We start from the raw sequence: 57,671 nt of genomic DNA, 5'->3' as shown, positions 1-57,671 counted from the left end.
AATATGAAAAGAGAAAGGACAAAAGAGTGATTGAACCAAAATCAGAAAGCTGTGCTAGTGGACATATAAAATAAATCGACTTTAGATTGTAAAGAAAATTTAAAGTCGATTTTTTTGTGCTTAATTTTAAATATTTATTTTGTAATTTACAGTTTATGAAAATTTCTTTCTATAGATAAGTTGATTTATCAAAAATAAAAAGGAAATTACAAAAAGATTTGTAAAAGAATCAGTATTATTTGTAAAAGGTAAAATCATATCAAGTAAAAGATATATTATAAAGGCCATTAGGGTGTGAGAGCAGGTTTTATTAAAAATTTTCCTATCTCTATCATCGCCAAAACTGAATTTTGACAATAAAAGGAAATTTACTATTGCACTTATTATTAAAATTACTATAAAAATCACTGTTGTTTTCATAAAAAATCCTTTCCTTTTTTCTATTTATACAATATTATAGATAAAAAAATATGTCAAACTTATTGTTTTAAAAAGAAAGAGGATAAAATGAGAAATTTAACAAAAAAACAAATTCTTTACGACTTTGATTTAGAAAATGATGATTTAGTTAAAAATAAAAATATTTTTTTAAATATGAAATATAAAAAAGAATCCTTGACCTACAATCTCTATCCAACTTCTATAATTGGCTGTGGGAAAAATATTCTTGTAAAGTCGGATAATAAAGAAATTTTAGAAAAATTAAAAAATGAATTTGGAGATTTTCCCTCAGAATGGTTTTTTGAATATGAGAATATTTATAAAATAGATAAAATTATTAGAAAATATGGTCAAAAAATTGTAAATTATGGTCCAGTTTTTGAGCCTAATAAAAATTTCAAGAAAATTGAAAGTCCCTTTAAATTTGAAAAAATCGACCTTAAAAATGCCGAAAAATACAGAAAATACAAATTTGTATTTGATTTTGATGATCCTTATTTTAATTCAAAGTTTGCCTATGCCTATTATGATGGGAAAAAATTGATAGGTTTGGGATCTTTTAGCAAAAATTCTAAATATTTTTGGGAATTTTCATGTCAAAAATTTTCCAAAGATCCAAAATATAAAAAAATTATGGCTTATATGCTAAACAATATGACCTATGAAATTTTAAAAAATAATAAAGAAATATTGCCAATTACAGCAAGTCAATTTTCACACATAGATTCAATGAACCTATCCATAAATGCAGGTTATAGACTTGCTTTTACTTTTATGTCAATTGATAGAAAGTAAAATGTTATAGTGTTATATAAAGAAGGAATTAAATCTTTTAAAAATTTTCAATTAAGATAAAAATATTAAAGAGGCTTATGACCTCTATTTTTCTTGAAATTTTTTAAAAATTCCTATATAATTATAGGACATTAAGAGTCTAAAGAAGGAGGAGCTATGGACATTTTAGAAAAGTTGGAGATTTTGACGGATGCTGCTAAATATGATGTGTCTTGTTCTTCTTCGGGTTCTACTAGGAAAAATTCTTCGAAAGGATTGGGGAATGGTCATATTTCTGGGATTTGCCATTCTTGGAGCGAGGATGGAAGATGTATTTCTCTTTTGAAAATTTTATTTACAAACAAGTGTATTTATGATTGTGAATATTGTATAAATAGGTCATCAAATGTCACAAAAAGAGCAGAGTTTACTCCAAGAGAAGTTGCAGATCTTACTATAAATTTTTATAGGAGAAATTATATTGAAGGTTTATTTTTATCATCTGGTATCATAAAAAATCCGAATTATACCATGGAGCTTTTGATAAAGACTGCGGATATTTTGAGAAATGAATACCATTATAATGGTTACATTCACATGAAATCAATACCTGGTGCAGATTCTGATTTGGTCAAAAAAATGGGGCTTTTGGTTGATAGGATGAGTATAAATGTAGAACTTCCTACAGAAAAATCTCTAAAAATCCTAGCTCCCCAAAAATCTATAAGGCAAATTGAATCTTCCATGACTTTTGCAAAAGAAAAAATCGTCCAAAGAAAAAATGAAATAAAATTATACAGACACACGCCAAAATTTCTTCCAGCAGGTCAAACTACTCAGATGATAATTGGGGCAGGAGAGGAAAGTGATTTTGATATAGTTACTAGGGCAGAAAATTTGTACGAGGATTATTCTTTAAAAAGGGTTTTTTATTCAGCTTTTGTTCCGGTTGTAAAAAGTGAATTTACCAATGATGTGAAAAAAGCTCCTCTTTTAAGGGAGCATAGGCTTTATCAAGCAGACTGGCTTTTGAGATTTTATGGCTTTAAATCTTCTGATTTATTAAATGAAGAAAATCAAAATTTTGACCTAAGAATTGATCCAAAAACGGATTGGGCGATAAATAATATTGGGAAATTTCCTATGGAAATAAATAAGGCAAGCTTTTATGATTTGATGAAAATTCCAGGAATTGGTAGAGTTTCTGCAAGAAAAATTGTAAATGCAAGAAAATACAGAAAACTTGAATATTGGCACTTAAAAGCCTTAAACATTTCTGTAAAAAGAGCTAGAAATTTTATAACGGTCAATGGCAAGTACCAAGGTTTAAAATTTAAAGACCAAAAAGATTTAAAGGATAGGATGAGCCTTTCTGATCCAAAATCTTTTGAGCAATTGTCATTTTTTGGATAAAATATGGAAATTATTGTATATGATGGATCTTTTGAGGGGTTTTTAACGGCGGTTTTTATTTCTTACAAGGATCTTTTTAAAATAAAAATAGAAAGTGAAAAAGATCAAATTTCTTTTCTTGACCAAAAAGTTATCAAAACGGATTTTGAAAAAGCGAAAAGGGTGGAAGCTTCTATAAAGAAAAATATTTCGGGAGAATTTTTTTACAATATAAAAATAGCCTTTAGGTCGGATTATAAAAATAAGGATACTATAATTGCAAGGCTAATTAAGCTTTCATTTTTAAAGGGTGAAAAAATTGTAAAGTCAACCAACAAATACGCCATAGCCTTTAATAAATTGCTAAAAAATTATGGGAGCGAGGCCCACGCCTTGAAGGGACTTTTGAGATTTAAGGAAATTCAAGAAGGTTTTTTATTTGCCCAATACGAATCACACAACTATATTTTGGAAGATCTTTCAAGACATTTTCTAAGAAGAATGCCCAAGGAAAAATTTATTATTTATGATAAAAATAGAAAAAAAGCCTTTATTTCGATTTTTGGAAATGTTGAAGTTGTAGAAATTTTAAATCTTTCTATAGAAGAAAGTGATGAAGAGAAATTTTTTAAAGATTTATGGATAGAATTTTACGATTCGATTTCTATAAAGGAGCGAAAAAATAAAAAACTTATGATTTCAAATATGCCAAAAAAATATTGGAAATATTTACCAGAAAAAAATAGGTTAAAGTAATAAGAGGAGCTAAAGCTCCTCAGAGCGTAGACAAAGTCAGTTTAATAATTCATTAACGATTTAAAAATAAAATTACGCTAAAACCCATCTCGACTAAGTGAGTGAAACGAACGCATGGAGAGATCTCATGAGATTTCTCGACTCACTACGTTCGCTCGANATTTTACGATTCGATTTCTATAAAGGAGCGAAAAAATAAAAAACTTATGATTTCAAATATGCCAAAAAAATATTGGAAATATTTACCAGAAAAAAATAGGTTAAAGTAATAAGAGGAGCTAAAGCTCCTCAGAGCGTAGACAAAGTCAGTTTAATAATTCATTAACGATTTAAAAATAAAATTACGCTAAAACCCATCTCGACTAAGTGAGTGAAACGAACGCATGGAGAGATCTCATGAGATTTCTCGACTCACTACGTTCGCTCGAAATGGGTGAAAATAGAGTTTGTCAACAGTCTGAGGAGCTAAAGCTCCTTTTTTATTTGCAAATAAAATTAAGAGATTCATAAATTAGTTTTAATGTGTTTTATTCGGGTAATATTCTAATACATAGGAGGATGATATGAAAAAACAAATAGAAATACCTGTATTTATTTTGGGCCTTGCAATTTGGCTTATATCTTTGTTTTTACCAATCAACAGCTTAGAATTTATTCTTGGAAATGGATTAAGACCAATAGGGCTTGCTACAATTTTTATCTGTCCAATTTTGGGTATAATTGGAATGATTTTTTCTATAAAAAATAGAAATATAATCTTATCATTTTTGAATATTTTACTAATTTTAGCCTTCCCAATAACCATGGCAATTGGATATAATTTTTTATAATATTTTAATTTGATTTTCCATTTTGATTTGATAAAACCTAGAATTTTATTTTAATCAAGATGGATCTTTTTATTTTTTATGAAATAGCTCATTAGGGTAAAAATTTATAAGGAGGAGTTATGGATTATTTAGATTTAGTTAGGAATAGGCATTCTGTTAGAAAATTTAAAGATTTAAAAATACAAGAGGATAAAAAGAATAAAATTAAGGAAAAAGTCAGAAGCCTTAATGAGGAAAGCGGACTAAATTTTCAAGTATTTTTTGATGAGCCTAAGTGTTTTAAATCAAAAATTTTTACTTACGGATCTTTTAAAAATGCAAACAATTATATAAGTCTAGTTGGAGAAAAATCTACAGATTTGGGTAAAAAAATTGGATATTTTGGTCAAGATTTGCTTTTGTTTTTGCAAGATTTGGGACTTAATACTTGTTGGGTCGGCCTTACTCATGGAAAATCTATGGCAAAAATTAATAAAAATGAAAAAGAACTTTGCCTTATAGCCTTTGCCTATGGAGATGAAAGGGGAAAGATTCATAAATCCAAAGATGATGATGACCTTTCAAATATAAAAGAATTCTATAATGAAAAAAATAGTATTATTTTAGAATTTTGTAAGCTTGCCCCAACAGCTTTAAATCAACAAAAATTTTATCTTGAATTTAAGGAAGATGGGACCTATAAACTTATTAGAAAAAAAGGACCTTATACAAAAGTTGATTTTGGAATAATAAAATATCATTTAAAATTGGCGGAAAAATACTGGGAAGAAAAAAATGAAAGATAGGACAAAAAATTTTCAAATTATTGGATCAAGCCTTGCTTATATTCTTGTAATGATAATATCCTGGATTAAAAATCTAGACACTAGCGGCCCAAATGCAATATTTTCAACCATGATTTTTTCTGGAATGATTTATAAAATTTTTATTAAAAAAGAAAAGTATAGTGAAAGTGAGTATATTTTTAGGATTTTGATGATGATTGGTTTTGCTATTATTATGATTGCAAGTTTTCACGATTTATTATAGGAGGGAAATATGAAAAAAGCAGGTATTTTACTACCACTGCAAAGTATAAATGGCGATTATGGGATTGGAGATTTTGGAGAAAAATCTTATGAATTTATAGATATAATCAAAAAATCTGGCTTTGATATGTGGCAAATTTTGCCCTTAAACCCACTTGGATATGGAAATTCTCCCTACCAACCTTATTCTTCATTTGCAGGAGATGAAATTTATATAAGTCTAGAACTTTTGTATGAAGATGGACTTCTTAGTGAAAAGCCAAAAAAATTAGAAGGAAAATCAAGAATTGATTATGAATTTGTAAGAAAATATAAGGGAAAATATTTAAAAAAAGCCTATGAAAATTTCAAAAAAAATAAGGGATATGAAGATAAGTCTTATAAGGAATTTTTGAAATTTGATTTTGTCTATAATTATGGGGTTTTTATAACTTTAAAAAAAGAAAATGACCTAAAATCTTGGAAGGATTGGCCGGATGAGATGAAAAATTGGATTGTTGATAAAAAATTCGATTTGACACCTTACCAAGATAAAATTAATTATGAAATTTTTCTTCAATATATTTTCTACAAACAATGGATGAAATTAAAGGCCTATGCTAACAAAAATAAGATAAAAATTTTTGGAGATATTCCATTTTATGTTGGCCTTGATAGTTTGGATGTATGGGAAAATCAAAAATATTTCCAAATAACAAAAGAGGGAAATCCAAAATTAATAGCAGGAGTTCCACCAGATAATTTTTCAGCAACAGGACAAAGATGGGGAAATCCGATTTATAATTGGGAAAAAATAAAAGAAGATGATTTTTCATTTTGGATTAATAGACTTCTCTATAACGGAAAACTTTATGATATAGTAAGGCTTGATCATTTTAGGGCCTTTGATACTTATTGGGTTATTGATGCAAAAGAAAAAACGGCAATAAAAGGAAAGTGGCTTCTTGCACCAGGCTATGAATTATTTGAAAGAGTGAAAAAAGAATTAAAAGATGTGGAATTTATCGCGGAAGATTTGGGAGAAATAAGGCCAGAAGTTTATGAGCTAAGAGATTATTTTGACCTAAAAGGCATGGTTATAATTCAAGAATTTTTAAAACCAAAAGAAAAAAAATATATAGATGCCCCAAAAAATTCTGTGTCCTACACAGGAACCCACGACAACAAAACCCTAATGGCTTGGTATGAAGATTTAAGCAAGGAAAAAAGAGAAGATATAAAAAAACTATTCAAAAAACTTGGCATAAAAAATAAAAATATAGGAGAAGATTTTTTTGAATTTGCCATGAGAAGAGATAGTGAATACGTAATAATTCCCCTCCAAGATATTTTGGGCTTGGGAGATGAGGCGAGAATCAACGAACCTGCAACTTTAGATGAAAAAAACTGGACTTTTAAATTTACTTCAATGGAAAAATTAAAAGAAAAAGAAGGATTTTTGAAAAAAATTATAGAAGAAAATAGGAAATAATAAAAGTAAAAGCTGCAAAAATTGCAGCTTTTTTTGTGCCAAAATTCTATTTGATAAATATTGACAAAATAATTTAAATTTCGTAAAATTTAGGAGATTAGAAGAGGATATTTTTATTTAAAATTGTAAGATTTATAATATAAATTAAAATAAAGGAGGTTTTATGGAGAAAAGAAAAAATATTGATTTGACCAAAGAAGATATTAGAAGATCTTTGATAATTTTATCAATTCCTCTAACTCTTACTGCTTTTGTTCAAATTGCCTACACTTTGGTTGATATGGTTTGGATTGGTAGAATCGGTTCAAATGCTGTAGCTGCCGTTGGAGTTTCATATTTTTTGGCTTGGATTGCTGAAGCCTTGTCCTTGATTGCAAAAATTGGGGGAGGAGTTTATGCGGCTCAAGCTTATGGGAGAAAAGATAAAAAACTTACTTCTTTGATTTTACAAAATGGATATTTGCAAGGAAGCATTACGGCAATAATTTACATAATTTTAATCCTAACTTTTAAAACTTATATTATTGATTTTTATAAGCTAGGAAAGGAAGTTTCTGATTTTGCAAATGCTTATCTTTCAATTACAGCCTTGGGATATATTTTTGTTTTTTTAAATCCAATATTTTCCCAATCTTTTTATTCGATTGGAGAAAGTGTAACTCCTTTTAAAATCAATACAATAGGCCTTGTCCTTAATATAATTTTGGATCCTCTTTTTATTTTTGGCTTTGGGCCAATACCTCCTATGGGCATAAGAGGGGCTGCTTTTGCAACAGTTACGGGCCAAGCTACAGTATTTTTAATATTTTTATTTGTTATGAAAAGAAAAGAAGGGGTAATAAAAGATTCTTTGGAAAATTTTACCTTGTCTACAAAATGGCAAAAAAGAATTTTTGAGCTTGGACTTCCAGTTTCTTTTATTAGTGGCATTCATGCCTTTATTACCATAATTTTAAATAAACTTATGGCAGGATTTGGACCAAAACCTGTTGCAGTTTATTCTATAGGAAGCCAACTTGAATCAATTTCTTGGAAAACAACCGAGGGTTGCCAAGCAGTTGTCCAATCCCTCATCGCCCAAAATTTTGGGGCAGGTTTGGTTGATAGGGTCAAAAAAGGGGTAAAAGAAAGTTTAAAACTTGTAGGATGGATAGGAATAATTGCAACAATTATTCTTTTTGGATTTAGAAATCACTTGTTCAAAGTTTTCGTTCCAGGAGATTTGGATACAATAAATTTGGGGGCAAAATATTTGGCAATTCTTTCCGCAAGCCAACTTATGATGTCTTTAGAAATAGGATCTACAGGAATTTTCCAAGGCTTATCCGACACAAGAACACCATCAGCAATTTCTGTAATTTTTAACGCAGCAAGAATTCCAATTTCATTTTTATTAATTCCATATTTTGGAGTTTTGGGAATTTGGTTATCAATGACCATAACATCAATAATAAAAGGTACTCTTTCCCTTTATCTTTTGAGAAAAAAAATAAAAAAGAATTTAAAATTTACAGATTTTAGGTAGAATTTAATAAAAAATTTCAAAAAAATGACCACCATTTGGTGATTCAGAACGTAGACAAAGTATGAATGTAGATAATATTTTATTTTAAAATAAAAATTACGCTAAAACCCATCTCGACTAGATAAATGTGCATTGATTTTGCACATTTATCCCTAAAACTAGTGTGATAACACAGAAAAGTTTGCAAAGCAAACGTGTTTAAGTGTGAGTGAAACGAACGNTCAATGACCATAACATCAATAATAAAAGGTACTCTTTCCCTTTATCTTTTGAGAAAAAAAATAAAAAAGAATTTAAAATTTACAGATTTTAGGTAGAATTTAATAAAAAATTTCAAAAAAATGACCACCATTTGGTGATTCAGAACGTAGACAAAGTATGAATGTAGATAATATTTTATTTTAAAATAAAAATTACGCTAAAACCCATCTCGACTAGATAAATGTGCATTGATTTTGCACATTTATCCCTAAAACTAGTGTGATAACACAGAAAAGTTTGCAAAGCAAACGTGTTTAAGTGTGAGTGAAACGAACGCATGGAGAGATCTCATGAGATTTCTCGACTCACTACGTTCGCTCGAAATGGGAAAATTTTTAGTTTGTCAACAGACTGAACCACCATTTGGTGGTTTTATTTTATAGATTTTTAATTTTTTCCATATCTATATCTTTGATATTATCAATTACCATATCTGCTTCTTTTTTTATTTCTTCCCATTCATTTTTATTATAAGGGAAGTCTTTTATGCCTACGGTTTTTATGCCGACTTTTTTTGCGGCTTTTACGGCATAGAGGGCATCGTCAAATAAAACTGCGTCATTTGCTTCAATTTTGTAATTGTCTAGAGCCTTTTGCCAGTACTCATTATCGCTTTTTTTGTAGGGGAATTTATCTGGAGTTAAAATAAAATCAAATAAATCTATCAAGTCAAGTCTTTTAAGGGCATTTACCAAGTGAAATTTGTCGGTTGATGAACAAATGCACATGTCATAGCCTTGGTTTTTCAAATTTTTTAAAATTTCTACAGCTCCTTCTTTTGGAAGAAGATGATTTTTGTAAGCATCTTCTATCGTTTTTGAAAAATAATCGAAAACTTCTTTTTCGCTTTTGTCGGTGCAGACATTTTCATTTAACCATTTTATAGTATCAGTAAAAGGAAGAGCTTCCATTTGTCCTTTTTCCTTAGTTGTTAAGTTATAATTATATTCTTTTAAAAGCCTATTGATTGGTTCAAGCCAAATGTGCATAGAATCAAGAATTGTTCCGTCGCAATCAAATAATAATTTCATAAATCCTCCTTAAAATTTAAGCAAGTTTAATATTTTCTTCAATATATGATTTTGGAAAAATTGAAGTCAATAAAGTCATGTAATGATCAAAATTTATGGTTTTATTTAGGCTCATCAATTCAAGATCAACTCCAAACCAGGAAATATTTACATCGGTTTGCCTAAAACCGAGATTTTTGTAAAATTTCTTTCTCTTTTTTCTTTGAATAAAATTCTCGGCCTCTTTGTGACAAGGTTCGATTTCAATAATTATAGTTTTATTTTCCATTTTGTTTAATAAGTTTATTGCCTTTGAACCAAGACTTAGACCCCTATAATCATTTTTTATAGCAAAATAATCAATTAAAAGAGTGTCGTCATTATCAGAATCCAAAGTTATAAACATTCCAACAAATTCTTCATCAAGTAAAATTGGAATAATTCTTCCCAAACCATCTTGGCAAACTTTTAAAATTTGCTTCATTGGTTTTCTTTCAGCTTTTGGAAAAGCTTCTATATATAATTTTTTAATTTCGTCTAAATAATTTATGTAAGAATTTTCTAAAGTTAAATTCATAAATTTCCTTTCATTTTTAGTCATATTAAATAATCATACTACAAAAAAGCTTAAAATCAAGTGATTTAGCCAATCTCACCCCTTGTGCTATAATAAAAAAAAGGAGAAATTTAAATGAAAATTTTATTAGAACTTTATTTAACATTTTTTAAAATTGGAGCCTTTACCTTTGGCGGGGGCTATGCCATGCTTCCGCTTTTAGAAAGAGAGTTGGTCGATAAAAGAAAATGGATTAGCCAAGAAGAAATCCTAGATTATTACGCAATTGGCCAAACAACTCCAGGAATAATTGCCGTAAATACTTCTACATTTTGTGGGAGAAAAAGGAAGGGAAATTTGGGTGGCATAATTGCATCATTGGGCTTTATCACTCCATCAATAATAATCATTACTCTTATTGCAAATTTTTTAAAAGAATTTTCCCATTTGCTTTTGATCCAACACGCCTTTGCTGGAATTAGAATTGCAGTTTCGGCTTTAGTTTTAAATACAGTAATAAATATGGTCAAAAAAACCGCCAATACAAAAATAAAAATTTTAATATTTTTCCTAACCTTTCTTGCCATTGGAATATTTTCAATCTCGCCAATAATTATTGTTATAGCTTGTGGAATTTTTGGAATTGTTTTTGGAGGAAAATATGCTTAGGTTGATGTGGGAATTTTTCAAAACTGGACTTTTTGCAATTGGAGGAGGAATGGCAACTTTTCCTTTCCTACAAAAAATGGCAGAAAATTATGATTGGTTTACAAGCGAAGAATTATTGGATATGATAGCAGTTTCAGAATCAACTCCAGGAGCAATTGGCATAAATGTGGCAAGTTTTGCAGGCTACAAGGCTTACGGAATTACTGGCGCAATTCTTGCAACTTTTTCATTAATAATGCCAGCAATAATTATCATTTTAATAATAGCAAGATCTCTAGATAAATTTAAAACATCTCTTAGTGTAAAAAATGCATTTGAATACATAAGGCCATCAACAGCAGGACTTATTTTGGGTGCTATGTTAAATGTAATGGTAATTTCACTATTTAATGTAAAATTATATGAAAAAACAGGAAATTTTCTAGACTTATTTCAAATAATCCAGCTTGTTTTGTTTCTAGGATTTTTATTTTTATTAAGAAAATACAAAAAAATCCATCCACTATTAATAATAGGGATGGGTGCAGTTTTTGGAATTATTTTTAAATTGTAAAAGGCAGGAATTTATACTCCTGCTTTTTTGAAATTAAAATTTTGTAGGTAAAATCATTGCAAAATACGCCTTCCACCTATATTTTAAAATTATTTTCATAAAATCACCTAAAAGTTTTGAATCCTTGTTGTCATAAAGGGCATCTCTTAAATACGGATAGAGCTTATATGAGGCATAGTTTATATTCGTTTTATTGTATGATAGTTCTTTATATTGGTCTAATATTTTTTTTCTACAAGTTTCAGTTAAGTTTAAATTTTTATCATTGTAAATTTCATGAAGTTTTTCCATAAAATACTTTTGTTTTTCTTTTTTTCTCATAAATTTACCTCTAAATTTTAAATTTGATATAATCATTGTGTTATCATTTCCATTCTGATAACAGAAGGGAGGGATTCCATGAAATGTTTATATTCTTTTCTAATATCTATTTTGGCTGGCGTAACTACTCATTACATTAGCAAATGGTTAGATAGATATTACAAAAATGATAACTAGCCTAAAAAAAGCAGGAGTTGCCCCTCCTGCTTTTTTTTGATTCCATGAATCTATATTCTTTACTCAAAAATATTATACTCATTAGATATAAAAAATCAATAGAGTATTTTAATCAAATTAACCGAAAAACTGTAAAATTACTAAAGATTAATTTTTTTATCGTTAACCTATATGATAATAGTTAGGATAAATGATTTATTGATATCTTTAAACACTTTAATTATATCAAACAATATGATAAGAAAAAAGCAAGAATAAAACTCTTGCTTTTTAAAATTATTTTATTTTTTTCTCGCACTAATTTTGTGAACTTCTCCTAAAATTAATGGGATAAAGGCTAGTGCTAGAATTATTATCCATTGCCAGGTGATAAATTCTAATTCAAATAAATATCTAAGTGGTCCTACATACATTACAATTAAAAGTAGGGCAAATGATAAGAGATTTGCTTTTATTAATTGCTTGTTTGATCCAATTCCCAATTCTTTTAGGGTATATTTTGTACTTCTTACAGAAAATGCTCTTAAAAGCTCACTTGTAATTAAGGTTGCAAAAACCATTGTGTGGGCTCCTTCTATATTTCCTGGGAAAATCCATTTAAGTCCTATCAAATAAGATGCTAAAACTGAAAATGTAATTGCTAGTGATTGAACAATTAGTGAATTTTTCAAATCTCCAGAAATTATTGATTCTTTTGGATCTCTTGGATTTCTTTCCATTATATCTTTTTCTCCTGGTTCAACTCCAAGAGCAAGTGCTGGGAAAGCATCTGTCACAAGGTTTAACCAGAGGAGTTGGATTGGTGTTAGTGGAGAAGGTAGGCCAAATAAAATTGACAAAAATACAATCAAAACTTCTGCAATGTTACATGAAAGTAGGAATGAAACGAATTTTCTGATATTTGAGAAAATTATTCTTCCTTCTTCGACTGCATTTACAATTGTTGCAAAGTTATCGTCAACCAAAATCATATTTGCTGTATCTTTGGCAACGTCAGTTCCTGTAATTCCCATAGAAATTCCAATATCAGCGTTTTTAATTGCTGGAGCATCGTTTACTCCGTCTCCTGTCATGGCAACTATTTCTCCGTTTTCTTGGAGGGCGTTTACAAGTTGAACCTTATTTTGTGGAGATACTCTTGCAAAAACTCTTTTTTCTTTGGCAATTTTTCTAATTTCTTCATCACTCATATTATTTAATTCTTTTCCTTCGATTGCTTGGTCTTTGGAATCTGCAATTCCCAAATCTCTTGCAATTGCGAAGGCTGTTTCTAAATAATCTCCAGTAATCATGATAACATCAATTCCTGATGAGCGACATTCGGAAACTGCTTTTTTTGCTTCTGGTCTTGGTGGATCTATCATTCCAGTAAGACCTACAAATACCATTTCTCTTTCAATATTTTCACTTGTCAATTCTTCATTTTTTATTGAATCAAATTCCCTAAAGGCGTAAGCCATTACACGAAGAGCTTGTTTGGCAAGATTTTTATTTTCATCCATTGCCTTTTTCTTTAAATCTTCTGTAAAATCAACAATTTCTCCATTTAATAAAATTTTAGAAGAATTTGAAATAATTATATCAGGAGCTCCCTTTGTCATTGACTTATAATTTTCTTCTATGTTGTGGAAGGTTGTCATCATTTTTCTGTCAGAATCAAATGGAATTTCTTCAATTCTTGGGTGTTTTTCTTCCAAATCTTCTTGAACAATTCCCCATTTTTCAGAAAATGTAAGCATAGCTCCTTCTGTTGGGTCGCCAATGATTTTATATTGGTCACCTTCACGAGTTAGGTCGGCGTCGTTACACAAAGTTGAAATTGTCATTAGAAGTTTTATATTTTCTTCATCTTCTATTTTTTCATCGTCAAGTTTTATTTGACCCTTTGGCTCATATCCGCTTCCTTCAACTTCATATTCTTTTTCATTTGTCCAAATTTTTGTAATGGTCATCTCGTTTTGAGTCAAAGTTCCAGTTTTATCTGAACAAATTGCTGTTGTCGCTCCTAGTGTTTCTACAGAAACCAATGATTTTACAATTGCTTTTCTTTCTGCCATTCTGTTCATTCCGATTGATAAAACAATTGTTACAACTGCAGTAAGTCCTTCAGGAATTGCGGCAACTGCAAGAGAAACTGCAACCATTAAATTATCCAATAAGGAATCGCCAGTTCTAAAATATCCAACAATAAATACAATTATACAAACGACAACTACAAGAATTGCCAAAAGTTTTGACAATTTATTTAATTGTTTTTGTAGAGGCGTATCCTTATCTTCAACTTGATGCAGACTTGATGCGATTTTTCCCATTTCTGAATCAGATCCAGTTTGAGTTACAATTCCCTTTCCGTGACCGTAAGTTACTATTGTTGATGAGAAAGCAAAATTTTCCCTATCACCAATTCCAACCTCGCTGTCATAAATAACTTCAGAATTTTTTTCTGCAGCTACAGATTCACCAGTAAGAGAAGATTCGTCGATTTGTAAATTTGATGATTCTAATAAACGCATATCAGCTGGAACAATATCTCCAGTTTCAATTACAACAATATCACCAACAACCAATTCTTCTGCCTTAACTTTTATCTTTTTGCCGTCACGAATTACACTTGCCTCGGGTGATGACATTTTTTGCAAGGCCTCAACAGAATCTTCAGCCCTTCCTTCTTGAATAATTGACATAATTGCATTAATAATTACAATGGCAATAATTATTGCGCATTCAATTTTATCTCCCGTAAAAGCTGATACGATTGATGCAACTATCAATAAAATTACCATCGGATCAATGATTTGCTCGGCTATTTTTTTGCCAAGAGATTTTTTCTTCTTGGATTCAATTTTATTTGGGCCGTTTTCTTCAAGACGTTTAGCTGCAAGATCACTTGATAAGCCTCTTAAGCTATCAGAGTCAAGTTTTTTTACAATTTCATTTTTTTGACCTAAATAGTCCATTCCTACCTCCTTAAATTTTTTTATTTTTCTTTACAAAAAGAAAAGACTTCTGGCAAATCGCCAAAAGTCTTGCTACCAAATGGTTTATTCAACCGGGTTAAACCGTAATGACGATTGAATAATTAAGCTACTCCCTCTTGTTGATATAATTATATAGCAAATAGAGGAAAAATCAATTTTTATTAAGAGTGAGATGCAGCTGCATCGTCCCTGTTTTTCATTTCATTTATGCAAAGGCAAAGACCAATTAATACTAAAGTAAAATCTTCGTCATAAACCGTAAGCTCATATTGGTCGGTAAAGGCAAAAAATTTCTTGTTCATTTCAGCGATTAAATTATTTTTAAAATAAACTTCAAAATCATGATCAAGATAATTGCCCCTCAAATTTAGTTCTTTTCCCTCATAAAAGACATCAACTTTTCTTTTTAAAAAAGATAATTTTTGATTTATCTCCATGTGACTTCCATCATAAAAATCCACATAATAAGTTTGGAGAAAAGAAAGTACTTTTTTGGAAATATCAAACAAAACATTTCCATCCATATCTTTTAATTTTGCCTGATATCCTACAAATTTAAAATCTTGGTCAAAAAAATAAGCTTCATTTCCATTTTCATCCAAAATTGGATATTTATCTGTAAGTTTAAAAAATTTTTCTTTAAAATAATATTTTTTCATAAAAATTCCCTTTCTTTGCTAAAATTATACCCAAAAAAAAATTAAAAATTAAAAAAATCTAATATTTTAAAAGTCCTTATCTTTGAGTTGACATTTTAATTATAGGGTATAAAATTAGATGAGATAACCTTTAAAATAGACTTTAATTTTATTAATCATATTAAGGAAAGAAAATGAAAAATACTAGAAGAAATAAAAAAAATTTTTTGGGAAAATTGTCGGATAAGATTACTTCAAATCCACCTTTATATTTGACCTTGGGCTTTGCGATTTTAATTTCAATTGGGGGATGTATTTTATCCCTTCCAATTTTTACAAGAAGCGGAGAGCCTACAAATTTAATTGATTCAATTTTTGTAGCAGCATCAGCATCTTGTGTTACAGGACTTACAACTGTAAATACTGCAGAGCATTGGAATACTTTTGGTCACGTTTTGATTTTATTTTTAATTCAAATTGGAGGCCTTGGTGTAATGACCTTGGCGACACTTTTTCCCCTACTTTTGAGAAAAAAAATCGGCTTAAAATCAAGGCAAATTTTAAAAGAGCAATTAAATATCGAAACCCTTCAAGGAATTATGAAATTATTTAGGCATGTTTTGGTTTTTACATTTTTGGTAGAATTTTTTGGAGCATTTTTATTGTCTTTTCGTTTTGTGCCAATTTTTGGCATGGCAAAGGGATTGTGGTATTCAATTTTCCATTCAATTTCTGCTTTTTGTAATGCGGGATTTGATCTTTTGGGAGATTCAATTTATCCATACAGAAATGATAGTTTAATAAATGTAACTTTAATGAGCCTAATTGTAATTGGCGGACTTGGTTTTATGGTTACAGCAGAAATTTTTAGAAAAAAATCTTTCAAAAAATTATCAACTCACGCCAAATTAGTTTTAATAATAAGTGCTTTTTTAATTGTGGTAGGAACACTTGTTTTTTGTTTAATTGAAAGACAAATTGGAGGAGTTTTGTATCAAGAAGGAATTAAAAATTCTATCTTGCAATCAGCCTTCCAATCAATTTCTGCAAGAACAGCGGGTTTTTATTCTGTAAAATTAAATCAAATGCACGACACAAGCGTTTTGCTGTTAATAGTTTTGATGACTATAGGGGGTTCTCCAGGCTCAACTGCTGGTGGTTTAAAAACAACAACTTTTGGAGTTTTGGCTTTATCGACAATTTCAATTTTTAAAGAAGAAGATGAAGTTACAATTTTTAATAAACACATTGACTCAAAAACAATCAGAAAGGCCCTTGCAATTATAATGGTTTATTTTGTGCTAATATTTTTGGCTATATTTATTTTATCTTTAAGTGAAAATTTTAAAGTTTTAGATATTGCTTACGAAGTGGCATCAGCCTTTGGAACAGTTGGAGCAAGTAGGGGAATTACGGGAGATCTTTCAATTCTTGGAAAAATTTTGATAACTTGCTGCATGTATTTGGGAAGAATAGGACCTATGACCATGGCTTATTCAATTGGACTAAAGTCATCAACAAAATATATAAGATATCCAGAAGCAAATATTAGTATAGGTTAGGAGAAAAAAATGGACAAAAGTGTAATAGTTTTAGGAATCGGTAGATTTGGAGAAAGAGTTGCAACAAAACTTTACGAAGACGGTTTGGAAGTTATGGCGGTCGACAAAAATTATGATTTAGTTCAAAATATTTCTGACAAGGTAACAAGCGCCGTTCAATGCGATATTGCAAATGATAAGGCCCTTGAAGAATTGGGAATGGGAAATTTTGACGTGGTAGTAGTTGCTACAGGAGAAAGTCTTGAAGCTTCAATGGTGGCAACACTTTTTGCAAAAGACCATAATGTTGGAAAAATTATAGCCAAAGCTACTTCAAAAGATCATGCAAGAATTTTGACAAAAATTGGAGCAGATCAAATAATTTTTCCAGAAATAGATATGGGTGAAAAACTTGCAAGAAGCATAGCAGGATCAAATCTTCTCCAATTTTTCCATTTTTCTGATGATTATTCCATGTTAGAGTTAAAAGCATTTAATGATATTATTGGAAAAACTTTGGCTGAAATAGATTTTAGAAAAAAATATAAAATGATGGTAATAGCCTACAAAAGAGATGGAGAATTGGTAATAAATCCCGAGGCAAATTGGAAAATTGAAAAAGATGATACTTTGGTTTTGTTGGGAGATAGTGAACATGCAGAAAAGCTTCAAAAAGAAGTTGATAGGTATAAATAAAAAAACAGGAAAACGAAAATTTTTCATATAAAGATTGAAATTATAAGGATATAAAATTTGCAAAAAAAAGTTTGCATTTAAGAAAAATCGTGTTATAATAATATTAGCTAGTAAATAGCTAGGTTTTTCATTATTAATTCCTTATAGTTTTCCCTATAGAAAACTAGGACTAACTTATTCTTTTCTATATTATAAAAAGACCCGTCAAGGGTCTTTTTATTTTGGTAAATTTTTCAAGGATTTTATTTATTTTTTGCAGATTTAATTCATGAGATCTCTCTACGCAGTCGCTTTGCTCATACTAAAACACGTTTGCTTCGCAAACTTTTTCGTGCTTTCACACTTCATTTTAGGGATGATTGTGCTAAATCAAAGCACAATCATCTAGTCGAGATGCTTTTTATTTTTTATTGGCTTAAATTTTTGAATTTTCACGATAAAGACAAAGTCTATTTTTAAAAATTATAATTATTTAAATTAAATAGGGCACCACCCATCTCGAGCTTTGTCGAGAGATCTCTTTTATTAACTTTATCTATTAATTTACAAAATCCATAAATAAACCAAACCAATGAGATCCCTCCACTTCGGTCGGGATGGGAACTTCTTCGTTAGATTATATATAATAATAGTTTTAAAATTTCTCAAAATTTAATCTATACTTTAGCCAATACATAAATACAATAATTACCCATCTCAAGCTTTGTCGAGAAATCTCTTTTATTAACTTTATCCATTAATTTACAAAATCCATAAATAAACCAAACCAATGAGATCTCTCCACTATGGTCGGAATGGGAACTTCTTCGTTTGAGTTTATATATAATAATAGTTTTAAAATTTCTCAGATAATTATTTTAATTTATCCTTTAGCACAAATATAAATCCAATAATACCCCATCTCGAGCCTAGTCGAGAGATCTCTTTTATTATTTTTTATTTTATTTTTCTAATTTTCTAGTATTTTATTTTTCCAATTGAAATAAAAAATCCCTATAGTATATTGAAAAAAATAAAAGGAGAAAATTATGTTTTATTTTGACAGAACTTATGTCCTAGTTTTGATTGGACTTCTTATTAGTAGTCTGGCTCAAGCTAATATTCAAAAAAAATTTGATAAGTATAAAAAAATAAAAACTCAAAAATCTATAACAGGTTTTGATGCTGCTAGATATATTTTATCTACTAATTCTTACAATGATATTTCTATTAAAAAAATCGGGGGATCTTTGTCTGATTATTTTAATCCTATTAGTAAGGAAATTGCCTTGTCAGAAACTTCTATGACAGATACTTCAATTGCATCTCTTGCAGTTGCAGCTCACGAGTGCGGTCACGTTATTCAATACAAGGAAGGTTATATTCCTTTAAAAATTAAATCTTATATAGTTCCGGCTGTAAATATTGGATCAAAATTATCTTTTCCTTTGATTTTGTTGGGAATTTTTCTTTCAATGGGAAAATTAATAAGTATTGGAATATTTTTATTTTCTTTTGTATTAATTTTTCAAATAATTACTCTTCCTGTAGAATTTGATGCATCAAGAAGAGCCTTAAAAGTTTTGGACGAATCTGGCATGCTTGTTGGAGTTGAAAATGATTATGCAAAAGATATGCTAAAATCTGCAGCCCTAACTTATGTTGCAGCAACCTTATCAACTGCCCTTCAATTTTTAAGATTATGGATTTTATTTGGAAACAGACGAGATGATTAAAAATTTACAAGGCTAATTTTTTAGACTTAGACTTTTGACAAAGCAAATTTTTCCCATTTCGAGCGAACGTAGTGAGTCGAGAAATCTCATGAGATTTCTCCATGCGTTCGTTTCACTCACTTAGTCGAAATGATACTTAGCTTTATTTTTATTTTAAAACAAAATTTTATTTAAATTTGTACTTTGTATACGCTCTGAGGCTATTTTTAGCCTTGTTTTTTTATTTGTATTTTTGATTAATTTTTAGGATTCTTGAATCTCTACTATTTTAGTGTACAATAAAAATAAGATTCATAGGAATCTTTATTTATTATTTGAAAGGTCAGAGAAAGTCAAAGAAATCGAGGTAAATCTATGGCAGGACTAACGTCTGATATAGAAAAATTCTTAAAGGCTCTTTTGGAAAATACTCAAGATGGTTTTGTTGAAATCGGAAGAAATGATTTGGCAACAAGATTTGAGTGCTCTCCAAGCCAAATTAATTATGTGCTTTCAACAAGATTTACCCCTTACAACGGATATCTTATCGAAAGCAAAAGAGGCGGCAACGGTTTTATAAGAATTATTACTATAGTTGAAGATGAAGACGATTATATAAAATATATTATTAAAAATTTAGATAAAGAATTAACTGAAGAAAGGGCGAAAAGTTTTTTTACAGAACTTTTCAACAAGGGCTATATGGACGAAAATGAATTGGGAATTGCAGTCTATGCTATCCTTGATAAGTCCCTTATGAATGTAGAAAAAGATAAGAGAAATTTAGTAAGGCATGATATAGTAAAAAATATTTTACTGAGCTTTCTAATAAGGAGTTAAATATGAAGTGCGATAGATGCGACAACGAGGCAAATGTAACCGTAAAAGCAATAATAAATGGCACAGAACATGACTTCCACTTGTGTAATGATTGTATGGAAAAATTATCAAAAGGAGATCCAAATCTTCTTTTGGATGGAGATTTTAAAAATCTTGATATGAATAATTTTGATTGGAAGAGTTTGGTTGATAAATTTATTCCAAGCCTTGATCAAATTATTGATTCTTATTATGATTATAAAATTTCAAAAAATAATTTTTCTTATGATTATTTTTCATCATTAAAAGAAGAGACTTGTCCAAAGTGTGGAAATTCTTTTACAAATATAAAAAGTGGAGTTTTTGGATGTCCACATTGCTATGAAATTGATAAAAAACTTACGGGTGAAATTTTAAGGGCCGTAAATAATTTGAAAAAATATGATGGAAAATTCCCAAGAAAACAAAGGGATTTCAGGGAAGTGGCTATAAAAATTAAAAACTTGCAAGAAGAATTGCAAAAATCAGTTGAAGTTGAAGATTTTGAGAAGGCTCAAGATCTTAAAGAAAAAATAGATGAATTGAATATGAAGGTGAGAAATTGATAGATTATTACAAGGACATAGTACTTGAAAATAACTTATCTTTGAAAAGAAATATTGAAGGTTATAATTTTCCTATAAGTCTTTCGGAAAAAGATTCTCTTGAAATTATTGAAAAATTTAGGGAAATTTATGGGGATGAGCTTATACTTCTTGATGAGATGGATGAAAATACCCTAAATAAACTTATAAATGCAGGAAAAATTTCTCCTGATTCTAAAAACAAGGAAGCCGTGATTGGCCTTGTTTTTAAAGATGATTATATTTTGGTTATTAATGACAGCGACCATATTTCTATAAATATTTCGACTTTTGATGGGGATTTAAAATTTGCCTATGATAGGGCAATGGATATTGAAAAAGAATTAGATGAAAAATTTGATTTTTCTTTTTCTCCTCAATATGGATATTTGACAAGTTTTGGAAGAAATTCTGGAAATGGAATTGAAATAAGGCTAAAATTGTTTTTATTTGGGCTTTTGGATAACACCCAAGCCTTTCTAACTTTAAAATCAAGCCTTGCCCACGATGGAATTTTTCTTACAAGATTTGTCCCAGATTATTTTAAATCCTATGATGATGATATTTATATTTTGAAAAATTTCGGAAATTATAGGGAAAAAATGGACGAATATTTGAAAAATTTTGAAGAAAATATCGATATAATTATTAGAAATGAGAGAAGATTTAGGAGAGATTTCCAATCTTTAAATGGATTAAATGATGAAGATATAAAAGATTCTATAAAAATTTTGGAAGATAATTTGGAAAGTAAAAATTTAAAGACCCTAACCAGCATGGTAAATTGTCTTTATGATTTAAAAAAATATAATGTTTTGGGTTTTAAAACAAAATTATCAAATCAAGAAATTGATTATTTGATTTTTAATATTTCAAAGGATAAGTACAAGGGCAACCGTGACAGTGAAAGATATGAATTTTTAAATTCATATATGGAGGCTAGATAATGGAAAACAACAAATTAAATAGGCTAACTGGCCTTGCCAGAAGAGAATCCTATTCTCTTAGCCATGATTATATAGGTGTAGAACATTTGCTTTTGGCCCTTATGAAAACTGGTTCTCTTGCGACAAAGGCTTTGGAAGAAGCCGGTGCAAATTACGAACTTTTAAGATCAATTGTAATAAATAATATTGGCAAGGGATCTGCAGTAAGGCCAGCTAAAGAATATTCTAATAAGCTAAAACAAATTTTGGGTAAAGCAAGACTTTTTGCCCAAAAAAGAAAAAAAGTTTCTGCAAGCGAGGAAGATGTTCTTCTTGCAATTTTAAATGACGAAGATTCATTTACAAATTTAATGTTTATGCTATCAGGTCTTGATAAAAAAATTATCAGGGATAATTTGATTCGTTTGCAAAATGAAGAAGACTCTTCAAATTCTTCTAATAGTTTGGGAGAAAATCTTAAAAAATTTTCCAAAAATTTAAATGAATTGGCAGAGGCTGGAAAAATTGATCCAGTTATTGGAAGGGATGGGGAAGTTGAAAGAGTTATTCAAATTCTTTTAAGAAGAACAAAAAATAATCCGATTTTAATTGGAGATCCAGGAGTTGGAAAAACTGCAATAATTGAAGGACTTGCTCAAAGAATTGTTGAGGGAAGGGTTCCTTTTGTTATGAAGGAAAAAACTATTGTTTCTCTTGACCTTGCAAGCATGATTGCAGGAACAAAATATCGTGGAGATTTTGAGGAAAGATTAAAAAAATTATTTGAAGAACTTGAAGACAGGGACGATGTAGTTTTATTTATTGACGAATTTCATATGGTTTTGGGAGCTGGAGCAAGCGAAGGATCTATGGATGCGGCAAATATTTTAAAACCAATTCTTGCAAAAGGCGATATTCAAATTATAGGTGCGACAACAATTGATGAATATAGAAAGCACGTAGAAAAAGACCAAGCCTTAACCAGAAGAATGCAACCAGTTCATGTTGAAGAGCCAAACAAAGATGACACGATAAAAATAATTGAAGGATTAAAAGATAAATACGAAGGCCACCACAAGGTAGAAATTACAGATGAGGCAATAAAAGCTGCTGTAGATTTATCACAAAGATATATCCAAGACAGGTTTTTGCCAGATAAGGCAATTGATGTAATTGATGAGGCTTGTTCAAAAGAAAGAATCAAAAATTACAAGGAAAACAAGGACCAAGTTTCAAATAAAGAAATTTTAGATAAGCTTGTTGAAGAAAAAAATCAGGCCATAAATGAGCAAAATTTTGAAAAAGCAGCAAGTCTAAGAGATCAAATTAATGAAGCACGCGAAAAACTTGAAAAAGAAAAAGAAGAAAATAAAATTGATTTAAAAATTTCTTTCGATGAAGTTGCAAAAATAGTTTCATCTTGGTCAAAAGTTCCTATAACAAAATTAACAGAAGATGAAAAACAAAGATATATGGATCTTGATATTGACCTTAAAAAAGAAGTTATAGGTCAAGATAAGGCTATTGATAAAATTTCTCATGCCATAAAAAGAGCAAGAGTTGGCTTAAAAGATCCAAAAAAACCAATAGGTTCATTTATTTTTGTAGGGCCAACAGGAGTTGGAAAAACATATCTTGCAAAATCTTTAGCAAAAAATTTATTTGGAGATATGGATAATCTAATCAGGATGGACATGAGTGAATATATGGAAAAATTTGCTGTGTCAAGACTTGTTGGATCTCCTCCGGGATATGTTGGTTATGAAGAAGGCGGCCAACTTACAGAAGCTGTAAGAAAACATCCATATTCTGTAATTTTATTTGACGAAATTGAAAAAGCCCACCCAGATATTTTCAATTTACTTTTACAAATTCTTGATGATGGACGTTTGACAGACGGCCAAGGAAGAACTGTAGATTTTAAAAATACAATTATAATAATGACCAGTAACGTTGGAGTTTCATCCTTAAATCAAAATCCAAAAATTGGATTTGGAACCGGAGATCTCGAAAAAGAAATTGATGATTCAAATAAGGAAATAATAAATAAGGCAATAAAAAATGCCTTTGCTCCAGAATTTATAAATAGGCTTGACGATATAATAATGTTCAATTCTCTTGATAAAAATGCTATCAAGGAAATTACAAAAATTTTACTTGAAGAAACAAAAGATAGACTTAAAAATCTTGGAATAGAAATAAATTACAATAAGAGAGTTATTGATTTACTATCAGAAGGCGGATTTTCAAAAGAATACGGAGCAAGACCACTTGAACGCCATATCACAAATAAAATCGACAACCAATTGGCAGAAGAAATTTTGGAAGGAAAATTATCAAAAGATATGGTAATAAATCTTACAGTAAAAGAAGGAAAAATAAATTTTGCCAACAAAAAAGAAAAAATAAAAGAAGAAATACCTGTTTCTTAAAAAATATAAATAAGCTGCTGTAAAAAATTACAGCAGTCAGAGCGTAGACAAAGTATGAATGTAGATAATATTTTATTTTAAAATAAAAATTAAGCTACGTACCATCTCGACTAGATAAATATGCCTTGATTTGGCATATTTATCCCTAAAACCAAGTGCGAAAGCACAAAGAAGTTTGTAAAGCAAACGTGTTTTAGTGTGAGTGAAACGAACGCATGGAGAGATCTCACGAGATTTCTCCGCTCGTTGCACTCGGTCGAAATGGGAAATGTTTCTATTTTGTCAACAGTCTGGCTGCTGTTAAAATTTACAGCAGTTTTTTTAATGGAAGAAAAAACATATAGAAAAATTTCTATATGTGTGGTAGAATAAATTTGTGGAGGAGAGAAATGGATAATAAGTATATAAATATTTCTAAAAAATTAAAAGTTCTAAGTGATCCCAAAAGACTTGAGATTGTAGATATGCTATCATGCGAAGAACTTTGTGCTTGTGAAATACTAGAAAAATTTGATATAAGCCAACCCACCTTATCAAGTGATATGAAAAAACTTGAAGATGCGAATATAATAAAAAGTCGCAAGGAAGGTAAAAATGTATTTTATATTGTAAACAAAGAAAGCCTAGATGAACTTTATAATTTATTGGGAAAAATATTTAAATCTAGTCCAGATTGTATCTGCAAAAAATAATTTTTTTGCCAATTACATAGAAACATTCAAATGTATCTATGTATATTTACATTAAAACTTTCCTCAAAAAAATTTAAGGAGAAAATCATGAAAAAAATAAGAATATATGAACCAGCAATGTGTTGCTCAACAGGAGTTTGTGGGGTAAGTGTTGACCCTGAGCTTTTAAGAATGTCAAGCCTAGTAGAAAAATTAGATAAAAAAGGAATTGATATAAAAAGATTTAATCTTAACAGTGCCCCTCAAGAATTTGTTGAAAATAAAAAAGTAAATGAAATTTTGAATGAAAAGGGAGAAGATATTCTTCCTCTTACAATGGTTGATGAAGAAATAATAAAAAGTGGATTATATCCTTCAAATGAAGAATTTGAAGAAATTTTATCTATAAAACTTGATGAAAAAAATGAAGAAGAAAGTTCTTGTGGATGTTCTTCTGATAGTGGATGTTGTTGCTAACTTTTAGAAAGGTATTTTATGGAAAAATTTAGTCCCGAGAAAATAAAATTTGGAAAATATATATTTTTTACAGGAAAGGGAGGAGTTGGAAAAACATCTACCGCTTGTGCCACAGCTGTAAATTTATGTGACAAGGGATCTAAGGTTTTATTGGTAAGCACAGATCCGGCCTCAAACCTCCAAGATATTTTTGTGGAAAAATTAGATAATGAAATTACAAAAATTGAAGAAGTAGAAGGTTTGTTTGTTGCAAATTTAGACCCAATTAAGGCAGCAGATGAATATAAGAAAAGTATAGTATCTCCCTATATTGGTAAACTTCCAGATAGTGTAATAAATAAAATGGAAGAAGAATTATCAGGATCATGTACTGTAGAAATTGCAGCTTTTAATGAATTTGCAAAATATATAACTGATAAAGAAACAGAAGATAAATACGATTATATTATTTTTGATACAGCTCCAACCGGCCACACTTTAAGAATGTTACAACTTCCACAAGCTTGGGATAATTTTATTGAAGATAATACCCAAGGTGTTTCTTGTTTGGGACAATTGTCAGGTCTTGAAAGTCAAAAAGGCATGTATAAAAAAGCTGTAGAAACTTTATCTGATAAAGATAAAACAAGTTTAATCCTTGTAACAAGACCAGAAGATGGTCCTTTAAAAGAAGCTTATAGGGCTTCAAAGGAATTAAAAGATATAGGTATTAAAAATCAAATATTATTGGTAAACGGCCTATTAACTATATATGATGATAAAATATCCAAGGCTTATTATGAAAAACAAAAAGAATCCCTAGAAAAAATGCCAGAAAATTTAAAAAATTTACAAAATTATCTTATACCTTTAAGAGGATATAATATAACAGGAATTTCAAAACTTAGGTCCTTGTTTGATGAAGATACTTATACAGAAAAAACTTTTGACAAAGAAATAAAAATTGATAAAAAATTAAAAGATATAATAGATAATTTGTATAAAAATAATAAGAAAGTTATATTCACAATGGGAAAGGGTGGAGTAGGAAAGACAACTGTGGCAGCGGCTATAGCTCTTGGACTTTCAAAAAAAGGAAAGAAAGTTCATCTTACAACAACTGATCCAGCAGATCATTTAAAATATACAATAAAAGAAAATGAAAATTTATCAGTAAGTCATATTGATGAAAAGTTAGAGCTTGAAAAATATAGGAAAGAAGTTTTACAAAAGGCAAAAGAAACTATGTCAAATGATGATCTATCTTATATAGAAGAAGATTTAAGGTCACCTTGCACACAAGAAATAGCAGTTTTTAGAGCTTTTGCAGATCTTGTAGAAAAAAGTGAGGAAGAAATAGTTGTAATTGATACAGCTCCAACAGGCCACACTCTTTTATTATTAGAATCAACCCAAAGTTATAACCAAGAAATAATGCGTTCAAATGGAGATATTCCAGAAGCAACTAAAAAACTTTTGCCAAGACTTAAAAATGAAAAAGAAACAGAAGTAATAATAGTGACTCTTGCAGAACCAACTCCAGTTTATGAAGCTTTAAGACTTGAAGAAGATTTAAAAAGAGCAGGAATTTTTAGCAAATGGTGGCTTATAAATTCCTCATTATATGCTTCAAACACAACAAATAAAATCCTAAAATCAAAAGCAAATGAAGAAGTAAAATGGATTAATTATTTAAATGACCATACAAAGGAAAATTTAGCTATAATTGGTTGGAATCCTAAAAAATTAAGTGGAGATGTCTTAGAAGATTTAATAAAGTAGTTAAAAGATTTGGAAAATGATTTAAATTAGCTAAATTTTAGTATAAAAATAGGCTTAAAAATTTATTTAAGCCTATTTTTTTAAAATTATTCTAATCCTTCAATAAAAAATGCTGTGCTGTTATTATTTACTAGAAGATAGTAAGGGCTTTGTCCCTCAAAATTTATATAAAGATTTTCTAAATTTTGTTTTAATTTATCGGTCATACTATCTTTACTTCTTCCAGGAAGATACAAGGTGTAGAGGTATTGAAATTCATTTTCTCCGTTTAAATCATCTAAGCTAAGTCCGCCCTTTATATCCTTATATTCAATTTGATTATTTGAATCAAGCTCGGTGGCTCCTGTATTTGAAGTTACGGCTGGATTTGTTAATCTTAAAATATAGCAAGTTTCATCAAGATGGTTTTCTACAATAAATTTTCCTTGCATTTGGCAAACACTTTGATAATCAGGACCACCTTCGGTGTTTGTTTGAGTAAAAGTATATTTTGAATTAAAAAATCCGTTTTTCCCAAAGGTTAAAGTTTGGTAATATCTATTATTTACGTGCTTGTAAACAAAAGTTTTTCCCTCCAATTCATTGAAAATTGGATCAGTTTCTTCTTTTTTTACTTCTTCATTATTTTTGATATTTGAATCATTTTTTTCGTTTACTTTTTGATTTTTTGAAAGATTATTATTACTTGAAAATTTTTCTACGCTTTCAACTGATCTACTTTCTGTTTCTATTACCCTTTTATTTTTCTTACATGAAACAAGTAGGGGTAAAATTAAGCCAATAATAATTATTTTTTTATTCATAAAATTCACCTAATCTTCTTTGTAAACTTCTCTTACAGCTTTTTTTAAATCTTTGAAATATTTTGAAACGCCAAGAGTTTTCATTGTAAGTTTTACTTCTTTTTCGATTTTTATATTTTCCTTGCTCCCGTCTTTGTGGGGGAGGTCATATTTGAAGTCATCTAGGTAGGAAATTATTAGCTTTTCTATGGTTTCTTTGGACTTTTCATCGTATTTTAAACCATAAGCTTTCATATTATCATCTAATAAATTTTCCCCATTTCTTTCTACAAAATCCTTGGCATAAATTTTCAAATCATCATGAGAATTTCCCATCAAATCATTTACAAGTTTTAAATCATTTATTGCATAATAAAGCCTTGAAGATGTATCACAAATTGCCAACAATTGAGTCTTATAAAGACTTTTTTTCCTAAAATCTTCTCCATTTTCTTTTGGAAGCTTCGCCTTTATGCTTTTATTTTTTTTCATTTTTTCAAGATCTTGACTATACACGAAATACAAATTATTGGCATAATCCACACATTCTTCCATAATATAATCACGTGCTTTTTCTAGATCTTTATTCTTTTTTTCATAAATTTTATAAGCGTAGGTCGTTTCAAAAAGATCTTTTGCCATAGATTTATTATAAATTTCTATGCTCTCATCTTTTATTCCTTTGGGATTATACATTACAAAGGCATCTTTTTTTATTTGTTCATTGCTAATATTTTTCTCGTTTTTAAAAAAATTACATCCAGCAAGAATAAAAATTAGAAAAAAGAGGGCTAATAATTTTGATTTTTTTTTCATAAATCTCCTTAAAGGATAATCTCTTATTTATTTGAAGAATTATCTTTATTTTCATCAGATTCATTAGAATTTTGATTATCATTACTTTCTGTCTTTTGGTCTTCTTCTACTTCTACTAATGAAAATCCATCATATTTAACTTGATTTGTTGCTTTTTCTTCACTATCAAAAACATAGGACTTGTTTGTTGAATAAATTATTCCGCCGTTATTTGCTTGGATTTTATCAAAAACAAAAACAACATATTTTGTTTTTTCTTCTTTTTTGGTAATTATTCTTTTATCAGAGTCAGAATCATAGTCAGTATCCTTTACCTCATCATATTTAACTTGGTAAATCATGGCAATTGAATAAGTTTTTTGATTATCAAACTTGTTTTTTTCTAAAATATCTTTTTCAGAAAGTTTCTTTTCAAAAATATTTTTTCTAATAAATTCATAATTAACCTTATCACCATTATAAAAACTACGATTAGTTCCTTCTTTTGGATCATTATAATCTTTTGCTAAAATCTTATTGGCATCAGCATGCATTCTATCAAGAGTGTCTTCGTCAAAATCATCCAAAGAATTTACGATTTTCTCTAGGCCCTTTACCTTAACTTTTTTTACAACTTTTTTCTTAGTAATATCAATATTAAGGTCAGATGTATTTTTAAAATTCATAGTAATAGTAAGGGTGTCGCCGTTAGAAAGATTTTCTTTTTTATCAGCCTTAACACTTACATCAATATTATCAAGAATATCATCAGTAGAATACTCATCATTAAAAGATTCAACATCCAAATTTTCAAGCTCATTTTTAGAAAGCTTTGCCTTAGCGTATCCGTCAAATCCACTGATTTCTACTTTTATATCAGCATTTGTCGTATCAACCTTTCCATCTTTTTTACTTAAAATATTATTTCTATCACTTCCCTTAAATTGAAAAAAAGCGATTGCCCCACCAACAGCAAGACCCAACATCAAAATTAATATCTTTACAAGAGTTTTTTTCATAAAATTTCCTCCAATAAACAAATTTTCTACATAATATATTTTAATTTTATCATCTAGATAAATAAAATTCAATGCAATAAATTTAATTGTAATAAACTCTGAATCATATATATTTTTTACAATCAAATAAGTGACTAAATTATAAAATTAAAAACTATTTATAAATAAAAGATATCAATATTGAAATTATAAATGTAATTAAAAAAATTTTAAAGAAGGATAAATAAAATTTCACCCAAGAATCATTGGTATTTGATATGACACTTGGGTGAAATTATTAATTTTAAATTGTAAAAATTGTATTAGAAGAATTTACATATTTTATCTTCTTAGTTTTTTGTAAGCAAAGAAGGAGAGCATACCTATTATTGAATTTATAACAATTGATCCTCCTGGTTTTATATCGAATTGATAACTTAGAATAATGCCAAGCATCATATAAATAATTCCAAGTGTAATTGTAATAAAAAATGTTTGTTTATAACTTTTGGCAATAATTAAAGCAGTTGCTACTGGTAAAACTATTAAGCTAGTTACCATTAGAGCTCCTATTATTTTTACAGATAAGGCTATAGTTATTGCAGCAAGGAGGGTAAAAGATGCGTCTAGACTTTTTACCTTTACTCCTGAAAGTCTAGCTGTATTTGGGTCTATTGCTATAGCTAATAGGGATGAGTATCTTGAAGTTGCTAATAATAAAACAAAAATAAAAGCAACACTTGTATTTATTATATCTCTATCTGTAACTGATGAAATTGAACCGAAAAGATAAGATTCAAAAGAATTTCCTCCTGGAGCAAAATCTGAAAGAATGGCCGCAATTCCTAGCCCTGTACTCATTATAACAGCTGTTGCCATATCTCCATATTGGGGAAGTTTTTTTCTGATAAGTTCTATCAAAAAGGCAGCGACAACACATACGATTGAAGATCCTAAAAGTGGATCAAAACCTAATATTAGGCCCATCCCAACCCCAGCAAGAGCTGTGTGAGATAGGGCATCACCTATCATGGAAGTTTTTCTATTTACCATTACAATTCCTATTATAGGAATCATAATAGAAAGTAAAAATCCCAAAATAAGTGCTTTTCTCATAAAAGCAAATTCTAGCATTTTCTTAAACTCCCTTCTATCATTTCATATTTTGTCATTTTAATATTTAAAGATTCCATTTCCTTTAATTCGTGAGTAACCATAATTATAGTTACATTAAATTTTTTTGAAAGAAAATCTATTGTTTCAAAAAAATGGTCCTTAGAATACTTATCAACTCCTGCTGTTGGTTCATCAAGAATTAAAATTTTTGGATCATTTATCATAGCTTTTGAAATCATTGCTCTTTGAGCGAGACCTCCCGACAATTCATTTACAGGAGTATTGATATATTTTTCCATCCCCATTTTTTTTAGTATATCTTTTGATTTTTGGTAATGATTTTTCTTGGGGATTTTAATAAATCCAAAATCTTCATAAAGATTTAGAGAAACTAGTTCAAGGCAAGTTATAGGAAAGGCAATTTTATTTACTATATTTATTTGTGGTACATAGCCTATATCTTTGAAGGAAGTATAATCTTCAATATTTTTTCCAAGAATTTTAATTTCTCCACTATTCTTTTTTAATTCTCCAAGCATAAGCTTTATTAAAGTCGATTTACCTGACCCATTTCCGCCAAGAATTACCGTAAATTCACCAATATCAACATTCAAATTGCAATTTTTTAAAACAGGAATTTGTGAATAAGAAAAATTCAAATTATTTATTGACACTGCTTTCATTATTTTCCTCCTCGTTCATAGATTTGTAGAGATTTTCAAGGTTCATTTCCATAAGATCAATATAATTAAGTTTGTTTTTTTCCTGCTCTTTATTCACATATTCCATAGAGGCAAGAGGGGATACTTTTCCACCGATTTCTTCGGCTAAGGCTTTAGCTTGCTTTGGATTTTGTCCAAATTCATAAAAAACTGTGGAAATATTTTTGCTTTCAGAAAAGTCTATGGCTTTTTTTATAGTTTTAAGGCTAGGATTTTCTAAACTGGTCAATCCTTGTAATGGATATTGAAACAAATCAAAATCTCTTGCTATATAAGCATAGGCATAATGAATTACCAAGAAATTTCTGTTATTTTTATCAATTTTTGAGAATTTTTCTTTATATTTTGCATCAATATCAGTAAGTTTATCAACATACTTTAATTTATTTTTCCTATAAACTCTTTCATTTTTCGGATATTTCTCGGTTAATTTTTCATTGATAGCATTCAAATATTTTTTTGCATTGGTAATGGATAACCATGAGTGGGGATCATAAGTTATTTTATCAAATCCGGAAGATGAGCCCTCCATCAAAGGCTCTTCCTTTTTTTCATCTTTTAAAAATTTACCATCACTTCCAACCAAATTATATGGTAGGAGGTCTTCGCTTATCCTATCACTTATAAAAATATAATCTCCATCTTTTGGAATATTAAAGAAAATTTCTCCAGATTCATGTCCCATTTCAAGTCCATAAACCTTTCCTTCTTCAAGGTCGAAAGTTTCTTTTTGATGAATCAACTCTCCCTTTTGGCTCATTATATCTTTACATTTTTTTACCAAATTTTCTCCGCGAGTACCATCATCTTTTATAAAAGCAACCCTCATCATATCTTCATGAGTGTGGCCAAAATCAAATTTATTTTTCCCCTTTTTTAAATTTACTTTGGACATGTATTGAAAATCACCGATAGCTGCTGCACCCTTATAAGTAATAAGGTCAACAGAATCAGATAATTTTAAAATATCAAGATTTGGTAAATTTTCCTTAACCTTATCAAGCCAAGGTTCCATATTGGCACCATTTACAACCAAAAGATCACATTTTGCAAGTTTTTTCATATCTTTAGGACTTGGTTCCCAAAGGTGAGGTTGCTTATCAAGGGGCATAAAAGATTCCACGTCTATTGTGTCATCACCAATCATTTTTGTCATTTCGTAAACAGGATAAAAAGATGTATAAACCAAAGGTTTATCAGAAGATTGTTTACTCTTGTTTGAACAAGAGCTAAAAATAAAAAGCAAGAAAATAAAAAAACTTATATATCTTTTTTTCATTCTTCCTCCTTAGAAAGAGGGTTGAAAAATTTCAACCCACATAATCTATTCAGTAATTTCATCAATTATTTGTGCATCAGTTGTATTTGGTTTTACAAAAGTAGGGAACCAACCTTCATCTTTTAATAATTTATCTTTGTCATCGCCATATCTCATATGGAAATGTGTTAGGCTTTCTTCTCCATGAATTGGCATCATAAGAATAAATTTATAAGGCGCATCATCATTTACAGCTTCAAAAATATCCCATTCTAATTTATGGCCACCATGTTCAATTTCTTGTTTTTCAACATATTTATATTCGCTCTCACCGATAACTTCACCTTTTTTATCAGGGAAATCTTTTAAGAATTTGATTTTATTATCTTTTATTTCAAGACCACCAAAATCACATTTTCTTTTCTTTAAATAATTTTCCTTAGCTTCTTTTTCATCAACTTTTTCTTTTTCAGCTAAAGTTTTAAAAGCATTTTGAACTTCATCTTTTTCAAGATATCCGCCCATATCATTCCATTCGCCTTCCCAGTCAGAAAGACTTACCTCTGCTGAATCTTCTTTTTTCTCTTCAGTATTTGAAGAAGAATCGCTTACATTTGAAGCATCATCTTTTTTCATTTCTTGAGAAACATTTGAACTTGAAGTCTCATCATTTTTTTGATCTTTTTGACAAGCTGTCATAACAAGGCCCAAAGATAAAAGGGCAATTAAACTAAGTGATTTTTTATTTTTCATTTTATTCTCCTTATTATTTAATTTATAAATTTGTATTTTTAGTTAATTAACTATCGACAACTAAATATTAGCAACAAAAATAACAAATGTCAAGAACGATTTGCATTATCATTTAAAATTTTCTAAAAATTTAAAATAAATGGATGAAGAAACTTCTCTACGAAAATATAAAAAAACCAATGAAATCAATAAGAATAGGGATAAACTTTAAAATCTAAGCTATAAAAATTTTTTCTATTATTAAAATTTTAAAACTTATATTTTAAATTTGATATTTGGAAAAATGAAACTTGTAAAATCATTATGAAAATAAATGTTGAGCTTATGTTTAAAACTAAAAATTATAAAAGTTTTTTATTAAATGATTAGTGTAAAACGTAAAAATAAATGTCTGTTGTAGAAAATTATTCATTTAAATATAAGAATTCTGACCACATAAATTTGTTTTATTTGAATTGATAATGTCGAGGCAATAATAGAAAAATTTTAAAATTTGAACTAATCTTTTTATTTTACATAGTTGAAATTTATAAATTTTATTAGATATTTATATCTTATGTAAAATAAAATTATATTTTGTATAATGCAGATTGTTGGCAAAGTAAAAAAATTTCCTATTTTGACCTAGTGTAACGAGCGAAGAAATCTCATGGGATTTCTCCATGCCTTTGTTTCACTCACGCTAAAACACCTTTGCTTTGCAAACTTTTCTGTGTTATCAAACTAGTTTTAGGAATAAATGTGCAAAATCAATGCACATTTATCTAGTCGAGATGGGTTTTTTCCTAATTTTATTTTGAATTACTAATAAATTACTAAACTTACTTTGTCTACGCTCTGAATTATATTTTGTATAATGCTAACTTATTTTACCTAGGCTTTAAATTTAAGATTTTTAATCATATACTAGATTAAATTTTATGATCTATATAATTTTCAAAAATATTTTTAAAAATCACTATATATTTGTAATCTTTAAAGTAAAAATCATAAAAATTTCCATAAGCCCAAATTCTACACTTTGGGTATTTTGAATTTATTATTATTTCTATATTTTTTATTTCGCCAAATTTTATAGATTTAAAAAAATGAAAAATTTTTTCGAAAATAATAATAGAATTTTTTGTAAGTCCTTGATTTTTTAAAGATAAGAAAAATCCAAAGCTTATCAAGAAAATTATGGAAAAATCTAGAAAAGTAAAAGAGTATTTGTAAATTATCAAAAATAAAATCGAAAAAGCCCAAGGCAAATAAAATAATATATTGATAAAAACATGGTCTTAATAATTATCCTTTTTTGTATGGATTTGATAAAGATAATCCATATTAATAAGCATATTAATAAAAAATATTTCATAAGTCCTCCTAAAATTAGTTTACCCAAATTTTGGGTAGAAATTTGTTGGGAGGATTTATGTTTTTTAAAGACACATTCAAAAAATATTTTGATGAAAAATTAATATTTATTATTTTTACAATTTTGGCTATGGTATATTTATCTTTGAAATTGTTGATTAATGGAGGAGGTCTAATATTTTTATTTTATTTTTTAATTTCTATTTTGACCTCACTTATTTTTAGAGAGGCTTGTCTTTCGGACGAAATTTATTTTGAGGATAAGAAAAAACTAAATAAAAATAATGTCCTATCATATATTTTAAGTAAAAATTTATTTGCAATTTTTCCTACAAGTATGCTGGTAATATTAGTTTTCCTTCTTAGTTTTTTGTTAAAATATAAACTAGTAGATATAAAAGATTTTTTTGATATTTTAATTTTAATTCTTGCAACACTAGCAAGTGAGAATATAGTTTTGTTATTTTATAATAAGCCTATATTTACTGAACATCCAAAATCAATGATTGGCGATAAATATATAGGTAAAAACTATATTAAATCATTTCTTCCATCTTTTTTTATTGATTTATTAATAACTTTAGTCTTTGAAAGACTTTCTTTGAAATATTTATTTATAATGTGTTATTTAATTTCTACAATTATTTTTTATATTAGGGTAAAAAATAGGGGGTTTTATGATTAATTTTGCAACAATTGGATCTAATTTTATAGTTGAAAATATTTTAAAAACTGTAGTAAAAATGGACGGATACAATTATTATGGAGCCTATTCTAGGTCTATTGAAAAGGCAGATTATTTGAAAGAAAAATTTGGGGCAGAGATGTCTTTTGATAATCTTTCAAAGATGCTTGAAGATCCAAAAATTGACCTTGTTTATATAGCAAGTCCAAACTCTTTGCATTATAAGCAGGCAAAAATGTGTCTTTTGGCAAATAAAAATGTAATTTGTGAAAAACCATTTTTCACAAATACAAAAGAGCTTGATGATTTAATAAAAATTTCTGATGAGAAAAATTTATTTTTGTTTGAGGCAATTTCTATAAAATATTTGCCAAGTCTTGGCATATTGAAAAATCTTTTGAGACAAATTGGGAAAATTTCTACTTGTATGATTAATTACTCCCAATATTCATCAAGATTTGATAAGTACAAGGCGGGAATTGTTGAAAATATTTTTAAAAGTGAATTTTCAGCAGGAGCCTTGGCAGATCTTGGGATATATAATCTACATTTAATTTATGAACTTTTTGGAATGGGAGAAGAATTTTCTTATTTTGGAAATATAAATGATTATGGTGTTGATATAGGAGGAAGTGGAATTATTTCTTATGGAAATTTTTCAGTATCATTTACTAATGCCAAGGATAGTAAAAGTGAAAATTATATAATAATTCAAGGAGAAGAAGGCTATATAAAAGTTTATGGAAATATCCAAGAAGCAGAAAAAATAGAAATTTTTAAAGATGGAAAGAGTGAATTTATCGAGATAAAAAAAGAAAGAGATTTGTATTTTTATGAATTTGAATATTTTAGAGAAATTTTTGAAAATAAAGATTTTGAGTCTTCAAAGAAAAAATTGATTGATTCTAGAAATGTCCTAGAAATGTTTGAAAAACTAAAAATATCTGGAAATATTAGGGATTCATATAATTATATTGAGCCTAATATGTAAAACATAGTAGTTAAAAGACTCTTGCAAATTTTAAATTTTTGCAAGAGTCTTTTAAATTAATATTTTTTCATAAGTTTTATTCTATTTCAAGGATATCATAATATTTTACTAGATATCCATCAATATAACTTACTAATTCTATTTGATAGAAATTATCTTCTAGAGAACTTAAATCCATTTCTAGTTTTATAATGCCATCATTGTCAGTTTTTAAAATTTTATTGTAGATGGTTTTATTATCTAGATTTTGGATGTTACAAGATACTGTGTTGTTTTTACAAATTCTACCCCTATAATTTATAAGCTTGTAGGAAAATATTAGTGCATTTTCTTTATCTGAAATTTCTTCATCAAGTTTTATTATCCTGTTTTCATTTTCTTTCTTTTCTTCTATGTTTAGTATTGAAGCTTTTTCTTCTTCATCATTTATTGTTAAAATTTTTGTTTTTCCAGGTTTTAGTGCTATTATATTTTGGCCAATAACTTTTGCTAAATTTTCATCTTCTACTTTAAACATCGAATTTGAATTATTGTTTCTTAAAATTTTTATTCTATCTCCAACTTTTATGTTAAAAATTTTATCTTTTTTATCTTCTTTATCCGGATCTGGTTCAGGTTTAGGCTCTGGTTTAGGATTTGGCTCAGGTTCTGGCTTAGGGATTGGTTCAGGTTTAGGTTCAGGCTCAGGGATTGGCTCGGGCTCAGGCACAGGGAGTGGTTCAGGTTCAGGTTTAGGATTTGGTTTTTCTGGATCTTCATTTTCTTTATCATAAGAAGGATTTTCGCTTACTTTAAAGTAAGAACCATTTTTAACCATATAAGAAGAGATGTATCCCATTAAATCAATTGTATATATACCTTCTTCTCCTATTTGGTCTGTATAAACATAAACTGGAACATACCCATTTGAATCCGTCTGTTTATTTAATTTAAACTCTTTTCCGCTAGGAGTTTTAACTTTTATTCCTAGATTTTGTCCCATCAATAAGCTATTATTATAGTCGAAAGCCCTTATCTTAAATACAACTAAATCATTTAATTTGTTGTCAAATTTATCTGTATTAATTTCAAATCTCGCTCTTTTATTTTCTGAGATATTTATGTTAGCAGTATCTGACTTATTATCTACCTCTGCCCTTATCTCAACATTTCCTGGTTTTCTTGCATATACTTTTCCGTTTTTATCAACATAGGCTATTTTTTCATCTGATGATTTCCATTTTACATTTTCAGGACCATCAAATTTCAACTCTAGAGTTTGACCTTGAAGTAGGTCTTTTTTATTTTCTTTTAGCTTGTAAGAATATTTTTCTTCATCTTTTTTATCATCTATTGGACTATTATCATTTATTAATATTGATGAAGCTTTCCTAGATGTAAAAGCTTTAACACAAGCGTTTGTCCCAAACCTAATTGAATTTAAATCAGACCAGTTGTAACCATTGCTTGATACATAGGATTGTCCATATCCCGCTCTGGCCCTTGATGAATATCCCCATATAGGTTCTTCAACACCAAGAGGAGTAGATGTATAAGGAGATGATAGTTCAACTACAAGAGAAAATTTATTGTTTGCATTTATTTTTTGTGAACCAAAATCGATAGTATGGTAGCCAGCAAAATTAACTTTTCCAGATTTTAATTTTTTCATATTGGAAAATGACCCAGTATTTATGAAATTATCAACTAAATATATGTCATAGCTAGTTTCACCAGCTGGTGTAAAAAATCCAACTGAATTTACATATTGATCATAATTTGCAGGACCAAAAACATTAGCCATAAATCCACTTCCACCATAACCAAACGATGAAGTCATTCCTAACCAGTCATATTGATAAATATTGGTATTTCTACCCTTATTTTTAGCAAAATATATAGCGTTTGAGCTAGCTACATTATAATCGTGATATGATATCCAATAATATCCATTTATTCCTAGATACTCACCCCAAGAGTTTTTGATAAGCCAAGCACCATCTGTAGGAGGCGTTTGATTGAAATTATATCTAGAATAATTATCATCCCATCCAACTATAGTTACAGCGTGGTTATCATATCTAGGAACATTAGAATAATGAGCCCAAGTTCTTTTGTTTACAAAATAATCATTTGCATTCATTCCAGTTTGAACTGCTCCATATTTCATTAAAGTTTCCTTTATAAGATTCATATTAGAATCAAATGATGTTTTATCAGGAAGATACCACACGGCTTTTAAATCCATTGATCTTATAAGATTAGGATTTGAATAAAATTCAAAAGGAGCATAAGGATCATCACTTTCATTAATAGGCCCAGACCATCTTGCAAGATAGGCAGTTGATATGGCTCTATTTCCACCTTGAGTTGGATCCCAATCATAACCGTGAGTATTTCTCATGTGTTTTTCAGAAAAATCGTGATATGTTGGCATTAAAGTTGACTCTAGAGAACCATAGGATGCAAAAGCCCAACAAGAACCATTAGGACCTTGATTTCTAATTGGGGTAAGTTTTCTATAATCTCTTAAATCATAACTTGAAGGAAAATTTTGTGCCATTTGCCTATTTTTTTTATTTTCTTTTTCATTTCCATAAAAAATTTTATAAGGTTCTGGTCTAAATCCATTGTAAGATTTTTCACTATTTTTCCCTGATTTCTGTTTATTTACACTTTTTTCAAAATCATAAAAATCGGGATTTATCTCTTGAAATTCAATTTGCTTTTCTTCTTTATTAGCTTCTTTTGAATTGATATTAACATCTTTATCAAAACTTACATTCTCTTTAAGATCAGTTTGAGCATTTGAGATTGGAGAAGTTAAGATAAATAAAATTAAGGTTAAAACCGATATTTTTTTCTTCATATCCTTATCCTTTCATTAATTTAAAATTAAGAAAACAATTTTCATATTTTAAATCATAAATTTTATATTTTTATTTTAACACAGATGTTAATATTTTATTATTTGTTTACAAAATTAAATTAAGATTGATAAAATTTTACATATTTTTATATATATTGAGATAAAAAAACAAATATATTGTATGTTTTCCTATTTTCTTACAGAGAAATTTATGATATTCTTTAAATAAGAAAACTTATTTTTTTATAGAAATATTTAATATAAAATAAAATGAAAGGAAATCTTATGATGAAGAAAACGTTAAGCTTAATTTTATCAATGATTTTACTTCTTCCAAGTACAAGTTTTGCTGATAATAATAAAGCTGATAATAATAAAGCTGATAATAATGAAATAGGTATAAGCGGAAAATTAATTAATGATGCTTTGAAAGAAAAAAACAGTTTAGATCTTTCTCCTATAAATAAAGATTATAAGTCTGGACAAAAGGCATCACCTCTTCAAATAAATGAAAACGAGGATAGGACTTCTGAAAGAGCTGCAATTCCTAGAAAATTTGACTTACGTAAGTTAAACAGGGTTTCTCCTGTAAGACGTCAAGGTAGTAATGGTTCTTGTTGGGCCTTTGCGGCTTATGGTTCTATGGAATCTTTTTTAAAACCTTATGGAAATTATGATTTTTCTGAAAAACATTTAAGAAATAAGCATGGATTTGACTGGGGAAATGAAGATGGTGGAAATAGGGACATAGCTACGGCATATTTTGCTAGGGGTGATGGTCCTATAAATGAGGAAGATGACCCTTATGAAGATAATAATTTTAACTCTCCTGATGGACTTGAAAGAAGCCTTGATATTGAAAAAGTTTTATATATCAGAGACAAAATTAACGGAACTGACACAAGGGATATAAAAAAAGCTATTATGGAATATGGAGGAGTTTATACAGTTATAAATTCTTCTAAATATTATGAATCTACAAAATATAAATCTTATTACAATCCTGGAAGCGGAAAAGCAGATCACGCTGTAACTATTGTTGGTTGGGATGATGATTTTTCAAAAAATGCTTTTACAAAAAGTGCTCCAGGAAATGGGGCTTGGATTTGTAAAAATTCTTGGGGCAGCGGATATATGGATGGTGGATATTATTATGTATCTTACTATGATAATTATGCTGGAACTGGAAATGCTGTATTTATACCAAAAAAGAAAGATAATTCTGCTTTTATTTACCAATATGACCCACTAGGAGCTACAAGAAGCGTTGGTTATGCAGGCAAGGGTTATATGGCAAATATTTTTACTGCTAAAAGGGATGAAACTTTAAAGGAAGTTGGCCTTTATAATGTAAGTGCAGAGACTAAGTATAAAATTTATTTGGTAGAAGACATAAATAAAACTTCACAACTTGATACTGATAAAAAAGAAATAGCTTCTGGAGTTTTAAATGAACCTGGTTATTATACAGTAGATGTTAATCGTATAAATCTTAAAAAAGGTAAAAATTTTGCATTGGTGGCTTATATGGATTCTTCAGATCAAGGTTACAGGTATCCAATGCCTGTTGAAGCAAGAATAAAAGATTTTTCTTCAAAGGCATCAAGTGAAAATAATCAATCTTTTGTTTCATCAGACGGAAAATCTTGGTCTGATTTAAATAAGGCCTTGCCAAATGCTAATGCTTGCATAAAAGCTATAACTACAACAATCGATAAAAAAGATTTTAATTTTTCTGGTGGCAATAATACAAATCCAATAGATGATAAAGATAAAAAAGATGATCAAAAGCCAAATGATGATTCATCTATAAAAATTAAAGAAATATCATTTGCAGAAGGAAATTTAGGATATATTGACGTATCTAAAAAAGGTCAACTTACAACTTTAATAAAACCTGAAAACTCAAGTGAAAAAGTAAGCTTTAAATCATCAAAACCAAATATATGTGTCGTTGATAAGGAAAAAGGAATTTTATATCCAAGAGAATATGGAAATGTAAATATAGTAGCAAAAAGTGAATCCGGAAAAGTTTCAAAAGTATTTAATCTTCAAGTAGTTCCAGTTGGATTAAGAGTCCAAGGAAGAGCGGAGGTTACTGTAATTGGTGAAAATGATTATATTCCTCCAGAAAATGAAAAAGATGACACAGATAAAAAGGATACGGACAAAAATGAAGAAAAACCATCTGATGGAAATAGACCTGGAGAAGATACAATAAAGACTGATCCAAAAATTCCAAGAGATATAAATGTGAGTTTGGATAAAATAACCTTACATGAAGAAGATGTACTTAATTTGGAAGAAGAAGTTTCTCTTTATCCAAAAGAAGCAGAAAAAAAATTAACTTATATTTCTGATAATCCATCAATTGCCGATGTAGATGAAAATGGAAATTTATGTGCTTTATCAAAAGGCTCTACAAAAATTACTATAGTAACTCACAATAATTTAAAAACAAGTGTAAATGTAGAAGTATTAGAAAAAACTGATCCGACAGGTCTTAACATTATTGAGATGAAAAATACAGACAGAAAAGCTGGTATATTTTCTATACAAATGAAAGCAGAATATAATTCTAAGCCTTATAACGGCGGAGCAACCTTAAAACTTGTAAGTGACGATCGTGTTATAGAAAGAAAAATATATTTTAATAATGGAAAGGCAGAATCAAAATACACAGGATTTGATTTTGGAGTTTGGAGAAACAAATACAATGCAGAGCTTAAGGTGAAAGATCAAGTTTCAACTTGTGAATTTGATTTTTCAAAGATTGAAGAAGATGTTCAAACAGATAAAGAAAGATCAGTCTCAAAAGTTGAACTAACAAATTTTGAAACTTCTGAAAGGAAAGCTGGGGTATTTAATATAAATATGCAAGCTGAAGATGAATCTGGCCCTTATACAGGTCCTGCTAAATTAATTATAAGCTCAGGAGATAGAACTTTAGAAAAAGATATAGAGTTTAAAGAAGGTAATAGTGAAGAAACTTTCACAGGATTTGATTTTGGAGTTTGGAGAAATGACTACAATTGTCAAATCAAATTTGGAGATGACAGTTTTGAAACTGAATTCTCTTTTGAATAGGTTAACAATTTAATTTTATATAAATAAAGTTGTTAAAATAAAAAAATTAAGGAGGTATTTATGAAAAAAAAGATTCTTATCTTGTCTTTATCACTTATGATGATTTCATTTAATTCTTTTACATCAAAAGCTGATATAACAAATGATCAAGAAAGTGATTCAAATGAACTAGAATTTTCAGAATCTAGTGAAGAAGATAAAAATTCTTCTGATCTAGAAATATCATCAGATGAAAATTCAGATAAGTCAACTGATGAACTTGAAATCAATGATGAAAACAAAATTGAAGATAAGTCAGGCGAGGTAAGCAAGCTAGAAATTTCTGGTCTAAGAGAAGATTTGACAAGGGCTCAAAAAGCTGTACAAGATATCACACCTTACAACGATGATGAAAAGGAAATGTTGGATAAATATAACCAAGCTGTTGTAGAGTTAAATGAACAAATTGATAAAATCGAACAAAATCAATCAAGACCAGAAGGCGCAGTCGGAGGAAGTCAAATTCTAGATGTTCAAACAATTCCTACAAGAATTCAACTTTTAATAAGAATTGGAAGAGCAATAAGATTTGGAACAACAGAGCTATCAAATAAGGTTGTAGCTGCCCATACTAAACTTGCAGAATATGTTACAACAGGAATTTTATATACTTTAAATCCATTCGCAAGCTCATCTCAAATTATGGACTATATCAACCAATGGGATGCTTTAGAACAAGAATTGTTACAATATCCAGACTTACAACCTCAAGATATAGCTACAATTTATAAAAAAGCTTCAGTTTCAAGACAACTTGCAGATGCTAGAAGAGTAATGAATGAAAATAGAAGATTTAAAGGTTTTTCAATAAAATATTTGGAAGAACCAATAAGACAAACTTCAGCTATGCTTTGGAGAATAACTGTAACTTGTGGTGAACTTGATGAGCAAGTTGAAAAATTGAATAAAGCAGTAGAAAAAATTACAGGACCAAAAGTTAAAGCTTCAAATATAGAATTTATGGAAGGTGACAAGGGATATATCCAAATTGATAAAAAAACAAAAATCAGACCAGTAATTAGACCTGAAGAAGTTAAAAATAAAGATTATATCCTATACTCATCAAATTCATATATAGCAAGAGTAAGTGGAGATGAAATAATTCCATTAAAAACAGGAAATGTAAATATTATAGCTGTTTCAAAAGATAGCGGAGTCAAAAAAGCTTTTAATCTACAAATCGTAGGACCAGGTGAAGTTCTAGAAAACTTACCACAATTAGATCCAAGTGGCGATAATAATATAGATTTGAGTGAGTTTTATAAATAAGGAGAAAAAAATGAAAAAAATTTTAACTGCAGCAATAGCATCAGTAATGATTTTTACTACAGTTGCTCCTTCAATAGCTTATGCTAAGGAAGGTCTAGAAGTATCTGAAAATTATCAAAATGAAGAGAAGGCAGATCAAAATTTAGAAGTAGATTCAAATGAAAATTCTAATGAAGAAGTAGAAAATACTAATCAAGGCGAAGAAAATACAGAAGAAAATCAAAAATCAGAAGCTCCAAAACTTGAAATTTCTGATGCTCAAGAATTTAAAAAGCAACTTTCAGGAATGAGAGATGATGTTTTAAATATTCAAACAAACAAAGAAATACAAGAAGAAATGAAAGCTGACTACAATGAGAAATCTTTAGAAATTGAAGAAAATATAGATAAGATGTCAGTAGGAGCAATTGGATTTGCAAATATTTATGATCTTGATTCTATACCAGACAGAATTATGCTTTTGGGAAGACTAGGAGTTGCCATTAGATTTGCAACAACTGAATTAAGATACAAAGTTGATGCAGCTCATACTGAAATAGCTGAGTATGTATTTAGAGGTTTAGTAATAGCAGCAAGTCCTTTCCACACAAGAGAAGATATGAAAGTTTATATGGAAGAATTTGAAGCACTAAAACAAAAATTATTATCATATCCAGATATAACTTTAGAAGATACAGCAAATCTTTATGTAAGATCAGATCTTGATGTAAAATTAAATAAAGCAAGATTCATGAAATTTAATGATTTGAAAAACAAATCAACAGATGTAATCAAAGAATTAGATAGAGAAATTGCAAGAATTACAAATATAAGATTAAAACCACAAACAACTGTAAAAGAAATATATCAAGCAAGCGATGAACTTGATCAAGCTGTTGCAAAGGCAATAAACTCCAAAGAATTCAAAGCGCCAAATTATATAATAAAAGAGGCAAAAGAATGGAGAGCAAAAGCCAAAAAAGCAGTAAGAGATGGAGATAAGAGAAGAGAAGTTGCAAAAGCAATAGAAGAAACAAACGATGAGTTATTAAAAACAAGACCATCTCAACCAAAACTAGAAGGTTTAATAGAAAAATATAAATCATTACTAGATTTTTAAAAATCTAAAATAATTTTGTGTATCAACCCAATAATTATCAAAGTATGGGTTGATACATTTTTTTATTTATTGATAGACCATAAATCTTAAAAAAATGATATATTTTAAAATTAAATAAAAAAGAGCAAGAATTACTTTCTTGCTCAAAAAATAAAAATCTTGCGAAATTAAAATTTGCAAGATTTTTCCATTTTTAATAAATTTTTCTTCAAATCAAGGCCGTAGGAAAATCCTCCCAGATTATTTTTCCCGAGGACCCTGTGGCAGGGGATCCTAAATAAAATTGGATTTTTGCCACAAGCTGTGCCTATAGCTTGGTAGGCTTTTGAATTTATCTTATCCCCAATTTCTTTGTAGGTTAAAGTTTTTCCGTAGGGGATTTTTTCTATTTCTTTCCAAACTTTTTTTTGAAAATCTGTGCCTTGAGGGTCAATTTCAAAGGAAAATTTTTCTAATTTTCCATCAAGAAATTTGGAGATTTCTTTAAAGGTGAGGTCAGATAGGGGAGATTTTTCCCCTGTTTTTTCTTTTTCTACAATTTTTATGGACTTTATTTTTCTATCATAGCCTATTTCAAAAATAAAATTTTCTTTTTTATAATAGGCTTTCATTACTCTACTTTTTCTCTAAAGGTGTCGATTGTTTTGTTATTTACAAGCAAATAGATCCTACTTATATCTTTTTCTACGTTTTTTTCTCCTGTTATATCAAGCCAGTGATTTACTTCAGCGCTCATATCTGATCTTTTTCTTAATGGAAGATAAAGGGAGAACATTCCTTGGAAGGAGTGGTCAGTGTCATTATTTACTGCAAATCCATAAGGAAGGTCAACATACCTTACTGTCATATCTTTTCCTCCAATATTTTTAACTTCTTGGGTATTTATAGGAGTAGTTATTTCAGCCCTATCAAGCCTTAAAATATAGGCGGTTTCATTTACCTTTGAATCTATAGATAGTTTTCCATTAAATTCACAAATAGCTACAGAATCATAATCATAATCTTCAAATTTGGCTTTAAAATTACCATCTTGGGAAAAATTCAAAACAGTTTGCCAGCCACCAGCTCCTGATGAGAAGACGAATTTTTTTCCGTTCAAATCCCTTAACACTTCAGGATAATTTCCGGAATTATTTGATGTGTCAGGATTTTTAAATGATACATAGGATTTATTTTGAGTATTTTGGTTTTGGCTATTATCTTCTTCTTTATTTTCTCTAGGGCTATTATTATTTACCACCTTGTTATTTTTGGTATCATTGTTTCTTTTTGTATTTGTATTATTGTTTCTAGTAGGTTCAGAGTTTTTTTTATTTTTATTATTGTTTTTTACAAGCTTTTTGTCAGAATCCTTCTCTTTTTTATCTTTTTTGGTTTTTTTATCTTTTTTATTTTCTTCTTCTAATTTTATTTTTTTCTTATTTTTATCTTTTTTGGATTTTTTTTCATCTGACTTATCTTCTTCTAAGCCTTCAATTTCTCTTTTTTGATTTTTTGCTTCTAATTCAGCTTTATTTTTGGCAATCTCACCTTGGTTAACCTTTACCATCGATCCACCACAAGATGTAAGCAATAGACTCATGGCAAAAATAAGTGTTAATTTCTTTTTCATAAGCTCTCCTTTTTTTCATATTCTTATCTTTATTTTATCTATATTATAAATAAAAAACAAGGAAAATAATATTCTTGCTTTCAAACTTATAATATTATAAAATATTAATATAATACTTTAAGGTGGTGATAAAATGAATTGTTTAAAAAGAGCTAAAGAAATTGAAGATGTAATTATTAATGACAGAAGACAATTACATAAAATTCCAGAATTGCAATTATCTCTTCCAAAAACAGTAGCTTATGTAGAAAATGAATTAAAAAAATTAGATATTTCCTATAAAAAACTTGTTAATGAAAATGCCCTTGTTGCAGAAATTGGTGATTATAAGGGAAAATGTATAGCTATAAGAGCTGACATGGACGCTCTTCCTATTAAGGAAGAAACTTCTCTTTCTTTTTGTTCAACTCATGAAGGAAAGATGCATGCTTGTGGCCATGATGGTCACACGGCAATGGCTCTTGGAGCTTGTAGAATTTTAAAAGAAAATGAAAAAAATCTTGATGGTTTGGTAAAAATATTTTTCCAACCAGGAGAAGAAATTCCAGGTGGGGCAAAACCTATGATTGATGAGGGCTGTATGGAAAATCCAAAAGTTGATAGGGTTATTGGCCTTCACGAAGGTGGAATTTTTGGTCATCTTCCAACAGGAACTGTTGGTTATAAAGAAGGTGCCATGATGGCTTCTATGGATGCTTTTATCCTAAAAGTTAAGGGTCATGGAGGACATGGGGCAAGGCCTGAAAATTTTATAGATCCAATCGTTACAATAAGTGAAATTAACCTTGCCTTACAAAAAATAATTTCTAGAGAACTTGATCCAACAAAATCTGCCTTAATTTCTATTTGCCAAATTCATGGAGGAACTTGTCAAAATATTATTCCAGATGAGGTTTGGGAAGAAGGAACTGTTAGGACTCTTGATGAAGATGTGAGAGATTTTGTTGAAAAAAGAATGAAAGAAATTTCTGAAAATATTGCCAAGGCCTTTAGGTGCGAAGCTGAGCTTGATTATAAAAGATATTATCCAGCTGTTATTAACGACAAAGAATTTACAGCCTATGTAAAAAATATAGCCCAAGAAATTTTGGGAGATGATAAGGTAATAGAAATTTCAAAACCTACCATGGGTGGAGAAGATTTTGCTTTTTTAGAAAAAGAAGCAAGGGGCACATTCTTATCTTTGAATAATTTAAAGGCTAATAAGGATGGAAAAGTTTATCCCCACCACAATTCTAAATTTGATGTAGATGAGAGTGCATTTTATATTGGATCAGGCCTTATGGCAGAAGTAGCTTATAGATATTTGAAAGAAGGTTCAAAATGAAAAAATATAAACTTCATATTATAGCTTTGGGAGTAGTTTTAGTTTCAGAGCTTATTGGAAAACATACTTTTGATATTGGGATAGGAACTATAGTTTTGCTTCCAATGTTATTTGCCTTAATAATTGGAATTTTGACAACACCAAAATTTTTAAAAATTTCAGGTGAAAAGGAAATGAAGGAAGCAGGCAGGTTAATTTCTGTAACTTTAATGCTTTTGATGGCAAAATACGGGACAACTATTGGACCAACAATTGATACAGTTATAAAATCATCACCAGCCTTAATTTTACAAGAATTTGGAAATTTAGGAACAGTTTTTCTTGGAGTTCCTTTGGGAATTTTCTTAGGACTTAAAAGAGAAGTTATTGGTGGGGCTCACTCAATTTCTAGAGAGCCAAACGTAGCCTTGATTGCAGAAAAATATGGACTTGATAGCCCAGAAGGCGAAGGAGTTTTGGGAGTTTATATAGTTGGAACAGTTTTTGGAACAATTTTTATGGGAATAATTGCATCTCTTCTTGCAACATCAACTCCACTTCATCCACTTTCTCTTGCTATGGCATCAGGAGTTGGATCAGCATCAATGATGACAGCTTCAGTTGGATCTTTGGTAGAATTATATCCAAATATGGCAAATGAAATTACAGCTTTTGGAGCTGCAAGTAACCTTTTGTCAGGACTTGATGGAGTTTACATGTCAGTATTTTTAGCAATACCCCTTGCAGAAAAAATTTATAGCAAGATGATGAAAAAAAGGAGTTAGCTATGAAATTTAAAGAAAAAATTTATGTACTAGCAATAACAGCTGCGATTTCTGTAATAGCAAACTGGATAGGACCTGGCATAAGCCCACTAAAAGGAATACCTGGAGTTTTAATTTTAGCCTTAATTTCAATTGCAGGAATAGGGATTTCTGAAATAATGCCTGGAAAAATTCCAGCAGTAGCCTATATTGTAACTCTTGCAACTATAGTTACAATTCCAGCCTTTCCATTTTCTGAATTTATTTCCTACCACACAGGAAATGTAGATTTCACTACACTTTGTACACCGATTCTTGCCTATGCAGGAATTTATACTGGAGAAAATTTAGATAATTTGAAAAAAACTGGACCAAAAATTATTATTTTGGCAATATTTGTAATCCTTGGAACCTATCTTGGATCTGCAATTATAGCTCAAATTATTTTAAAAATGCTAGGAAGAATATAAGAAAAAACTGCCTTTAGGGCAGTTTTTTAATTTATATTTTCGGCAAAACCAGCCTTGGTGGAGTCGTTTGCTAGGATAAAAATTCTTGATTGGTAATCATCTATATAGGCGTGGTCAGTCACATTGTAGGCCCAAGCATATACATTTTCATCTATTTGAGATTTTAATCTTTTTGGTAAGTAGAGGGTGAAGGAAGTGGAATACTCATCCGGATTTTCAGAGCTTTCAAAACCATAGGGAACTTTTTTTCCTATATTTAATTTTCCGTTTACATAAGATTCGCCAATTTGTGAAGTGGTTTTTACATTTGAAAGTTTTAACTTATAAGAAGTATCGTCAATTCTTTCCACAAGGTCAAATTTTCCCACGCATTCTGCCCCTTGAACTTGGTCTATATCAGAATCTGAAAAACTTGCTTCAAAATTTCCCTTCCCATCTGTAAAGGTTAAATTTGTCATCCAAGCACCAAGTCCCGAATAAAATGAAAAACTTTTACCAGAAAGCTCTTTTAAAATATCGCCTTCCCATCTCTTATTGTCTTCACTTTTTTCTTGACTATTTTCTTGGGATTTTCCTTGAAGATCATTTTTATCACAAATCATTTCGGTATTGTTAAAAAGAAAATCCATGTAATGATTTTTATCTCCCCTAATTTCTTTAATATCAACAAGCTTACTTGCATGTGTTAGGGATGGGATAAATATTATAAAGCCTAAAATTAAGCCTAGTTTTTTTGTAAATTTCATAAAAACCTCCTATTTTATATATTGGACCATGGCAAAAGATTCTCCTCCTGCCTTTTCTTTTGTTAGAAGAAAAAGACCAATCTTATCTTCTCCAAAATTGTTACCAGCCATTTTCATACCAGTAATTATATTCTCATTAAGACTTGCTGTTTTTGTATCAGGCAGGTGGAGGATATAAGTTTTATTTTCATTATCAAAAAAAACAGTTTTGATATTTGTTATTTGGAAATTAGTTCCATTTATATTCTTGCTAGATTTTTCTCCAGTTTTGCTATCATAATCAAACCTTACAAGTTTTATTTTGTAGCTTGTATCATCAATTTTTTCAACTATATCAAATTTTCCGTTATAAAAGGATTGACCTATTTCATACCCGTTTCCAGTTTTTAATGCTCCATCAAAATAACCATCTCTATAAAAATAAATAGATTCAATTGCAGATCCGCCAGAATTATAAAACTTTACGCCTTCTATTTGTTTATAAATATCTTGGTAAGGATTTTTTTCCTCATTTGCACCTTCCTTTAAGTTTGATTTGGTATTAGAATTTGAAATATTATCTGAAGCCTTATTATAAATTTCTATGCTTTCATCTGATTTTTTAGAATTTTTTCCACATCCTGTTAAAAAAATTAACAGGGAAAGGCCTATGAAAAATTTTTTGATCATATTATCTCCTTTTTAATTTCTTGTCTAAATCATATAACATTTTAAAATAAATAGAAAGTATTTTAAAAGCAAAAAAATCATCCCCTATCCTTGATTTTATAAAAAATATAGAAATTTATTCTAAAGGCAAAAGGGGTATATTATTAGTTAGAGAAAAATATCTAGAAAGTGGAGGATATTGTGAATTATCAAGAAAAAATAGACAAAATTGTTGAATATATAAAATCTGGTGAAAGCCAAAAAGAAAATTTTAAAGTTGGTCTAGAAATGGAACATTTTGTTATAGATAAAGATGAGCTTTTTTCTTACGATTATTTTGGAGAAAAAGGAGTTGGATCTACTTTGGAAGATTTAAAGGAAAAGGGATTTTCTGTAACTAATGAACATGATGGATACATTCTTGGTCTTAGAAAAAATGATATAGCCGTAAATCTTGAGCCAGCTGGTCAATTTGAGCTTGCTATTGATGCTAAAAAAAACATAAAAGATTTGGATGAATCTTATAAAAAAATTATGGGAGAGATTATTCCGATTTTTGAAGAAAAAAACCAATATCTTGAAACCTTGGGCTATCATCCAAAATCAAAAATTATGGATTTAAAAATTATTCCAAAAGATAGGTATAAATATATGCAAAAATATTTCACCGAATTTGGCGGAAAATATGCTTTAAATATGATGAGAGGAACTGCAAGTGTTCAAACTGCCATAGATTTTTCTTCTGAAGAAGATTTTAAAAATAAATTTTTTGTAGCAAATGCTCTTGCACCTTTTATGTACACTCTTTATGACAATGCCTATATTTTCCAAGGAAAACCATACGAAAATAAAAATCTTCGCCAAGAAATTTGGGAATATTGTGATAAAAATAGGACAGGTCTTTATAATTTTGCCTTTGATGAGGATATGTCTTATGAAAAATATGCAGAAAAAATTTTAAATACAGATATAATTTTTATAAACGAAGATGGAAAAGATATTTATAAGGGAGATACAAAATTTGAAAAAATAATGGACAAAGATTCATCCGATGAGATGATTTTCCACGCTCTTTCAATTGTTTTTCCAGACGTTAGGGTTAAAAAATACATAGAAATAAGAATGCCTGATGCAGTGCCTTACCCTTACAATCTTTCCTTCCCAGCCTTAATCAAGGGCCTATTTTATAATGAAGAAAATCTAAATAAATTAAGAGATGATTTTAAAAATATGACCTATGAAAATTGTCAAAATTTAAAATCACAAGCAAAAGAGCTTGGACTTTATGCAAAGTATGAGGGTAAAACTATTTGTGAATGGATAAAATATTTTATTTCTCTTGCAAAAGATGGACTTGATGAAAATGAAAAAATCTATCTTTCTTCCATAGAAAAATTGAAGGATGAAAAAGAAGTTTTAAGAGATAAATTTGAAAAAATTTATAAAAGAGATCCCAAAAAAGCTTGCGAGAAATTTTCTGTAAATTATGCCCTAGGTGAGATTAATGGCAAAGCTTAAAAGGGCTTTTGAATGTAAAAATTGTGGCCATGTTCAAAATGTTTGGGCAGGCCAATGCCCAGAATGTGGAAAATGGGGAACTTTGACTGAAAAAACCATAAAAAAAGAATCTTCATCAAAAAATTCCATCTCTCTTGATTTTGATAATCAGGCAAGATTATTAAAAGAAATTAAACTTGACGAGTCCGAAAGAATAAAATCCTCCTTTGAAGAATTTGATAGGGCGATTGGGGGAGGTCTTGTAAAAGATTCAGTTTCAATTTTAACAGCAAGGCCTGGAGCTGGAAAATCTACCCTACTTTTACAATTATCTTCATCCTATGCCAAAGATGGATTTAAGGTCATGTATGTTTCGGGAGAAGAAAGCGAATCCCAAATAAAAGCGAGAGCTGATAGGATTATTGGAGAAATTTCACAAAATATTTGGATTTTGTCAACAAATTCGATGGATCTTGCTGAAATTGAAATAAAGAAAAAAGATGCAGATATAATAATTTTGGACTCAATTCAAACTTTTGCTTTAAACGAATTTGACAACAAACAAGGATCTCCTACCCAAACCATTGAATGTGCAAATAAGTGTGTTGAACTTGCAAAAAATCCTGAGAAAAAAAGAGCCTTTATTATGGTAGGACATATGAATAAATCAGGAGAAATGGCAGGACTTAGGACCTTGGAGCATTTGGTTGATACGGTTTTAGTTTTGGATGGAGAAAGCGAAGACGATTTAAGGCTTTTGACAAGCACAAAAAATAGGTTTGGCCCAACAGGAGAAGTTGGATTATTTTCCATGCAGGAAGAAGGCCTAATCGAAATTACAAATCCATCAGAATATTTTATTACAGAAAGAGATTCAGGCATCGAAGGATCTGCAATTTCTGTGATGAAAGAAGGAAGCAGGCTTTTAGAAATTGAAATAGAATCTTTGGTTTCAAAATCATTTATGCCCTATCCCCAAAGAATTGGAGATAGCTTAAGAAAAGATGATTTGAATACTTTAATTTCAATTTTACAAGAAAGAGCAGGAATAAATTTATTCGATGAAAATGTAATAATAAAAGCAACGGGCGGACTAAAAATGAGAGAGCAATCAGTAAATCTTGCCATAATGATTTCAATCGCCTCATCATATTTGAAAAAACCAGTTGACAATAAAACAGTTTTTATAGCAGAAGTGGGCCTAACAGGAGAGCTAAAAAAAGTCCCACAAATAAAATCCAGACTAAAAGAGCTAGAAAGATTAGGCTACAAAAAAGCCTACATAGGAAAATCACAAATAGATAAAAAAGAATACAAAAATTTAGAAATAAAAGAGATGAAAAATATAAAAGAAGTAATCTTAGATGTTTTTGGAAAATAAAAGAGCCTTGATGACTCTCAGTCTGTTGACAAACTAAAAATTTTCCCATTTCGAGCGAACGTAGTGAGTCGAGAAATCTCATGAGATCTCTCCATGCGTTCGTTTCACTCGCACTAAAACACTTTTTCTCCGCAAATTTTTCCGTGCTATCGCACTAGTTTTAGGGATTATTGTGCCAAATCAAGGCACAATAATCTAGTCGAGATGGTATGTAGCTTAATTTTTATTTTATAATAAAATATTAGCTAAAACTATACTTTGTCTTCGCTCTGACTCTTGTAAATTTACAAGAGTCTTTTTTTGCGAAAAAATCAAAAATTTCAAAAAACTTATAGAAAAATGTTGACAAAAGAAATATAAAAGGTTATATTGTAAATGATTAAAACGTTTTAACGGAGTTTTTTATGGCAACTATTAAAGATGTAGCAAAACTTGCTGGAGTTTCTATAACTACAGTTTCTATGGTTTTGAACAAGACTAACAATAAAATATCTGACCAAACTAGGAAAAAAGTTATTGATGCAGCTGAAAGCTTAAATTATAAGGCAAATAATTTTGCAAGAGCCCTTGCTAGCAAGAAAAGTAATGTGATTATGGCTATCATTCCCGACATTTCCAATCCATTTTTTTCTTTGCTGGTTAAAAATCTTACCTATTATGCAGAAAAATATAAGTATTTTTTATACATCCACAACACGAACAACAAGGACTTGGATAAGGGGAAATTTTTAAATATTTTAAATAGCAATTTTGTAGCAGCCTCTTTGATTGTTGACAGGAATGTTAAAAATCTTGACCAGGATTTGATTGAGAAAAATAACATTATTTTTTTGGATGAGGTAGATTTTAATAATAATTCTTACCACATGGTGACTGGAAATAATGAAAAAGGCGGACTTTTGGGCATGGAATATTTGATAGGTAGGGGTTTTAATAATATTGGAATCCTAATTGGTCCAAGGTCTACTGCTAACTCATCCAGAAGACTTTCAGGAGCCATTAAGGTTGCTATGAACAAGGATATTTATATTGATTCTTCAAATATAATTCATGGAGATTATACTTTTGAGGGTGGATATAAGGCAGGCAAATATTTCTTGGAAAAAAATATCGATGCAATTTTTTCTTTTTCTGATATGTCATCATACGGACTTTTGAAATTTTTTTCTGAAAATAAAATTAAGGTACCAGATGATATTTCTTTGATAAGCTATGATAATTTATTTTTAAATAATATTGTTAGTCCAAGGCTTACATCTATTGATCAAAATCTTGAAATGATTGCAAAATACTCTATTAAAATGGCAGATGATTTGATAAAAAATAAAAAAGTTGATAGGAAGGTTATGGTTGAACCTTTTATAAATTTTGGAGAAAGTGTAGGGGATAAGAATGAAGATACTTAATTTTGGTTCTTTAAATATTGATATATTTTTCAGGGTCGAAGAAATTGTAAAACCTGGGGAAACTATTAGTGCAAAAAGTATTGAAAAAAGACCAGGTGGCAAGGGATTAAACCAATCTGTTGCTCTAGCTAAAAGTTTTGATAAAGTTTATCATGCTGGAAGCGTGGGTCAAGATGGCCTATATTTGATTGATTATTTGAAAAAAGAAAATGTAGATACCGAGTATATAAAAAAATCTGAAAAATTGACAGGAAATGCAATAATTCAGGTAGATGATAAGGGGGAAAATTCAATAGTCCTTTATAAGGGAGCAAATTTTGATAATGATGAGAAATTTATCGACCAAGTTTTGGATGATTTTGGTAAAAACGATGTTTTGGTCTTACAAAATGAGATAAATTCAATGAAATATTTAATAGATAGGGCCTATGAGAAAAATATGAAAATAGTTTTGAATCCTTCTCCTATAACAGATAGGATAAAGGAATTTGATTATGAAAAAATTGACCTTATCTTGGTTAATGAACATGAGGCAGCAAGCATTAGTGGGAAAAAAACAAACGATGAGAAAATTGCTTATTTTAAAAATACCTACCCAAACTTAAAAGTAGTTATGACCTTGGGAAGCAAGGGGTCAATTTTTATAGCTAAGGATGAAAAAATAAAACAAGACTCTTTCAAGGTTAAGGCTCTTGATACTACAGGAGCTGGAGATACCTTTACTGGATATTTTGTATCTTATTTTTACCAAGGAAAAGATATTAAAAAGGCAATGGAGCTTGCAAGCAAGGCATCAGCCTTATCAGTTACAAAAAAGGGTGCAAGTATTTCAATTCCAAGCCTTGATGATGTTAAAAATTTTGAAAGGAGCGATGTATGAAAGAAAAAGGAATATTAAATAGCGAAATTTCAAAAAGACTTTCTGACTTGGGTCACACTGACCTAATAGCAATTGGCGATTGTGGTTTGCCAATTGATCCTGACAAAAAAATAGACTTGGCCTTAAAACTTGGCGAGCCTAAATTTATCCATGTCTTAGAAGTTTTACTTGAAGATTTTGGATGTGAATATTATTACTTGGCTGAAGAAATTAAGGAAAATAATCCAAAGCAAGAAAAGGATATAAAAAATCTTTTACCAGATTGTGACTCTTCTTATATATCTCACGAAGATTTTAAGAAAAAATTAAAAGATGTGAAATTTGTAATAAGGACCGGGGAAGACACACCTTATTCAAATATAATTTTAAGATCAAAAAATATCTTTTAGGAGGATTTTATGAAAATTGAAATGAAAGATATTTACAAATCTTTTGGAAAAAATGACGTCCTAAAGGGTGTAGATTTTACCTTAAATGAAGGAGAAATTCATGCCTTGGTTGGAGAAAATGGGGCAGGAAAATCTACCCTAATGAATATTTTATCTGGAGTTTTGTCAAAAGATAAGGGAGAAATATTAATTGATGGAAAAAAAGTTGAAATTAATACCACCAACGATGCCAAAAAATACGGCATAAGTTTTATCCACCAAGAATTATCAGATTGGCCGGAGCTTAGTATCATGGACAATATTTTTATGAACAATGAATTTAGAAAGGGGATTTTTCTTGATAAAGATTCTATGAGAAAAAAATCCATAGAACTTCTAAAAAGATTTGACCTAGATATTGATCCTGATACAAAGGTTTCAAAATTGTCAGTAGGCCAAAGGCAAATGATGGAAATTGCCAAGGCGAACTTAAACAAGGTAAATGTATTAATCCTTGACGAACCAACATCGGCCCTAACCAATAATGAGATTGACAAATTATTTAAGCTAATAAAAAGACTAAGAGATCAAAAAGTTTCCATGATCTATATATCCCACAGGATGGAAGAAATTTTTTCCTTGACCAATAAAATTACAGTAATGAGAGATGGAAAATCGGTATCATTGATGGATACAAATAAAACTTGCGAAAAAGAAGTGGTTTCAGCCATGGTAGGTCGAGATATTGGAGATTTTTACCCTAAAATGGATGCAGAAATATCTGATGTAAAAATTGAAATAAAAGATTTTAATAGGAAGGGATATTTTGAGAATATAAATATAAAAGCAAAAAAAGGTGAAGTTTTGGGAATTTCTGGTCTTATGGGAGCAGGAAGAACTGAAATTATGAGATCTGTTTTTGGACTTGACCCAAAAGATAAGGGAGAAGTTTTTATTGATGGCAAAAAAGTTGTAATAAATAAACCAATAGATGCCATAAAAAACAAAATTGCCTTTGTAACAGAAAATAGGCAAGAAGAGGGCCTTGTCCTTGATGAATCTATAAGAGAAAATATTTCCCTCTTAAACTTTGATAAATTTTCAAAAAATTCATTTATAGATAAGAAAAAAGAAGAGAATCTATCTGATAGCTTGGTTGAAAGTTTTAAAGTTAAAACCCAATCATCAGAAGTAAAAGTTTCGGACTTATCTGGAGGAAACCAACAAAAAGTTGTATTTGCAAAGTGGTATGCCATAGATCCAGAAATTTTAATTCTAGATGAGCCAACCAAGGGGGTAGACGTAGGGGCAAAAAGAGAAATATATGATTTAATAAAAGATTTAACAAAAAAAGGCGTATCAATCATACTTATTTCAAGCGATTTGCCAGAGTTACTTAGCCTATCAAATAGAATTTATGTAATATATGAAGGAAAAATGCAAGGGGAAATTTCAAGTGAAAATGCAAATCAAGAAAAAATAATGACCCTTGCCACAGGAGGAAAAATATGACCAATATAAAAAATCGATTTAAAGAAAATCAAAATCTTGGGACAATACTTGCCTTAATAATTTTAATATGTTTTGTAAGTTTACTTAACCCAGCTTTTTTGCAAGTAAGTAACTTATTAAACTTAATGCGTCAACTTATAATAAATGGTTTTGTTGCCCTAGGAATGACCTTTGTAATTTTAACAGGAGGAATTGACCTTTCAGTCGGATCAACCCTTGCCTTAAGTTCAGCAATATTTGCCTGGCTTATGCAAAGTGGAATA

Annotated in this window: 53 protein-coding genes and 1 pseudogene (1 of these 54 only partly in view); 36 read left to right on the top strand and 18 right to left on the bottom strand. The window is 29.3% G+C overall.

Annotated features, from left to right (window positions below; all coding sequences use genetic code 11):
- Positions 1 to 153: 153 nt before the first annotated feature.
- Positions 154 to 420: a hypothetical protein gene (locus tag BN2087_RS01295; RefSeq protein WP_049690096.1), complete on the bottom strand. Its 267-nt coding sequence runs from the start codon at positions 418 to 420 to the stop codon at positions 154 to 156.
- 87 nt (positions 421 to 507) lie between these two features.
- On the opposite strand from BN2087_RS01295, the gene BN2087_RS01290 reads away from it, so the two are divergent.
- The 9 genes and pseudogenes from BN2087_RS01290 to BN2087_RS01255 all read left to right on the top strand — a co-directional run bounded on the left by BN2087_RS01290 (position 508) and on the right by BN2087_RS01255 (position 8,217).
- Complete coding sequence (locus tag BN2087_RS01290) at positions 508 to 1,236, top strand: hypothetical protein (protein ID WP_049690095.1); 729 nt, start codon at positions 508 to 510, stop codon at positions 1,234 to 1,236.
- Positions 1,237 to 1,392: 156 nt separating this feature from the next.
- Positions 1,393 to 2,628 carry a putative DNA modification/repair radical SAM protein gene (locus BN2087_RS01285; RefSeq protein ID WP_049690094.1) on the top strand — a complete coding sequence of 412 codons (1,236 nt, stop codon included), beginning with the start codon at positions 1,393 to 1,395 and terminating at the stop codon, positions 2,626 to 2,628.
- Between the two features lie 3 nt (positions 2,629 to 2,631).
- Positions 2,632 to 3,363: a TIGR03915 family putative DNA repair protein gene (locus BN2087_RS01280; protein ID WP_049690093.1), complete on the top strand. Its 732-nt coding sequence runs from the start codon at positions 2,632 to 2,634 to the stop codon at positions 3,361 to 3,363.
- Positions 3,364 to 3,524: 161 nt separating this feature from the next.
- Positions 3,525 to 3,632, top strand: a pseudogene (locus tag BN2087_RS09060) (DUF4130 domain-containing protein); the annotation flags it as partial.
- 294 nt (positions 3,633 to 3,926) lie between these two features.
- Positions 3,927 to 4,193 (top strand): hypothetical protein, encoded by a 267-nt coding sequence (locus BN2087_RS01275; RefSeq protein WP_049690092.1) that lies wholly within the window; start codon positions 3,927 to 3,929, stop codon positions 4,191 to 4,193.
- Between the two features lie 119 nt (positions 4,194 to 4,312).
- Positions 4,313 to 4,978: a nitroreductase family protein gene (locus BN2087_RS01270; RefSeq protein ID WP_049690091.1), complete on the top strand. Its 666-nt coding sequence runs from the start codon at positions 4,313 to 4,315 to the stop codon at positions 4,976 to 4,978.
- Positions 4,968 to 5,222: a hypothetical protein gene (locus BN2087_RS01265; RefSeq protein WP_049690090.1), complete on the top strand. Its 255-nt coding sequence runs from the start codon at positions 4,968 to 4,970 to the stop codon at positions 5,220 to 5,222. Before BN2087_RS01270 ends, BN2087_RS01265 begins: the two co-directional genes overlap by 11 nt.
- 9 nt (positions 5,223 to 5,231) lie before the next feature.
- On the top strand, positions 5,232 to 6,692 hold the full coding sequence (gene malQ, locus BN2087_RS01260; protein WP_049690089.1) for a 4-alpha-glucanotransferase: 1,461 nt from the start codon (positions 5,232 to 5,234) through the stop codon (positions 6,690 to 6,692).
- 163 nt (positions 6,693 to 6,855) lie between these two features.
- A complete protein-coding gene (locus BN2087_RS01255) occupies positions 6,856 to 8,217 on the top strand; it encodes an MATE family efflux transporter (protein WP_049690088.1) in 1,362 nt (453 codons plus the stop codon).
- A 638-nt stretch (positions 8,218 to 8,855) separates the two neighbouring features.
- On the opposite strand, the gene BN2087_RS01250 is transcribed toward BN2087_RS01255, so the two are convergent.
- Positions 8,856 to 9,509, bottom strand: a complete 654-nt coding sequence (locus BN2087_RS01250) for an HAD family hydrolase (RefSeq protein WP_049690087.1) — start codon at positions 9,507 to 9,509, stop codon at positions 8,856 to 8,858.
- 16 nt (positions 9,510 to 9,525) lie between these two features.
- The gene (locus BN2087_RS01245) at positions 9,526 to 10,065 is read right to left on the bottom strand and encodes a GNAT family N-acetyltransferase (RefSeq protein WP_049690086.1); all 540 of its coding nucleotides are present in this window, start codon (positions 10,063 to 10,065) and stop codon (positions 9,526 to 9,528) included.
- A 114-nt stretch (positions 10,066 to 10,179) separates the two neighbouring features.
- On the opposite strand from BN2087_RS01245, the gene BN2087_RS01240 reads away from it, so the two are divergent.
- Positions 10,180 to 10,713, top strand: coding sequence for a chromate transporter (locus BN2087_RS01240; protein WP_049690085.1), 534 nt, complete (start codon positions 10,180 to 10,182; stop codon positions 10,711 to 10,713).
- Positions 10,706 to 11,266, top strand: a complete 561-nt coding sequence (locus BN2087_RS01235; RefSeq protein ID WP_049690084.1) for a chromate transporter — start codon at positions 10,706 to 10,708, stop codon at positions 11,264 to 11,266. Before BN2087_RS01240 ends, BN2087_RS01235 begins: the two co-directional genes overlap by 8 nt.
- A gap of 33 nt (positions 11,267 to 11,299) precedes the next feature.
- Here the strand turns inward: BN2087_RS01235 and BN2087_RS01230 are convergent, their stop codons facing one another.
- From BN2087_RS01230 to BN2087_RS01220, 3 genes are all read right to left on the bottom strand, one after another.
- Positions 11,300 to 11,587 (bottom strand): hypothetical protein, encoded by a 288-nt coding sequence (locus BN2087_RS01230; protein WP_049690083.1) that lies wholly within the window; start codon positions 11,585 to 11,587, stop codon positions 11,300 to 11,302.
- A gap of 458 nt (positions 11,588 to 12,045) precedes the next feature.
- Entirely contained in the window at positions 12,046 to 14,721 is a 2,676-nt protein-coding gene (locus tag BN2087_RS01225) for a cation-translocating P-type ATPase (RefSeq protein ID WP_049690082.1), read from the bottom strand.
- 182 nt (positions 14,722 to 14,903) lie between these two features.
- Positions 14,904 to 15,401, bottom strand: coding sequence for an LURP-one-related/scramblase family protein (locus BN2087_RS01220; RefSeq protein WP_049690081.1), 498 nt, complete (start codon positions 15,399 to 15,401; stop codon positions 14,904 to 14,906).
- 173 nt (positions 15,402 to 15,574) lie between these two features.
- Between BN2087_RS01220 and BN2087_RS01215 the strand changes: the two genes are divergently transcribed.
- From BN2087_RS01215 to arsA, 10 genes are all read left to right on the top strand, one after another.
- Positions 15,575 to 16,942 carry a TrkH family potassium uptake protein gene (locus BN2087_RS01215; protein ID WP_049690080.1) on the top strand — a complete coding sequence of 456 codons (1,368 nt, stop codon included), beginning with the start codon at positions 15,575 to 15,577 and terminating at the stop codon, positions 16,940 to 16,942.
- A gap of 9 nt (positions 16,943 to 16,951) precedes the next feature.
- Positions 16,952 to 17,617, top strand: coding sequence for a potassium channel family protein (locus BN2087_RS01210; protein ID WP_049690079.1), 666 nt, complete (start codon positions 16,952 to 16,954; stop codon positions 17,615 to 17,617).
- 1,028 nt (positions 17,618 to 18,645) lie between these two features.
- Positions 18,646 to 19,332 carry a zinc metallopeptidase gene (locus BN2087_RS01205; RefSeq protein ID WP_049690078.1) on the top strand — a complete coding sequence of 229 codons (687 nt, stop codon included), beginning with the start codon at positions 18,646 to 18,648 and terminating at the stop codon, positions 19,330 to 19,332.
- 354 nt (positions 19,333 to 19,686) lie between these two features.
- Complete coding sequence (locus BN2087_RS01200) at positions 19,687 to 20,151, top strand: CtsR family transcriptional regulator (RefSeq protein WP_049690077.1); 465 nt, start codon at positions 19,687 to 19,689, stop codon at positions 20,149 to 20,151.
- A gap of 2 nt (positions 20,152 to 20,153) precedes the next feature.
- The gene (locus tag BN2087_RS01195; protein WP_049690076.1) at positions 20,154 to 20,735 is read left to right on the top strand and encodes a UvrB/UvrC motif-containing protein; all 582 of its coding nucleotides are present in this window, start codon (positions 20,154 to 20,156) and stop codon (positions 20,733 to 20,735) included.
- On the top strand, positions 20,732 to 21,700 hold the full coding sequence (locus BN2087_RS01190) for an ATP--guanido phosphotransferase (protein ID WP_049690075.1): 969 nt from the start codon (positions 20,732 to 20,734) through the stop codon (positions 21,698 to 21,700). The genes BN2087_RS01195 and BN2087_RS01190 overlap by 4 nt, the downstream gene beginning before the upstream one ends.
- Positions 21,700 to 24,111, top strand: a complete 2,412-nt coding sequence (locus BN2087_RS01185; protein ID WP_049690074.1) for an ATP-dependent Clp protease ATP-binding subunit — start codon at positions 21,700 to 21,702, stop codon at positions 24,109 to 24,111. The genes BN2087_RS01190 and BN2087_RS01185 overlap by 1 nt, the downstream gene beginning before the upstream one ends.
- A gap of 389 nt (positions 24,112 to 24,500) precedes the next feature.
- Positions 24,501 to 24,803 (top strand): ArsR/SmtB family transcription factor, encoded by a 303-nt coding sequence (locus BN2087_RS01180; RefSeq protein ID WP_049690073.1) that lies wholly within the window; start codon positions 24,501 to 24,503, stop codon positions 24,801 to 24,803.
- A gap of 87 nt (positions 24,804 to 24,890) precedes the next feature.
- On the top strand, positions 24,891 to 25,259 hold the full coding sequence (arsD, locus tag BN2087_RS01175; protein ID WP_049690072.1) for an arsenite efflux transporter metallochaperone ArsD: 369 nt from the start codon (positions 24,891 to 24,893) through the stop codon (positions 25,257 to 25,259).
- 18 nt (positions 25,260 to 25,277) lie between these two features.
- A complete protein-coding gene (arsA, locus tag BN2087_RS01170; protein WP_049690071.1) occupies positions 25,278 to 27,020 on the top strand; it encodes an arsenical pump-driving ATPase in 1,743 nt (580 codons plus the stop codon).
- A gap of 86 nt (positions 27,021 to 27,106) precedes the next feature.
- Here arsA and BN2087_RS01165 read toward each other — a convergent pair whose 3' ends face one another.
- The 7 genes from BN2087_RS01165 to BN2087_RS01135 form a co-directional block, all read right to left on the bottom strand.
- Entirely contained in the window at positions 27,107 to 27,823 is a 717-nt protein-coding gene (locus BN2087_RS01165) for a hypothetical protein (RefSeq protein WP_049690070.1), read from the bottom strand.
- Between the two features lie 9 nt (positions 27,824 to 27,832).
- Positions 27,833 to 28,618 (bottom strand): hypothetical protein, encoded by a 786-nt coding sequence (locus tag BN2087_RS01160; RefSeq protein ID WP_049690069.1) that lies wholly within the window; start codon positions 28,616 to 28,618, stop codon positions 27,833 to 27,835.
- A gap of 23 nt (positions 28,619 to 28,641) precedes the next feature.
- A complete protein-coding gene (locus BN2087_RS01155; RefSeq protein WP_245190761.1) occupies positions 28,642 to 29,616 on the bottom strand; it encodes a hypothetical protein in 975 nt (324 codons plus the stop codon).
- Positions 29,617 to 29,937: 321 nt separating this feature from the next.
- Positions 29,938 to 30,729, bottom strand: coding sequence for a metal ABC transporter permease (locus BN2087_RS01150; RefSeq protein WP_049690068.1), 792 nt, complete (start codon positions 30,727 to 30,729; stop codon positions 29,938 to 29,940).
- Entirely contained in the window at positions 30,723 to 31,394 is a 672-nt protein-coding gene (locus BN2087_RS01145; protein WP_049690067.1) for a metal ABC transporter ATP-binding protein, read from the bottom strand. The genes BN2087_RS01150 and BN2087_RS01145 overlap by 7 nt, the downstream gene beginning before the upstream one ends.
- Positions 31,372 to 32,712 (bottom strand): metal ABC transporter solute-binding protein, Zn/Mn family, encoded by a 1,341-nt coding sequence (locus BN2087_RS01140; protein ID WP_049690066.1) that lies wholly within the window; start codon positions 32,710 to 32,712, stop codon positions 31,372 to 31,374. Before BN2087_RS01140 ends, BN2087_RS01145 begins: the two co-directional genes overlap by 23 nt.
- A 45-nt stretch (positions 32,713 to 32,757) precedes the next feature.
- On the bottom strand, positions 32,758 to 33,444 hold the full coding sequence (locus BN2087_RS01135; RefSeq protein ID WP_049690065.1) for a ZinT/AdcA family metal-binding protein: 687 nt from the start codon (positions 33,442 to 33,444) through the stop codon (positions 32,758 to 32,760).
- Between the two features lie 1,414 nt (positions 33,445 to 34,858).
- Between BN2087_RS01135 and BN2087_RS01125 the strand changes: the two genes are divergently transcribed.
- Together BN2087_RS01125 and BN2087_RS01120 are read left to right on the top strand one after the other, a co-directional pair.
- Positions 34,859 to 35,485: a hypothetical protein gene (locus BN2087_RS01125; RefSeq protein ID WP_049690064.1), complete on the top strand. Its 627-nt coding sequence runs from the start codon at positions 34,859 to 34,861 to the stop codon at positions 35,483 to 35,485.
- Positions 35,478 to 36,476, top strand: a complete 999-nt coding sequence (locus tag BN2087_RS01120; RefSeq protein ID WP_049690063.1) for a Gfo/Idh/MocA family protein — start codon at positions 35,478 to 35,480, stop codon at positions 36,474 to 36,476. Before BN2087_RS01125 ends, BN2087_RS01120 begins: the two co-directional genes overlap by 8 nt.
- 76 nt (positions 36,477 to 36,552) lie before the next feature.
- Here the strand turns inward: BN2087_RS01120 and BN2087_RS01115 are convergent, their stop codons facing one another.
- Positions 36,553 to 39,324, bottom strand: a complete 2,772-nt coding sequence (locus BN2087_RS01115) for a lectin like domain-containing protein (protein WP_049690062.1) — start codon at positions 39,322 to 39,324, stop codon at positions 36,553 to 36,555.
- A gap of 285 nt (positions 39,325 to 39,609) precedes the next feature.
- Here BN2087_RS01115 and BN2087_RS01110 point away from each other — a divergent pair, with 285 nt between their 5' ends.
- Genes BN2087_RS01110 through BN2087_RS01100 form a run of 3 tightly spaced genes read left to right on the top strand, consistent with a single transcriptional unit; the run spans position 39,610 to position 44,818 of the window.
- Positions 39,610 to 42,411 (top strand): lectin like domain-containing protein, encoded by a 2,802-nt coding sequence (locus BN2087_RS01110; protein WP_049690061.1) that lies wholly within the window; start codon positions 39,610 to 39,612, stop codon positions 42,409 to 42,411.
- 60 nt (positions 42,412 to 42,471) lie between these two features.
- Positions 42,472 to 43,719, top strand: coding sequence for a CAMP factor family pore-forming toxin (locus BN2087_RS01105; protein ID WP_053094087.1), 1,248 nt, complete (start codon positions 42,472 to 42,474; stop codon positions 43,717 to 43,719).
- 10 nt (positions 43,720 to 43,729) lie between these two features.
- Positions 43,730 to 44,818 (top strand): CAMP factor family pore-forming toxin, encoded by a 1,089-nt coding sequence (locus BN2087_RS01100; protein WP_049690060.1) that lies wholly within the window; start codon positions 43,730 to 43,732, stop codon positions 44,816 to 44,818.
- Positions 44,819 to 44,985: 167 nt separating this feature from the next.
- Here BN2087_RS01100 and BN2087_RS01095 read toward each other — a convergent pair whose 3' ends face one another.
- A complete protein-coding gene (locus BN2087_RS01095; RefSeq protein ID WP_049690059.1) occupies positions 44,986 to 45,429 on the bottom strand; it encodes a methylated-DNA--[protein]-cysteine S-methyltransferase in 444 nt (147 codons plus the stop codon).
- The gene (locus tag BN2087_RS01090; protein WP_049690058.1) at positions 45,429 to 46,430 is read right to left on the bottom strand and encodes a hypothetical protein; all 1,002 of its coding nucleotides are present in this window, start codon (positions 46,428 to 46,430) and stop codon (positions 45,429 to 45,431) included. Before BN2087_RS01090 ends, BN2087_RS01095 begins: the two co-directional genes overlap by 1 nt.
- Positions 46,431 to 46,563: 133 nt before the next feature.
- On the opposite strand from BN2087_RS01090, the gene BN2087_RS01085 reads away from it, so the two are divergent.
- The 3 genes from BN2087_RS01085 to BN2087_RS01075 are packed head-to-tail and all read left to right on the top strand — an operon-like array spanning position 46,564 to position 48,970.
- On the top strand, positions 46,564 to 47,757 hold the full coding sequence (locus tag BN2087_RS01085; protein ID WP_049690057.1) for a M20 metallopeptidase family protein: 1,194 nt from the start codon (positions 46,564 to 46,566) through the stop codon (positions 47,755 to 47,757).
- Positions 47,754 to 48,521, top strand: coding sequence for a DUF3100 domain-containing protein (locus tag BN2087_RS01080; protein ID WP_049690056.1), 768 nt, complete (start codon positions 47,754 to 47,756; stop codon positions 48,519 to 48,521). Before BN2087_RS01085 ends, BN2087_RS01080 begins: the two co-directional genes overlap by 4 nt.
- Before the next feature lie 2 nt (positions 48,522 to 48,523).
- Positions 48,524 to 48,970, top strand: a complete 447-nt coding sequence (locus tag BN2087_RS01075; protein ID WP_004816074.1) for a hypothetical protein — start codon at positions 48,524 to 48,526, stop codon at positions 48,968 to 48,970.
- 26 nt (positions 48,971 to 48,996) lie between these two features.
- On the opposite strand, the gene BN2087_RS01070 is transcribed toward BN2087_RS01075, so the two are convergent.
- The gene (locus BN2087_RS01070) at positions 48,997 to 49,716 is read right to left on the bottom strand and encodes a hypothetical protein (protein ID WP_049690055.1); all 720 of its coding nucleotides are present in this window, start codon (positions 49,714 to 49,716) and stop codon (positions 48,997 to 48,999) included.
- 9 nt (positions 49,717 to 49,725) lie between these two features.
- Positions 49,726 to 50,385: a hypothetical protein gene (locus tag BN2087_RS01065; RefSeq protein ID WP_049690054.1), complete on the bottom strand. Its 660-nt coding sequence runs from the start codon at positions 50,383 to 50,385 to the stop codon at positions 49,726 to 49,728.
- Positions 50,386 to 50,565: 180 nt separating this feature from the next.
- Here BN2087_RS01065 and BN2087_RS01060 point away from each other — a divergent pair, with 180 nt between their 5' ends.
- The 7 genes from BN2087_RS01060 to BN2087_RS01030 all read left to right on the top strand — a co-directional run.
- Positions 50,566 to 51,882: a glutamate-cysteine ligase family protein gene (locus BN2087_RS01060; protein ID WP_049690053.1), complete on the top strand. Its 1,317-nt coding sequence runs from the start codon at positions 50,566 to 50,568 to the stop codon at positions 51,880 to 51,882.
- Complete coding sequence (gene radA / locus BN2087_RS01055) at positions 51,869 to 53,242, top strand: DNA repair protein RadA (protein ID WP_049690052.1); 1,374 nt, start codon at positions 51,869 to 51,871, stop codon at positions 53,240 to 53,242. The genes BN2087_RS01060 and radA overlap by 14 nt, the downstream gene beginning before the upstream one ends.
- 404 nt (positions 53,243 to 53,646) lie before the next feature.
- On the top strand, positions 53,647 to 54,648 hold the full coding sequence (locus BN2087_RS01050) for a LacI family DNA-binding transcriptional regulator (protein WP_049690051.1): 1,002 nt from the start codon (positions 53,647 to 53,649) through the stop codon (positions 54,646 to 54,648).
- A complete protein-coding gene (locus tag BN2087_RS01045; protein ID WP_049690050.1) occupies positions 54,635 to 55,528 on the top strand; it encodes a ribokinase in 894 nt (297 codons plus the stop codon). Before BN2087_RS01050 ends, BN2087_RS01045 begins: the two co-directional genes overlap by 14 nt.
- Positions 55,525 to 55,917: a D-ribose pyranase gene (gene rbsD, locus BN2087_RS01040; RefSeq protein ID WP_049690049.1), complete on the top strand. Its 393-nt coding sequence runs from the start codon at positions 55,525 to 55,527 to the stop codon at positions 55,915 to 55,917. Before BN2087_RS01045 ends, rbsD begins: the two co-directional genes overlap by 4 nt.
- A 9-nt stretch (positions 55,918 to 55,926) precedes the next feature.
- Positions 55,927 to 57,408, top strand: coding sequence for a sugar ABC transporter ATP-binding protein (locus BN2087_RS01035; protein ID WP_049690048.1), 1,482 nt, complete (start codon positions 55,927 to 55,929; stop codon positions 57,406 to 57,408).
- Positions 57,405 to 57,671, top strand: partial view of an ABC transporter permease gene (locus BN2087_RS01030; protein WP_004816177.1) — the 5' portion only. 678 nt of this gene lie beyond the right edge of the window; the window shows 267 of its 945 coding nt (coding positions 1–267); it begins with the start codon at positions 57,405 to 57,407; its stop codon lies beyond the right edge, outside the window. The genes BN2087_RS01035 and BN2087_RS01030 overlap by 4 nt, the downstream gene beginning before the upstream one ends.

Origin of the sequence: Anaerococcus jeddahensis, from assembly GCF_001182725.1 — a bacterium.
Taxonomy (GTDB): domain Bacteria; phylum Bacillota; class Clostridia; order Tissierellales; family Peptoniphilaceae; genus Anaerococcus; species Anaerococcus jeddahensis.
The sequence above is the reverse complement of the archived record's forward strand: the minus strand, read 5'-3'. Positions and strand labels throughout refer to the sequence as shown.

What these genes read in the sequence shown, in the direction of transcription:
- BN2087_RS01295 (WP_049690096.1), bottom strand. Translation starts at nt 420, where the DNA reads ATGAAAACAACAGTGATTTTTATAGTAATTTTAATAATAAGTGCAATA.
- BN2087_RS01290 (WP_049690095.1), top strand. Translation starts at nt 508, where the DNA reads ATGAGAAATTTAACAAAAAAACAAATTCTTTACGACTTTGATTTAGAA.
- BN2087_RS01285 (WP_049690094.1), top strand. Translation starts at nt 1,393, where the DNA reads ATGGACATTTTAGAAAAGTTGGAGATTTTGACGGATGCTGCTAAATAT.
- BN2087_RS01280 (WP_049690093.1), top strand. Translation starts at nt 2,632, where the DNA reads ATGGAAATTATTGTATATGATGGATCTTTTGAGGGGTTTTTAACGGCG.
- BN2087_RS01275 (WP_049690092.1), top strand. Translation starts at nt 3,927, where the DNA reads ATGAAAAAACAAATAGAAATACCTGTATTTATTTTGGGCCTTGCAATT.
- BN2087_RS01270 (WP_049690091.1), top strand. Translation starts at nt 4,313, where the DNA reads ATGGATTATTTAGATTTAGTTAGGAATAGGCATTCTGTTAGAAAATTT.
- BN2087_RS01265 (WP_049690090.1), top strand. Translation starts at nt 4,968, where the DNA reads ATGAAAGATAGGACAAAAAATTTTCAAATTATTGGATCAAGCCTTGCT.
- malQ (WP_049690089.1), top strand. Translation starts at nt 5,232, where the DNA reads ATGAAAAAAGCAGGTATTTTACTACCACTGCAAAGTATAAATGGCGAT.
- BN2087_RS01255 (WP_049690088.1), top strand. Translation starts at nt 6,856, where the DNA reads ATGGAGAAAAGAAAAAATATTGATTTGACCAAAGAAGATATTAGAAGA.
- BN2087_RS01250 (WP_049690087.1), bottom strand. Translation starts at nt 9,509, where the DNA reads ATGAAATTATTATTTGATTGCGACGGAACAATTCTTGATTCTATGCAC.
- BN2087_RS01245 (WP_049690086.1), bottom strand. Translation starts at nt 10,065, where the DNA reads ATGAATTTAACTTTAGAAAATTCTTACATAAATTATTTAGACGAAATT.
- BN2087_RS01240 (WP_049690085.1), top strand. Translation starts at nt 10,180, where the DNA reads ATGAAAATTTTATTAGAACTTTATTTAACATTTTTTAAAATTGGAGCC.
- BN2087_RS01235 (WP_049690084.1), top strand. Translation starts at nt 10,706, where the DNA reads ATGCTTAGGTTGATGTGGGAATTTTTCAAAACTGGACTTTTTGCAATT.
- BN2087_RS01230 (WP_049690083.1), bottom strand. Translation starts at nt 11,587, where the DNA reads ATGAGAAAAAAAGAAAAACAAAAGTATTTTATGGAAAAACTTCATGAA.
- BN2087_RS01225 (WP_049690082.1), bottom strand. Translation starts at nt 14,721, where the DNA reads ATGGACTATTTAGGTCAAAAAAATGAAATTGTAAAAAAACTTGACTCT.
- BN2087_RS01220 (WP_049690081.1), bottom strand. Translation starts at nt 15,401, where the DNA reads ATGAAAAAATATTATTTTAAAGAAAAATTTTTTAAACTTACAGATAAA.
- BN2087_RS01215 (WP_049690080.1), top strand. Translation starts at nt 15,575, where the DNA reads ATGAAAAATACTAGAAGAAATAAAAAAAATTTTTTGGGAAAATTGTCG.
- BN2087_RS01210 (WP_049690079.1), top strand. Translation starts at nt 16,952, where the DNA reads ATGGACAAAAGTGTAATAGTTTTAGGAATCGGTAGATTTGGAGAAAGA.
- BN2087_RS01205 (WP_049690078.1), top strand. Translation starts at nt 18,646, where the DNA reads ATGTTTTATTTTGACAGAACTTATGTCCTAGTTTTGATTGGACTTCTT.
- BN2087_RS01200 (WP_049690077.1), top strand. Translation starts at nt 19,687, where the DNA reads ATGGCAGGACTAACGTCTGATATAGAAAAATTCTTAAAGGCTCTTTTG.
- BN2087_RS01195 (WP_049690076.1), top strand. Translation starts at nt 20,154, where the DNA reads ATGAAGTGCGATAGATGCGACAACGAGGCAAATGTAACCGTAAAAGCA.
- BN2087_RS01185 (WP_049690074.1), top strand. Translation starts at nt 21,700, where the DNA reads ATGGAAAACAACAAATTAAATAGGCTAACTGGCCTTGCCAGAAGAGAA.
- BN2087_RS01180 (WP_049690073.1), top strand. Translation starts at nt 24,501, where the DNA reads ATGGATAATAAGTATATAAATATTTCTAAAAAATTAAAAGTTCTAAGT.
- arsD (WP_049690072.1), top strand. Translation starts at nt 24,891, where the DNA reads ATGAAAAAAATAAGAATATATGAACCAGCAATGTGTTGCTCAACAGGA.
- arsA (WP_049690071.1), top strand. Translation starts at nt 25,278, where the DNA reads ATGGAAAAATTTAGTCCCGAGAAAATAAAATTTGGAAAATATATATTT.
- BN2087_RS01165 (WP_049690070.1), bottom strand. Translation starts at nt 27,823, where the DNA reads ATGAATAAAAAAATAATTATTATTGGCTTAATTTTACCCCTACTTGTT.
- BN2087_RS01160 (WP_049690069.1), bottom strand. Translation starts at nt 28,618, where the DNA reads ATGAAAAAAAAATCAAAATTATTAGCCCTCTTTTTTCTAATTTTTATT.
- BN2087_RS01155 (WP_245190761.1), bottom strand. Translation starts at nt 29,616, where the DNA reads ATGAAAAAAACTCTTGTAAAGATATTAATTTTGATGTTGGGTCTTGCT.
- BN2087_RS01150 (WP_049690068.1), bottom strand. Translation starts at nt 30,729, where the DNA reads ATGCTAGAATTTGCTTTTATGAGAAAAGCACTTATTTTGGGATTTTTA.
- BN2087_RS01145 (WP_049690067.1), bottom strand. Translation starts at nt 31,394, where the DNA reads ATGAAAGCAGTGTCAATAAATAATTTGAATTTTTCTTATTCACAAATT.
- BN2087_RS01140 (WP_049690066.1), bottom strand. Translation starts at nt 32,712, where the DNA reads ATGAAAAAAAGATATATAAGTTTTTTTATTTTCTTGCTTTTTATTTTT.
- BN2087_RS01135 (WP_049690065.1), bottom strand. Translation starts at nt 33,444, where the DNA reads ATGAAAAATAAAAAATCACTTAGTTTAATTGCCCTTTTATCTTTGGGC.
- BN2087_RS01125 (WP_049690064.1), top strand. Translation starts at nt 34,859, where the DNA reads ATGTTTTTTAAAGACACATTCAAAAAATATTTTGATGAAAAATTAATA.
- BN2087_RS01120 (WP_049690063.1), top strand. Translation starts at nt 35,478, where the DNA reads ATGATTAATTTTGCAACAATTGGATCTAATTTTATAGTTGAAAATATT.
- BN2087_RS01115 (WP_049690062.1), bottom strand. Translation starts at nt 39,324, where the DNA reads ATGAAGAAAAAAATATCGGTTTTAACCTTAATTTTATTTATCTTAACT.
- BN2087_RS01110 (WP_049690061.1), top strand. Translation starts at nt 39,610, where the DNA reads ATGATGAAGAAAACGTTAAGCTTAATTTTATCAATGATTTTACTTCTT.
- BN2087_RS01105 (WP_053094087.1), top strand. Translation starts at nt 42,472, where the DNA reads ATGAAAAAAAAGATTCTTATCTTGTCTTTATCACTTATGATGATTTCA.
- BN2087_RS01100 (WP_049690060.1), top strand. Translation starts at nt 43,730, where the DNA reads ATGAAAAAAATTTTAACTGCAGCAATAGCATCAGTAATGATTTTTACT.
- BN2087_RS01095 (WP_049690059.1), bottom strand. Translation starts at nt 45,429, where the DNA reads ATGAAAGCCTATTATAAAAAAGAAAATTTTATTTTTGAAATAGGCTAT.
- BN2087_RS01090 (WP_049690058.1), bottom strand. Translation starts at nt 46,430, where the DNA reads ATGAAAAAGAAATTAACACTTATTTTTGCCATGAGTCTATTGCTTACA.
- BN2087_RS01085 (WP_049690057.1), top strand. Translation starts at nt 46,564, where the DNA reads ATGAATTGTTTAAAAAGAGCTAAAGAAATTGAAGATGTAATTATTAAT.
- BN2087_RS01080 (WP_049690056.1), top strand. Translation starts at nt 47,754, where the DNA reads ATGAAAAAATATAAACTTCATATTATAGCTTTGGGAGTAGTTTTAGTT.
- BN2087_RS01075 (WP_004816074.1), top strand. Translation starts at nt 48,524, where the DNA reads ATGAAATTTAAAGAAAAAATTTATGTACTAGCAATAACAGCTGCGATT.
- BN2087_RS01070 (WP_049690055.1), bottom strand. Translation starts at nt 49,716, where the DNA reads ATGAAATTTACAAAAAAACTAGGCTTAATTTTAGGCTTTATAATATTT.
- BN2087_RS01065 (WP_049690054.1), bottom strand. Translation starts at nt 50,385, where the DNA reads ATGATCAAAAAATTTTTCATAGGCCTTTCCCTGTTAATTTTTTTAACA.
- radA (WP_049690052.1), top strand. Translation starts at nt 51,869, where the DNA reads ATGGCAAAGCTTAAAAGGGCTTTTGAATGTAAAAATTGTGGCCATGTT.
- BN2087_RS01050 (WP_049690051.1), top strand. Translation starts at nt 53,647, where the DNA reads ATGGCAACTATTAAAGATGTAGCAAAACTTGCTGGAGTTTCTATAACT.
- BN2087_RS01045 (WP_049690050.1), top strand. Translation starts at nt 54,635, where the DNA reads ATGAAGATACTTAATTTTGGTTCTTTAAATATTGATATATTTTTCAGG.
- rbsD (WP_049690049.1), top strand. Translation starts at nt 55,525, where the DNA reads ATGAAAGAAAAAGGAATATTAAATAGCGAAATTTCAAAAAGACTTTCT.
- BN2087_RS01035 (WP_049690048.1), top strand. Translation starts at nt 55,927, where the DNA reads ATGAAAATTGAAATGAAAGATATTTACAAATCTTTTGGAAAAAATGAC.